We start from the raw sequence: 54,707 nt of genomic DNA on the forward strand, positions 1-54,707 counted from the left end.
CTCGCGCTGATGCGCCGGATCGACGAGTTGCACCTGGAGTATCCCTTCGCAGGCGGCCGGATGCTGAAAGGCCTGCTGCAGGCCGAAGGGCACCATGTCGGACGGCTTCATGTCTCGACGCTGATGGGCCGCTCCGGCACCGAGAACTTCGGCTTTATCGTGCCCGCCTTCAGATACTTCCTGATCGTGTTGCGCGACAGCCCGGTCCGACGCGCGATCTCGCGGATCGGCAGCTTCTCCCGCAGGGCCATGCGGCGGATGATGGTCAAAAGTCCCATGTGGATCACTCCGATGTCCCCCATCGCTCGCCGCGCTCAGGGGGAAGGGTCACATGGGTCAAATCTCCGTGGAAATCAGGCGCCAACCCGGGTCAGTTCCGGGCGGAAATCAACAGTCGCGAACCGCAGCTCGATGGTGCCAGCGTTCAGATACTTCCTGATGGGGTTGCGCGACAGGCCGGTTCGCCGTGCGATCCGGAGCGGCAGCTTCTCCCGCAACGCCATGCGTCGGACGATGTTCGAAGGTCCCATGTGGATCACTCCGTCACCCCGCCGCGCGCCGCTTTCGGGGAAGGTTCACATGGCTCAGTTCTCAGCGGAGATTGCCGCGCGTGGCCGGGCGAGTTCCGTGGGGGAAATCAACATCGTGCGCATCAATACCTCCTAAATGCGCGACATTCACAGAACCGGAATTATCGGGTTACGCCAAACAACATCGACATCGAAAATCGAACAAGCCGCGTGGCCGATATTCCACGCGCCATCCCCGTTCCGGTCTCGTCCGGCCCGACATTCGGCCAGCGAGCCCGGATCCGCCCGTTCCCGCAGCCCACACCGCTCGCAGCACCACCCCACAGGCATCAAGCCTATTGCAGTAGCACCGCGAGAAGCGTATGTCCGTGAGTGGGACACCCCTCCCCAACGAGGGGCTTTTTAGCTGGAAGGCTAACCATGCTCGACACGACGACCCCGGCGACGCGGCCGGTCAATCCGCGTTTCTCCTCTGGCCCCTGCGCCAAGATCCCCCAATTTTCGCTGGACATGCTTGCGGACGCGCCTCTGGGCCGCTCGCATCGTGCTGCCGTAGGCAAATCCAAGCTCGCGCAGGCGATCGACCTGACGCGCGAGGTGCTGGAGGTCCCGGCGGATTACCGCATCGGCATCGTCCCCGGCTCCGACACCGGCGCGGTCGAGATGGCGATGTGGACCATGCTGGGCGAGCGCCCGGTCGAGATGCTGGCCTGGGAAAGCTTCGGCGAAGGCTGGGTCACGGACGCCGTCAAACAGCTGAAGCTGGATGCGACCGTGCGCAAGGCCGATTACGGGCGGATCGTCGATCTGACCGAAGTGGATTTCGACAAGGACGTGGTCTTCACCTGGAACGGCACGACCTCGGGCGTGCGGGTGCCGAATGGCGATGCGATTCCGGCGGATCGCGGGGGGCTGACGATCTGCGACGCGACCAGCGCGGCTTTTGCGATGGACCTGCCGTGGGACAAGCTGGATGTGGTGACGTTCTCCTGGCAGAAGGCGCTGGGGGGAGAGGGGGCGCATGGCGTGCTGATCCTGTCGCCGCGCGCCGTCCAGCGGCTGGAAAGCTACACCCCCGACCGTCCGCTGCCGAAGATCTTCCGGCTGACCAAGGGCGGCAAGCTGATCGAGGGCATCTTCAGGGGCGAGACGATCAACACCCCGTCGATGCTGTGCGTCGAGGATTACATCGTCGCGCTGGAATGGGCGAAAGCCACGGGCGGGCTGCGCGGGCTGATCGCGCGGTCGGAAGCGAACGCGAAGGTCGTGGCCGATTTCGTGGCGGCGCGCGACTGGATCGCCAATCTGGCGGAGGACCCGGCGACGGCCTCCTGCACCTCGGTCTGCCTGCGCTTCACCGACCCGCGCATCAAGGATGGCGAGGCTTTCGCCAAGGCCGTGGCGAAACGGCTGGAGAAGGAAGGCGTGGGGCTCGACCTCGGCGCCTATCGCGACGCGCCGGCGGGGCTGCGGATCTGGTGCGGCTCGACGGTGGAAACCTCGGACGTCGCGGCGCTGATGCCGTGGATCGAATGGGCGTTCCAGCAGGAACTCGCCGCGCAGGCGTGATTGTCGGAGCGGGGGCCAGCCCCCGCACCCCCGGGATATTTTCAGACAGAAGATGAAGGCAGGCGAGCGCCGCTGCGCCCTGACCGTTCAGGAGAATCCAAATGGCACCCAAGGTTCTGGTTTCCGATGCGCTGAGCGAGACTGCCGTGCAGATCTTCCGCGATCGCGGGGTCGAGGTCGACTACATGCCCGATCTCGGCAAGGACAAGGACAAGTTGGCCGAGATCATCGGCAACTACGACGGGCTGGCGATCCGGTCGGCCACCAAGGTCACCGAGAAGCTGCTGGAAAAGGCCACGCGGCTGAAGGTGATCGGCCGGGCCGGGATCGGCGTCGATAACGTGGACATTCCCGCCGCCTCGAAAAAGGGCGTGATCGTGATGAACACGCCCTTCGGCAACAGCGTCACCACCGCCGAACACGCCATCGCGCTGATGTTCGCGGTGGCGCGGCAGCTGCCCGAGGCGTCGGTTTCCACCCATGCCGGCAAGTGGGAAAAGAACCGCTTCATGGGGGTGGAGCTGTTCAACAAGACGCTGGGGCTGATCGGGGCGGGCAATATCGGCTCGATCGTCGCCAACCGGGCGCTGGGACTGCACATGAAGGTGATCGCCTATGACCCCTTCCTGTCCGAGGATCGCGCCAAGGAGATCGGCGTCACCAAGGTCGAGCTGGACGAGATGCTGCGCCGCGCGGACTTCATCAGCCTGCATGTGCCGCTGACCGACAAGACCCGCAACATTCTGTCGGCCGAGAGCCTCGCCAAGACCAAGCCCGGCGTCCGCATCGTCAACGCCGCGCGCGGCGGGCTGATCGACGAGGCGGCGCTGGCCGAGCTGCTGAAGTCGGGCCATGTCGCCGGGGCCGCGCTGGACGTGTTCGCCACCGAGCCGGCGACCGACAGCCCGCTGTTCAACCTGCCGAACGTCGTCGTCACCCCGCATCTGGGCGCCTCGACCACCGAGGCGCAGGAGAACGTGGCGCTGCAGGTGGCCGAGCAGATGGCCGACTACCTGCTGACCGGGGCGGTGCAGAACGCGCTCAACATGCCGTCCGTCACCGCCGAGGAAGCGGCGGTCATGGGGCCGTGGATCAAGCTTGCCGGTCATCTGGGTGCCTTTGTCGGCCAGATGACCGACGAGCCGATCGAGGCGATCAACGTGCTTTATGACGGGGTTGCGGCCGGGATGAACCTCAGCGCGCTGAACGCCTCGGTGATCGCGGGCGTGATGAAATCGGTGAACCCCGATGTGAACATGGTCTCGGCCCCGATCGTCGCGAAGGAGCGCGGAATCCAGATCGCCACCACGACGCAGGACAAGTCGGGCGTCTATGACGGCTACATCAAGGTGACGATGGTGTCGGGCGACCGCGAGCGGTCCATCGGCGGAACGGTCTTCAGCGACGGCAAGCCGCGCTTCATCCAGATCCGCGGCATCAACGTCGATGCCGAGATCGGGGCGCACATGATGTATACCCGCAACCGGGACGTGCCGGGCGTCATCGGCACGCTGGGCGTCACGCTGGGCGGGATGGGCGTCAACATGGCGAACTTCACGCTGGGCCGGGTCGCGGGCGGGGGCGATGCCATCGCCATCACCTATCTGGACGAGCCGCTGCGCGAGGATGTGCGCCAGGCGCTGCTGGCCACCGGCAAGTTCGAGCAGGTCCGTCCCCTGCGTTTCGAGGTCTGAGAGCCTTCAGGAACCCTGCCCCCGGCCGATCCGTTGGCCGTGGGTTGCGATGAAAGGGGCGGCGATGCGTGTCTATGCCATCGGGGATATCCACGGCTGCCTTGAAAAGCTGCGCGCGGCGCATGAGCTGATCGCGGCGGATGGCGGCGCAGCCGCGCAGGTCGTGCATGTGGGCGACCTGATCGACACCGGGCCGGACAGCGCCGGGGTGGTCCGCTTCCTGATGCGGGGGCAGGACGAAGGGCGCGACTGGGTGGTCATCAAGGGCAACCACGACCGCCAGCTTCCCAATTTCCTGCGCGATCCGCGCTGGATCGACCCCCGCGCCTCGGACCGGAAGCCGTGGACCGAGCGCGATTCGGGCGCAGGCGCGGCGCTGCTGTCATGGGGGATCGAGGACGCGACGACCCGCCCGCTGGACGAGGTTCATGCCGAAGCGCTGCGGAAGATCCCGCACGATCATGCGCGCTGGCTGGACGGCCTGCCGATCTGGCACCTGACGCCGCTCGCGCTGTTCGTCCATGCCGGCATCCGCCCCGGCGTGGACCTGCGCGCGCAGATCGAGGATGACCTGCTGTGGCTGCGCAAGCCCTTCATGGACGACCCGCGCGACCACGGCGTGCTGGTGGTCCACGGGCACACGCCGGTCAGGACGCCCGAGCATCACGGCAACCGGTTGAACATCGACACCGGCGCGAAGGATGGCGGCCCGCTCAGTGCCGTGCGGCTGGACCGGGACGGCGCGTGGCTGCTGACCGGGAACGGGCCGGATTTGATCGAACCGCCTAGGGCGGGCTGACGCTGCGGCGATTTACTCCGCGCCCCCGATTGGCTAGAGAGGCGGCCAACCAACGCAGCGGGCTACGCATGGGATCGGCCAGACAGGCAACCACCGAGCCAAAAGCACTGGAAAGGCCGGCGATGAGAACGGCGAAATACAATATCGGACAGGTCGTCCGCCACCGGATGCATCCGTTCCGGGGCGTCGTCTTCGACGTGGACCCCGAATTCGCGAACACCGAGGAATGGTACGAATCCATCCCCGAGGATGTGCGCCCGGCCAAGGACCAGCCCTTTTACCATCTCTATGCCGAGACCGAGGCGACCTATTACGTCGCCTATGTGTCCGAGCAGAACCTCGTGCCCGACCCCTCGGGCGAGCCGCTGGAGCATCCCGAGCTGATCGAGATGTTCGGCGACTTCGAGGATGGCCGCTATCCGCTGCAATACGGCCTGAACTGACCGCAGCCGAATGTTCGAACTGACCATCGAGATCGTCGCGGTCCTTTTCCTGACCGCGATGGCGGCGGGGTTCATCGATTCGATCGCGGGCGGCGGCGGGCTCATCACCGTGCCGGTGCTGATGCTGGCGGGGCTGACACCGGAGCAGGCGCTGGCGACCAACAAGGTGCAGGCGAGCTTCGGCGCGGGGACCGCCGCGCTCAGCTATGCCCGCAACGGTCTGGTGGACCTGCGCAGCCAGTGGCGCACGGCGCTGATCGCCTTTGCCGCCGGGGTCGCGGGGGCGGCGATGGTGACGTGGCTGCCGACGCAGGCGCTGCGGGTGATGCTGCCGGTGATCCTGCTGGCGATCGCGGCGTTCTTCGCCTTCCGCAAGGGGCTGGACGACAGCGACCGGGCGCAGCGGATGACCCCTGCCCTTTTCGCGCTGACCATCGTGCCCGCCGTGGGTTTCTATGACGGGCTGATCGGGCCGGGCGCGGGCGCGTTCTACATGCTCGGCTTCGTGCTGCTGGCGGGTTACGGCATCCTGAAGGCGACGGCGCACACAAAGCTGCTGAACTTCGCGTCGAACCTCGGCGGGCTGGCCGCCTTCGCGCTGACCGGGCATCCGATGTGGCTGGTCGGGCTGGTGATGATTCCGGCGCAGATCCTCGGCGCGACGCTCGGCTCGCGCATGGCGATGCGGGTCGGGGCAAAGGTCATCAAGCCGCTGCTGGTCGTCACCTCGACCGCGCTCGCCCTGCGGCTGCTGTGGCAGATGGCCTAGACGAACCCCGCCGCCGTCCGCAGCTGCGCCACCTCCAGCCCGCGCCAGTTCCGCAGCGGCCCGGTCAGCAGGCGGGCGACGACCGGGTGGCCCGCGTCCAGCAGCCCCAGATGGACCAGCAGCGCGGTGATCGCGGCTTCCGAGGCGCGGGTGCCGCCGTCCATGATCTTCAGCGCGATGCCAAGGCCACGTTCGGGGGCGATGGCGACGAACACCGCCTCGGCCCCGGTCTTGACGGCCACCTTGCCGCCCATCGCCCGCATCAGGTCGGTGCAGGCGCGGGTCTCGCCGGCGACCAGATCGGGATGGGCGGTCATCGCGGCGACCAACCGGCGCATGGCGTCACCGCGCGCGCCGGAACCCGGCACGGCGAAGGCGGCCATGCCCCGCGCCAGCCCCGCGACCGAGGTGGCGAAGTTCGGGGCCGAGCAGCCGTCGATGCCGAAACCGGGGGATCGCTCGCCCGTCACCTCCTCGAACGCCGCGCGGACGGCCTGCTGCACGGGGTGATCCAGCGCCACATATTCGGCGCCGCCGCCGAGATGCCGGTTCAGGGTCAGGAACCCGGCATGCTTGCCCGAGCAGTTGTTGTGGACCTGACAGGGCGCGGTGTCGGAGCAGGTGAGCCGCCGGTTCTCGGCCTTGTCCTGCGGCATGTGCGCGCCGCAGCGCAGGTCGGCGTCGGCCATCCCCATCGCCTTCAGCCACGCCCCGACGCGCGAGACATGGATTTCGGCCCCGCTATGCGAGGCGCAGGCCAGCGCCAGATGCTCGGGCCCCAGCCGCGCCGCATCCGCCGCGCCGCTTTCGATCAGCGGCAGCGCCTGGATCATCTTGCAGGACGAGCGCGGGAAGATCACCGCCTCCGGGTCGCCCCACGCGGCCGCCATGCCGCCCGCGTCCCACACGACCGCATGGCCTTGGTGCACGCTTTCCAGCATCCCGCCGCGCCACAATTCGACCAGATCCACGCCCGCCATCGCCCTCTCCTTTGACAATTGCGCGATTTCCCAGACGCGGGCTTCACCCCGCACCCTGTTTTTGTTTATCTTCCCGCTGCCGGTGTGACCCACACCATCCAATCGGACAACCCCGAAACGGGGACAAGCAGGAGGCCCGAGCATGACCATCCTTTCGATCCGCGGCGCTGCAACAGCCGCCCTGTTGGCGGCGCTGGCGCTGCCCGCGGCGGCCCAGGAATCCCGCCTTCTGGGCAGCGAGGGCGACTGGTCGGCCTTCGGCGGGGAAAACCCCAAGGAATGCTGGGCCGTCTCGCCGCCCAAATCGACCCGCAACACCCAGGACGGCAAGGAAGTCCAGGTGAACCGCGGCGACATCCGTCTGTATATCGCCTATCGCCCCGGCCAGAACGGCGAGGTCTCGTTCCAGGGCGGCTATCCCTTCGCGGCCGACAGCACGGTCGAGGTGGATGTCGGCGGCAGCAAGTTCCGCCTGTTCACCGAGGGCGAGAACGCCTGGGCCGGTTCGCCCGAGGATGACACCCGGCTGATCGGCGCGCTGCGCGGCGGCTCGAACGCCGTGGTGACGGGCCGTTCCTCGCGCGGAACGACGACGACCGACACCTTCTCGCTGGCGGGCGTCACCGCGATGACCAACCAGGCCCGCGACACCTGCAAGTAAGGCCGCACGGCTTTCCCTTTTGATTCCGGCAAAGCCGCCCTATATCAGGGCGGCTTTCGCCGTTTTCCCCTCTGCCCGACCGCGCCTGACCGGAGTCCGCCGCCCATGACCGCATTCGACATTCCCGCGACGAACGCCGCCCTGGCCACGGGGCCGGTGGTGCAGGACGTGCTGACGCTGCCCCGCAAGCTGCCCGCCGGTGAGAAGGCGAACCTGATCGGCCTGACCCGCGCGCAGCTGCGCGCCGCGCTGATCGAGGCGGGCACGCCCGAGCGGCAGGCCAAGATGCGCGAGGGGCAGATCTGGCAGTGGCTCTATCACTGGGGGGTGCGCGACTTCGCGCAGATGACCAACCTTGCCAAGGACTACCGCGCCCTGCTGGCCGAGAAATTCCAGATCGCCCTGCCCGAGATCGTGACCCGGCAGGTGTCCGAGGACGGCACCCGCAAGTATCTGCTGCGGATCGCCGGCGGGCACGAGGTGGAAACCGTCTACATCCCCGAGGAAGGGCGCGGCACGCTGTGCGTGTCCTCGCAGGTCGGCTGCACGCTGACCTGCACCTTCTGCCATACCGGCACCCAGAAGCTGGTGCGCAACCTGACGGCGGGCGAGATCGTCGGCCAGCTGATGGTCGCTCGCGACGATCTGGGCGAATGGCCTCAGCCCAGGGCCCCGAAGGACGAGACCCGGCTGGTCAGCAACCTCGTCCTGATGGGCATGGGCGAGCCGCTCTACAACTTCGAGAACGTGCGCGACGCGATGCACGTCGTGATGGATGGCGAGGGGCTGAGCCTGTCGCGCCGCCGGATCACCCTGTCCACCTCGGGCGTGGTGCCGGAAATCGCCCGCACCGCCGAGGAGATCGGCTGCCTGCTGGCCGTCAGCTTCCACGCGACCACCAACGAGGTCCGCGACAGACTGGTGCCGATCAACAAGAAGTGGAACATCGACGCGCTGCTGGCCGCCCTGCGCGACTATCCGCGCCTGTCCAACAGCGAGCGGATCACCTTCGAATACGTGATGCTGGACGGGGTGAACGACAGCGACGAGGACGCCCGCCGGCTGGTCAAGCTGATCGGCGGCATCCCGGCCAAGATCAACCTGATCCCGTTCAACGAATGGCCGGGCGCGCCCTACAAGCGGTCGTCCTGGGACCGGATCGAGCGGTTCGCGGACATCATCTACAAGGCCGGCTACGCCAGCCCCATCCGCACCCCGCGCGGCGAGGACATCATGGCCGCCTGCGGTCAGCTGAAATCGGCGACCGAGCGCGGCCGCAAGTCGCGGGCCGAGGTGGCGGCGGAAGCGGGGCTGTAACCGGCCAAGCTTGCCTCGGGCGGATGGCCGATTTTCGCGGGAGGCCGCGCCACAAGGCGGCCGCGCCGCGCGTGCGGCGACGCTCCGACGCCTCCGGCGGGGATATTTGGGCAAAGAAGAAGCACGGAGAAGACCGGCACCGCCGGCGGCATCGATGGCGAGCCGCGTCCCACCCGCGAACTGCGCGCCCCTACCCCCGCGTCAGCGACGCGACCCGCCGCAGCGCCAGCAGATAGCCCTCCGTCCCGCAGCCGGCGATCACCCCGTCGGCGCGCAGGCTGACATAGGAGTGGTGGCGGAATGCCTCGCGCTTGTGGACGTTCGAGATATGCACCTCGATCACCGGGCCCTCGAAGGTGTTGAGCGCGTCCAGCAGCGCGACCGAAGTGTGGGTGAAGGCCGCCGGGTTGATGACGATGCCCGCCGCCGCGCCCCGCGCCTCGTGGATCCAGTCGATCAGCTGGCCTTCGTGGTTCGACTGCCGCAGCAGCACCTCCACCCCCAGCTCGCGCCCCAGCGCCGCGCAGGCGGCCTCGACATCGGCCAGCGTCTCGCGGCCATAGACCTCGGGCTGGCGCTGGCCCAGCAGGTTGAGGTTGGGGCCGTTCAGGACATGGATGGTGCGGGGCATGGCGGTTCCTTTCGCGGGCGCGGCGCGATCATGCCGCGCCGCGCCGGGTTGGGCCAGCCCCGCCGTTCGATTTTCCCGAACGCCGCTTCCGCTTCATCGCGGCTGCTGCATGGGCATTCGGACCTTATATCCCTGACACAGCACGGCGCCGCGACGATGCGGGCCGCCGGCAGGAAACGGGACGACACGAAAGGAAGCACGATGGCGAAGGTTCTGGTCCTTTATCACTCCACCTACGGACATATCGAGGCGATGGCCGAGGCGGTCGCCGAAGGCGCGCGCAGCGCCGGCGCGACGGTGGACATCCGGCGGGTGCCCGAAACCGTGCCCGAGGAGCTGGCCCGCAAGTCCGGTTACAAGCTGGACCAGAAGGCGCCCCTCGCGAAGGTCGAGGACCTGCCCGGCTATGATGCGATCATCGTGGGCGCGGGAACCCGCTTCGGCCGGATGCCCTCGCAGATGGCGGCGTTCTGGGACCGCGCGGGCGGGCTCTGGGCCACCGGCGCGCTGAACGGCAAGGTCGGCGGCGCCTTCGCCTCGACCGCGACGCAGCATGGCGGCAATGAAATGACGCTGATGTCGATCATCCACAACCTGATGCATTTCGGTCTGACCATCGTCGGGCTGGATTACGGCTATCAGGGCCAGATGGGCGTGGACGAGATCCGCGGCGGCGCACCTTACGGCGCGACGACCGTCACCGATGGCGACGGCAGCCGCATGCCGAGCAAGGCCGAACTCGACGGCGCCCGCTATCAGGGCCGCCGCATCGCTGAGGTCGCGGGCAAGCTGGCTGTGCGGACGCCCGAATACGCCGGCTGACGCGGGCGCGAACCCGACCCTTTCCGGCGGCGCATCGGCAACGGTGCGCCGCCTTTTCATGCGCCGCTTTCCCACGCGGCAGGGCATTCCCTTTCCCCCCGCGCCCGTGTTCAATGCCGCCGCCCGAGGAGGAGAGGACAGACGCCATGACCCCGCTTGACGCCCCCGAAGTGAAGCTCGCCAGCCGGATGGGGGCGGTGAAACCCTCGGCCACGGTCGGCATGACCCGGCTTGCGGGCGAGCTGCGCCGCGCCGGGCGCGACATCATCGGCCTGTCGCAGGGCGAGCCGGATTTCGACACGCCCGAGCATATCCGCGAAGCCGGCAAGGCCGCCATCGACACCGGTCAGACCCGCTATACCGACGTGGACGGCACGCCCGAGCTGAAGCAGGCCATCGTGGACAAGTTCGCGCGGGAAAACGGGCTGACCTATGGCATCGACCAGATCAGCGTCGGGACAGGCGGCAAGCAGGTGATCTACAACGCCCTGATGGCGACGCTGGACGAGGGCGACGAGGTGATCGTGCCCGCGCCCTTCTGGGTCAGCTATCCCGACATAGTGCGGCTGGCGGGCGGAACGCCGGTGATCGTCCCCTGCGGCGAGAACCGGGGCTTTCTGCTGGCCCCCGAGGATCTGGCGGCCGCGATCACGCCGCGCACCAAGTGGCTGATCCTGAACTCTCCGTCGAACCCCACGGGCGCGGGGTATTCGGCCGAGGCGCTGCGGGCGCTGGCAGATGTGCTGCTGGATCATCCGCAGGTGATGATCCTGACCGACGACATGTATGAGCATATCCGCTACGACGACTGGCAGTTCGCCACCATCGCGGCGGTGGAGCCGAAGCTGTTGCCGCGCACCCTGACCTGCAACGGCGTCAGCAAGGCCTATTCCATGACCGGCTGGCGGATCGGCTATGCGGGCGGTCCGGCCAAGCTCATCAAGGCGATGGCGACGATCCAGTCGCAGAGCACGACCAACCCCAGCGCCATCAGCCAGGCGGCGGCGGTCGCGGCGCTGAACGGGCCGATCGACTTCCTGACCGAACGCAACGCCGTCTTCCAGAGCCGCCGCGATCTCTGCCTGCGCGAGCTGAACTCCATCGACGGGCTGTCCTGCCGGGCGCCGGACGGGGCGTTCTACCTGTTCCCGTCCTGCGCCGGGGTGATCGGCCGCAAGCGCCCGGACGGGCGGGTGATCGAGACCGACACCGATTTCGCGACCTACCTGATCGAAGAGGTCGGGGTCGCCGTCGTCCCCGGCTCTGCCTTCGGCATGGCGCCGTTCTTCCGCATCTCGTTCGCGACCTCGACCGAGCAGCTTCAGGACGCCTGCGCCCGCATCCGCACCGCCTGCGAACGGCTGTCCTGAACCATCACCCGAGGAACCCCCATGACCACCGACCTTCCCTATGACGCCCCCGCCGCCATTGCCGCGCTGCAAGGCGTCACCACCGCCACGCTCACCACGGTCCTGCTGAAGAAGGGCCTGCGCAATGTCTGGCTGCGCGGCGCCGCGCCGTTGAACCCCGGTCAGCCGCGCATCGTCGGCCGCGCCTTCACCCTGCGCTTCGTGCCCGCGCGCGAGGATCTGGCGACGCCGGAAAGCTGGTCGTCGCCCATTTCCACCCGCGCGGCCATCGAGGCGATGCCCGAAGGCTGCATCGCCGTGGTGGACGCCATGGGCATCACCGACGCGGGGATTTTCGGCGACATCCTGTGTGCGCGGATGGCGAAACGCGGAGTTGCGGCGCTGGTGACGGACGGCGTCGTGCGCGACGTGGCGGGGGTGCGCGGGACCGGCCTGCCGGTCTGGTGCGCCGGGGTCGCCGCCCCGCCCTCGGTCGCGGGGCTGACCTTCGTGAACTGGCAGGAACCCATCGGCTGCGGCGGCGTCGCCGTCTATCCCGACGACCTGATCGTTATCGACGACGATGGCGCGGTGCTGATTCCGGCGAAGCTGGTCGAGGCGGTGGTCGAAGCCTCCATCGAGCAGGAGCGGCTGGAAGGCTGGATCATGGGCGAGGTCGAGGCGGGCCACCCGCTGCCCGGCCTCTACCCGGCCAACGCCGAGAACAAGGCGCGTTACGAGGCCTGGAAGGCCGGGCAGAAATAACGCCGGACGGGCCCCGGCGGGGGCGGGGCGGCGCGGTTCCCCGATGACGGCGGCCCCGCGCCGCGTTAAACGGGCCGGAACCGCCGCGCCGTGCGCCCTTTGACCCTCGGGGCAAAGCCGCGCCCCTCTGGAGTGTCGCCGCCCCGTGTCCCTTCGCCCCGCCTTCGCCAGCAGCGCGCGTCCCGTGCGGGTCACACTCGGCCTCGGGGTGCTGCTGATGGCGCTGGTGCTGCTGCTCGGCGCCCGCGCCGCGTTCTACCAGTCCTACGCCACCGGCTACGGCCGGGCCGAGACCGCCCTGCGCCTGACCGTCAACGCGCTGGAGGCGGATCTCGCCCGCTACGAGGTGGTGCCGCAGCTGGTCGCCGGGCTGGACAGAGTGCAGCGGCTCGCGGCGCACCCCGACAACCGCGCCCTGCGGACCGCGACGAATGTCTGGCTGCTGGACCAGAACGAGGCGGTGCAGGCCTCCGACATCTATGTGATCCGGCCGGATGGCGAGACCATCGCCGCCTCGAACTACCGCATGGGCGCGCTCAGCTTCGTCGGGCAGAATTTCAGCTATCGGCCCTATTTCACCGAGGCGATCTCCGGGAACGCGGGGCGGTTCTTTGGCATCGGCACCACCTCGGGGGTGCGCGGCTATTATTTCTCGGCCCCGGTCCGGGACGGGCTGGGGCGCATCAACGGCGTGGTCGCCGTCAAGGTCGGGGTCGAGCGGATCGAGGAATCCTGGCGCGGGGGCGAATACCGCTTCCTCGTGACCGACCCGGAAGGGCGGGTGTTCCTGTCGTCCGAGCCGGGCTGGCTCTACAGCAGCCTCGGCCCGCCGACCGAAGAGTGGCTGGCCCGCACCCTGTCGATCCGCCGCTATGCCGATGCGGAGCTGGGCGAACTGCCGCTGGAACGGCGCAGCGCCTTCGGCCTGCCGGTGTTCCGCGTCGCCGAGGGCGGCGGCCATCGGGACTATCTGGCGGCCTCGCAGGCGATGCACGAGGAAGGCTGGACGGTGCATGCCCTGCTGGACACCGCCAGCCTGCGGAGCGATGCGTGGCTGATCGTGCTCACGCTCGTTCTGCTGCTGTCCGCGGCGTCGCTGGGCGGGCTGTTCCTGATCCAGCGCCGCGCGCAGGCCGCCGAGCGGGCGGCGATGCAGCGTTATGCCACCGCCGAACTGGAGCGCCGCGTCGATGCCCGCACCGCCGACCTCGCCCGCGTCAACGACCAGCTGGGCCAGGAGATCGCCGAACGCCGCGCGACCGAGGCGGAGCTGCGGGCCGCGCAGGCGAGCCTCGTGCAGGTGGGCAAGCTGGCGGCGCTGGGGCAGATGTCGGCCTCGCTCTCGCACGAGATCAACCAGCCGCTCGCCGCCGCCCGCAACTACGCCGACAGCGCCGCGATCCTGATCGAGCGCGGCGATCTGACCCGCGCGCGGGATAATATCGCCCAGATCCTCGCGCTGGTGGACCGCATGGCTTCGATCGGCACGCATCTGCGCAATGCCGCCCGCGCGCCCGGCGAGCCGCCCGGAGCCGCCCAACTGCCCGCGATCCTGCCGGAGACGCGGACCATCGTGGCGCAGCGGCTGGCGACCAGCGGCGCGGCGCTGGAAACGGACGTGCCGTCCGATCTGCCGCCTGTCCGCGCCGGCACGACGCGACTGCAACAGGTGCTGGTCAACCTCATCACCAACGCCGCCGACGCCGCCGAGGGCGCGGCCGATCCGCGCATCACCCTGTCGGCGCGGCATGAGGGCGGAATGATCGTGCTGCGGGTGCGGGACCGGGGCGAAGGCGTGCCGGACGCCATCGCCGAACGCATCTTCGATCCGTTCTTCACCACCAAGGGCGTCGGCGCGGGGCTGGGCCTCGGCCTCTCGATCAGCGCCAATATCGTCCGCGACTACGGCGGCACGATCACCTGCCGCAACGCCGATCCGGGCGCCGAGTTCTGCGTCACCCTGCCCGCAGCGCCTTCCACCGAGCTTTCCGCCGAGACGGCCGCATGAGCGCCAGTCGCGTCCTTCTGATCGACGATGACAGGCAGATGCGCGATTCCACCGCGCAGGCGCTGGAACTGGCCAGCTTCGCGGTCGAGCCGCTCGCCTCGGGACAGGAGGCGCTGGGGCTGGCCGGGCCGGGCTTTGCGGGCGCGGTGGTCAGCGACATCCGCATGCCGGGCATGGACGGGATGACCCTGCTCGCGCGGCTGCACGAGGTCGATCCCGAGATCCCGGTGATTCTGTTCACCGGCCACGCCGAGGTGCAGCTTGCGGTCGAGGCGATCCGCAAGGGCGCGTATGACTTCATCGAAAAGCTGTTCGTCGTGCAGGAACTCGCGCAGGTGATCCGCCGCGCCATCGGGCATCGCGAACTGGTGCTGGACAACCGTCGCCTGCGGGCCGTCGCGGGCAAGCGCGACGATGTCGAGGCGCGGCTGCCGGGGCGCACGCCGGTGATGATGGACCTGCGCCGCTATCTGCGGGCGATCGGCGAATCCGACGCCGACACGCTCATCATCGGCCCGACCGGCGCGGGGAAAGAGGTCGTCGCGCGGACGCTGCACGACATCTCGGCCCGCGGGGCGCGGCCCTTCATCGCCATCAACTGCGCCGCCCTGCCCGAGACGCTGATCGAAAGCGAGCTGTTCGGCCACGAGGCCGGGGCCTTCCCCGGCGCGCTGCGGCCGCGCTACGGCAAGTTCGAACATGCCCGCGGCGGCACGATCCTGCTGGACGAGATCGGCTCGATGCCCTTGGAGTTGCAGGCCAAGCTGCTGCGGGTGCTGCAGGAACGGGTCATCACGCGGCTCGGCTCGAACGATCCGGTGGCGCTGGACGTGCGCTTCATCGCCACCAGCAAGGTCGAGCTTGGCCAACTGGTCGCGCAGGGCGGCTTTCGCGCGGATCTGTTCTGGCGCCTCAACGTCGCCGTGCTGCACGTTCCGCCCCTGTCGGCCCGGCGCGAGGATATCCCGCTGCTGTTCCTGCAACTGGTCCGCGAGGCCGCCGCCCGCCACAAGCTGCCCGAGCGCGAGGCCCCGCCGGGCTTTCTGTCGGCGCTGGCCGCGCAGGACTGGCCGGGGAACGTCCGCGAATTGCGCAACCTTGCGGAACGCTTCGTGCTCGGGCTGGAGGCCCCGCGCAGCAGCGACGGCGGCGGCGAACGGCTGGCCGACCGCGTCGCGGCGTTCGAGCGCAGCCTGATCGCGGGCGCGATCGCCGAGCATGGCGGCAGGCTGCGCCCGGTCTACGAGGCGTTGGGAATCTCGCGCAAGACGCTCTATGAGAAGATGCAGAAATACGGGCTCGACCGCCGCCTGATCCTGGACGGAGCCGAGGAAGGGCGCCGCGAAGCCTGAGGGGTGGAAATCCACCCGCCCCGCCCGGCGGGTTGTCACCTTTTCCACCCATTTTCAGCGCCCAAGGCTCCGGCGGCGGCTTCCGCCGGACGATTTTCTTTCGCGCAGCGGCGCTTGCCGCACAAAGCTGCCCAGGACGCGCCACGCGGGGGAGCGGGCGTCGTTCTCGTTCGACCTTGGGAGGTTTCATGTCTATTTCCAAACTGCTCGGCGCGGTCTGCGCCGTCTCGATTCTGGCCGCTCCGGCGTTCGCACAGGACTATCCCACGCGCACCGTCCGCATGGTGGTCCCGTTCTCGGCCGGCGGCCCGACCGACACCGTCGCCCGCCTGCTGGCGGAACGCATGTCGGCCGATCTGGGCCAGCAGGTGATCGTCGAGAACGTCACCGGCGCCGGCGGCACGCTGGGCGCGGACAACGTCGCGCGGGCCGAGCCTGACGGCTACACCATGCTGCTGCACCATATGGGCATGGCGACCTCGGCCACGCTCTATCGCCAGCTGCCCTACGACCCGCTGAACTCGTTCGAATATGTCGGCGAGGTCGTGGACGTGCCGATGATGATCACGGCCCGCAAGGAGTTCGAGCCGACGGACATGGCGTCTTTCATCGACTACGTGAAGACGAACGCCGATTCCCTGACGCTGGCCAATGCTGGTATCGGCGCGGTCAGCCAGCTTTGCGGGATGCTGCTGATGCATTCGCTGGACACGGAGCTGGTCACGGTCCCCTACAAGGGCACCGGCCCGGCGATGACCGACCTGCTGGGCGGCCAGGTGGACATCCTGTGCGACCAGACCACCAACACCACCCAGCAGGTGCAGGGCGGCACGATCAAGGCCTATGCCGTGACCACGGGCGAGCGGCTGGAACTGTTCCCCGACATGCCCACCGCCATCGAATCCGGCCTGCCGGACATGGAGCTGGCGGTCTGGCACGGCATCTACACGCCCAAGGGCACCCCGGCCGAGATCAACCAGCGCCTGTCGGAATCGCTGCAGATCGCGCTGGCCGACGAGGGCGTGGTTTCCGCGCTGGCCGATCTCGGCTCCGAGCCGGTGGCGGCCGAGAAGGCGACCCCCGACGCGCTGAAGACCAAGCTGGAATCGGAAATCTCGCGCTGGAAGCCGATCATCGAGGCCGCAGGCGTTTACGCCGACTGATCCTGTCAGACACGACGCCCGCTGCCCTTCGGGGCGGCGGGTCTTTTCGAGGCGGAGGTAACGCATGCCCACGAAACCGAGGGACAACACGGATCTGCTGGCAGGCGGTCTGCTCATGGCCGGCGGGGCCTTCTTCGCCTGGCAGGCGGCGGGGCTGGAATTCGGCACATCGCTGCGGATGGGGCCGGGCTATTTCCCGATGGTGCTGGCGGGCATCCTGTTCCTTCTTGGGCTGGTCATCTTCGTCAAGGGCTTCGGCCGCGAGGGAGAGCCGTTCGGACCCATCTCATGGCGGGGGATCTTCTTCATCCTGCCCGCGCCGGTCTTCTTCGGCCTGACCGTGCGCGGCCTCGGCTTCGTGCCGGCGCTGTTCATCGCCACGCTGATCGCTTCGCGGGCGTCGGTGCGGATGCGCCCGCTGCCGGCGCTGATCCTGGCGATCTCGGTGACGATCCTCGCCACGCTGGTGTTCAGCTACGGCCTCGGCCTGCCGTTCCGGCGGTTCGGCCCCTGGCTGCCGCTGTAAGGGGACGCGCGTCATGGAGCTTTTCAGCAATCTCGCCATGGGCTTCGGCGTCGCCTCGTCGCTGGCCAATCTCGCCTTCTGCCTGATCGGCGTGTTGCTGGGCACGCTGATCGGCGTGCTGCCCGGCATCGGCGCGACGGCGACCATCGCCATGCTGCTGCCGATCACCTTCCAGTTGGAGCCCGTCAGCTCGCTCATCATGCTGGCCGGCATCTATTACGGCGCGCAGTATGGCGGTTCGACCACCGCGATCCTCATCAACATGCCGGGCGAAAGCTCGTCCGCCGTGACGGCCATCGACGGCTACCAGATGGCGCGCAAGGGCAAGGCGGGCACCGCGCTGGCGACCGCCGCGATCGGCTCGTTCGTCGCGGGCACCATCTCGACCTTCCTCGTGGCGATCTTCGCCCCGCCCCTGACGACCATCGCGCTGAAATTCGGCGCGGCGGAGTATTTCAGCCTGATGGTCATGGGCCTCGTCATGGCCGTGGCGCTGGCGCATGGCTCGGTGCTGAAGGCGCTGGCGATGGTGGTGCTGGGCCTGCTGCTGGGTCTTGTCGGCACCGACATCTACACCGGCGCGCCGCGCTTCACGATGGGGATCACCCAGTTCGCGGACGGGCTGAACTTCGTCGCCGTGGCGGTGGGCGTCTTCGGCATCGCGGAAATCCTGCGCAATCTGGAAGACGAGCACGACCGGCAGGTGATGACGAAGAACATCAACCGCCTGTTCCCGACCGGGGCCGAGTTGAGACAGATGGTCGGCCCGGTCCTGCGCGGCACCGGCATCGGCTCCGTCCTCGGCATCCTGCCGGGCGGCGGTGCGATCCTTGCCAGCTTCGCGTCCTACACCGTGGAAAAGAAGCTCTCCGACCACCCCGAGGAGTTCGGCAGAGGCGCGCTGGCGGGCGTCGCGGGGCCGGAAAGCGCCAACAACGCGGGCGCGCAGACCAGCTTCATCCCGCTGCTGACGCTCGGCATCCCGGCCAACCCGGTGATGGCGCTGATGATCGGCGCGATGATCATCCAGGGCATCGTGCCGGGGCCGAATGTCGTCACCGACCAGCCGCAGTTGTTCTGGGGCATCGTCGCCTCGATGTGGATCGGCAACCTGATGCTGGTGGTGCTGAACCTGCCGCTGATCGGGCTGTGGGTGAAGCTGCTGACCGTGCCCTATTACGTGCTGTTCCCGATCATCATGGCGATGTGTTCCATCGGGGTCTATTCGGTGAACTCGAACGTCTATGACCTGTTCGCGGTCGCGTTCTTCGGGCTGCTCGGCTACGTCCTCGTCAAGCTGCGGTTCGAGCCGGCGCCGCTGCTGCTGGGCTTCGTGCTCGGCCCGCTGCTGGAGGAGAACCTGCGCCGCGCCATGATCCTGTCGCGCGGCGATCCGATGACGTTCGTGGAACGGCCCATCAGCCTCGGCCTGCTGGTCGCCTCGGCGCTGGTGCTGGCGCTGGTGTTCCTGCCGCAGATCCGGCAGCGCCGCGAGGAGGTCTTCACCGAAAGCGACGCATGACGCGGGGGCGGGCCCGCGCAGGAAACCGGATGCCGCGCCAGAGGGGCGCGGCAGTTTCGTGCGGGGGAAGTTTCAGGCCGGAGCGCCGCCTGCCCGGCCCGGCTCAGGTCCGGCGCGGATAGACGCTCAGCACCCGGCCGATGAAGTTGCTGAACTCGGCCATGTAGTTGCGCAGGAACTTCTCGGTCGATTCCACCGACACCTCGCCGTCATCCGAGATCAGGTCCGGCGTGAAGTGGATATAGGCTTCGACCGGGTTCATCGGCGAATTGCAGAAGCTGAGGATCGACTTCAGGTGCTGCTGCCCCACCGCCGTCCCGATCGACCCAGGCGAGGCACCGATGATGGCCGACGGCTTGCGTGTGAAGGCGTTCTCGCCATAGGGACGGCTCGCCCAGTCGATGGCATTCTTCAGCCCGCCGGGGATCGAGCGGTTGTATTCCGGCGTCACGAACAGCACCGCATCGACATCGGCGATGGCCGCCTTGAAGTCCCGCGCGACCTGCGGATAGTCCGCGTCATAGTCCCAGCTGTAGAGCGGCAGGTCCTTGAACGGGATCTCGGTCATCTCCAGCTCGGCCGGGGCGAGGCGGACCAGCGCCTTGGCGAGCTTGCGGTTGATCGACCCCTTGGCAAGGCTGCCGACGAAATATCCCACCTTGTAGTTGGCCATGTCTTCCTCCGTTTCACGGACAACGCACCCACGCCGCGCGGGTTGCGTCAGGCCGGCATATCACGGGGACACCTCCGCTTTCCGCCCCCGGGCGGCGCTCTGGGTCTGTGGAAAAGGACCATGCTGCTCGGGAAAGCGGCCCTTAGGCCGGTTTCGGGGTCAATCGGGTCGGATCGACGATCGACGGCCGTCAGGCCGGCGCAGCTCGGCCGTCGAGCCACCGCCATCGGGTCATGTTGCAGGCCATGTTGGTGAGCGTGATCGCCGCCCGCGCCAGTCCGATGGCGCGGATGGTCATGCCCAGACGGGCCTTCTGCTGGGCGAAGACATGCTCGACCTTCGAGCGCACCGCCGACTTGACGGCATTGGCGCGGCGGGTCCGCTTCGGCATCGGACGGCCGCGAGGCTTCTTGCGGTGGATGCGGCTGACCATGCCCCGGGCGCCGAGCCACGCCTCGTTCTCCGCCGAGCGATAGGCGCTGTCGGCCCAGACCGAGCGCGTCGTGTTGGTTCGGGCAATGAACCCCTCGCGGATCTGCCCGTCGTCTTGCCGGGCGGCATCGGTGATGACCAGGCGGCGGATCAGCCCATGCATCCGGTCGATCGAGACGCGGGATTTGCGGGCTGGCGGTCGGTAGCCCAGGGATGAATGAGGGCGCTCTGTGTTGTAATGGCCGCGCCATGCCTCGATGACGATCCTTGCGTCAGCGAGGCTGTAGAAGATCTCGCCATCGTGCAGTTCGTCGCGGAGTTTCGAGTCGAAGCACGCGCAATATCCGCTCTCCCAAGGGCTACCGGGTTCGGCATAGGCTGCTCAGCCACCGACGGCGTCGGTCCAGTCGCGCACCATGGCGATGAACTCGCTGCCATAGCACGTCAGGAACCCGGCGCAGCATGCAGGTTATGGCCGCGCGCGAAGCCCTCACACGGCGCAGCGCGCGGCCATGACCGTGGTTCAGGTCTCTATGGTGGTCTTGCGAACCACACACCACAGAGGAGACCGGCTATGGCCAAGGTCGAGCATACTGCGGATGCCCGCGGTCAGCTCGGCCCCGCGCATCCATCAGCCGAACCTTCAGCTCCTTCATCAGACCTGCGTCCCCATCAGGTCTTCAGGCCGCTCCACGCTCTTCAGCAGGTCGTAGCGTCGATTGTTCCTGTGGCTGTCGTCCGACACCGATGACCTCCATCCCCTCCTGCATCCGACGTCGGAACGATCCGAAACTTGTCGAGCACTGATGCGTTAGGGCCCGTGTGTCCGGTCGGCAGCGTTCGCCTGGACGGGTCAATGTGAAAAGGAGATGCCGTGGTCACCGTATCTGCCGTCGGGCCGCCAAGGCCGGTTCATCCGCTTCACGCGGTCCTGCTCTCCTTTCCGTTCCCTCTGTTTCTGGGCACGCTGGTCAGCGACATCGCCTATTGGCGGACCTTCGAGATTCAGTGGTCCAACTTTGCCCAGTGGCTGAACGCCGGCGGGCTGCTGGTCGGCGCCTTTGCGGTGCTCTGGGCGCTGGTCAATCTGTTCCGCAGCCACAAGCCGCGCAACAGACGCCCGCTCATCTATTTCGTCGTGCTGCTCGCCATGTGGGTGGCCGGATTCCTGAACGCCCTCGCCCACGCCAAGGATGCCTGGGCCATCATGCCGGAAAGCCTGTGGCTGTCGGTCATCTCGACGCTGCTGGCGCTGGCCGCGGCCTGGATCGGGTATTCCGGTTTCCGTGCGGAGGAACTAAAATGAGGCTACTTTTCTTGGCGATAGGCGTCACTGCAACTCTTCCGCTCACCGCGGCGGCCCAGCCCGCCCCGCCCAGCTACGGCCCGAACCCCGAGCTGCCCGAGCCGCGGCGCGGCCTGTTGCCGAGCATGACGGTTCCGCGGCCGGCGTTGTGGGGCGACGATCTGCCGACGGTGCCTGACGGTTACAGCATCGCCGCGATCGCCACGGATCTCATGGGCCCGCGCCAGACCCTCATCCTTCCCAACGGCGATATCCTGGTGGCCGAGGGGAAGGGCGGCAGCGCACCCGCGCTTCGTCCCAAGGATCTTATCGCCAGCTTCATCAAGAGCCTGGGCCAAAGCTCGGTCGAAAGCGGCGACCGGCTGACCCTGCTGCGGGACGCGGACGGCGACGGCGTTTACGAGACGCAGGGCGTCTTTGCCGACGAACTGGACGCGCCTTACGGACTGGCGCTGGTGAACGGCGCGATCTACGTCGCCAACCAGGACGCGGTGGTCCGCTTCGACTATGCCGATGGTCAGACCCAGGCGAGCGGCGAGCCGGTCACGCTCACCCAGTTGCCGGCCGAGATCAACCATCACTGGACCAAGGCGATGACCGCCAGCGCCGATGGCCGGTTCCTCTATGTCGGGATCGGGTCGAACAGCAACATCACCGAACGCGGCATGGAGGTCGAGGAAGACCGGGCCAGAATCTGGGAGATCGACATCGAAACCGGCGCGCACCGGCCCTACGCCACGGGCCTTCGCAATCCGACCGCGCTGACCATCCAGCCGGAAACCGGGCAGCTCTGGGCGGTCGTCAACGAGCGTGACGAGATCGGGCCCAACCTCGTTCCCGATTACCTGACGGCGGTGCAGGATGGCGGGTTCTACGGCTGGCCCTACAGCTATTGGGGGCAGACCGTCGATCCCCGCGCGCAGCCGCAGGACCCGGAGAAGGTCGCATCGGCCATCGTCCCCGACTACAGCCTGGGATCGCATGTGGCGGCGCTCGGCGTGACGTTCTCGTCCCCGGCGATGGGCCCTCAGTTCGCCGAAGGTGTCTTCGTCGGCGAGCATGGCAGCTGGAACCGCAGCGTCCCGGTCGGCTACCGCGTCAGTTTCGTTCCATTCCAGAACGGTCGTCCTTCGGGCGACCCGATCGACTTCGCTTCCGGCTTCCTGCTGGACGAGGACAACACGCGCGGCCGTCCGGTCGGCGTGACCCTCGATCCCCGCGGCGCCCTGATCGTCGCGGACGATCTCTCGAACACGGTCTGGAGGATTACGCCCAACCAGCCCTGACCACGCGCTGATGGGGCGTTGGCGCCGCCCGAAGCCCGGTGTTTCCTAGAACTGGCCCCTCCATCGCAATCGTGCTCCGCAGCCCGAAGATGCATGGCACGGCGCAACCCGTCACCGGCCGCTTGAGGAGCCGCGCCTTTGAAGCCGCCATTTCGACCTGGTCGCAGTTGCTGTGGGCCGATCTCACGGGTCGTTCCGTCGCCTGCTACATGAACCCCACGCTTTCCCGCCTATAAAGACCTCCCCAGGTTTCACTTCGCTGCCAGCGAGAGTCCCCCGCGCAACCTGCCGCCGCTCACTGGCCGATCCGCGCCTTCGTTTCGGCCACGAGCGCCTTCGCGATGATCGTCTGCGGGATCTGCGTGGCGCCCTCGTCTATCCGATAGAGGCGGGCGTCGCGGAACAGCTGCTCGGCGCGGTATTCGCGGATGTAGCCGTTTCCGCGATGCACCTGCACGTTGCGCTCCGCGACCCGGCCGACCCACGCCCGCGACCCCGCCGATCAGCGCCGAAGCCGGGACGCGGCAATCCTCGAAGATCGCGTCCGCCACGCGGGCGCCCTGCTGGCCCATCTTGTGTGCGGGCTTGCCGACCGACAGGCCCGGCGTCCCCGCCTCGACCGCGAAGACCGAGACGCCGGACGCGCCCTTCTTCTCCATGTAGGTGCGTGCCATGACGGTGAACAGCCCCGCTTGACTGGCACGACAACCTTCATCTTGTCGCCTTTCTCGGAAGAACGCCTGCAGCCCGGTCTGGGCGCGGCCGGGGATCAGCGCATGGACATCATGCGTCCCCTCATAGGTGTTCACGGTTTCAAGGTTCAGCATGTGGCGCATCACCGGGAACTCGTCCGAAATCCCGTGTCCGCCAAGCATGTCGCGAGCGATCCGCGCAATCTCCAGGGCCTTGCCGCAGTTGTTGCGCTTGATGAGGGGAATCATCTCGGGCGACATCCTGCCGGCCTCGAACAGCCGCCCGACGCGTAGCGCGGCGTTCAGCGCCCGCGTGATCTCGGTCATCATGTTGGCGAGCTCGAACTGGTGCAACTGGGTCTGCGCCAGCGGCTTGCCGAACTGCTGGCGGTCCAGCCCATATTGCCGCGCGGCGTGCCAGCACGCTTCCGCCGCGCCCATGACGCCCCAAGTGACGCCGGAGCGCGCGCGGTTCACGCAGCCGCAGGGACCGCTGAGCCCTTCCGCGTTCGGCAGCAGCTCGTCCTCGCCGACCTCGACCTCATCCATGACGATCTCGCTCGTGACGGAGGCCCGCAGGCCCAGCTTGCCCTCAATCCGGGGCGCGGACAGGGCCTCCATACCCTTTTCCAGCACGAGGCCGCGAATCTTGCCGCCATGCGCCTCGGACTTCGCCCAGACCACGAATACATCGGCGATGGGCGCATTCGTGATCCACATCCTGGACCCGTTCAGCCGATAGCCGCCGCCCGTCTTCTTCGAGGTGGTCTTCATGCCGCCGGGGTCCGAACCTGCATCCAGTTCGGTCGGGCCGAAGCAGCCGAACCACTCGCCCGAGCAGAGCTTGGGCAGATATTTACGCCGCTGCTCGTCGGAACCGTAGGCGTTTGATCGGGTGCCTCACCCGCGACGCCTGCATCGACATCATCGAGCGATAGCCGGAAACATTCTCGTCATCATGGGGGCGGGCTAGGGACGCGACCTTAAGCCCAGCTTAAGCTGCGCCGACGATAGCGTGATCGTCACGGATTACGGGGAAACACGCCATGCGCCTGCTGATTGTCGAGGACGATCCGGTCCTGTCCGACGGCCTCAGCGTCGGATTGAGCCTGTCGGGCTTCACGACCGATGCCGTCGGCATCCTTGCCGACGCCCGCGCCGCGCTGGCGGGCGGCGGCTTCGCGGGCGTGGTTCTGGACATCATGCTGCCCGACGGCTCGGGTCTGGAGCTGCTGGCGGAGTTGCGGGCGGCGGGATCACGGATTCCGATCCTTCTTCTGACAGCACGCGATCAGGTGCGCGACAGGGTGTCCGGTCTCGATGCCGGCGCGGACGACTATCTGGGCAAGCCCTTCGACCTCGATGAGCTGGCCGCCCGGCTGCGCGCGATGCTGCGCCGGCGGGAAGGCCGCGCCTCGGCCGTGATGGAATGGAATGGCCTCGAACTCGATCCGGCAACGATGTGCGGCACGAGGAACGGCGGCGATGTTGCCTTCTCGCGCCGCGAGTTCACCATCCTTCAGGCCCTGATCGAACATCCCGGCGCGATCCTCGGCAAATCGACCCTCGAGGAGCGGCTCTATGGCTGGCAGGGCGAGGTCGAAAGCAACACGGTAGAGGTCCATATCCACAAGCTCCGCTCCAAGTTGGGCACGACGTTCATTGAAACGGTGCGCGGGCTTGGCTACCGGCTGGGACAACCCGCCGACAGGGGGAGAGGTAAATGAACTCGATCCGCAGGCGGCTCTGCCTCATCCTGCTGGCCGCGACCGGGGTGATCTGGCTTTCGGCGGTGATCTGGATCCAGCACTCGACCCGAACCGAGGTCGGGCATGTGCTGGACCGGCGGCTGCAGGAATCGGCGCAGATGGTCGCCTCGCTGATCCGCCGCAATGGCGGCATCGCTGGCCCCGACGCGGCGACGCTGGTCGATGAGGCCCCGGCGCTGCCCGATACGGGGCGCCACGATTTCGCCCGCCAGCTGATCTGTCAGGTCTGGGGCTTCGACGGCCAGTTGAAAAGCGAATCCGACGGCGCCCCAGCCGGTCAGCTGGCCGAGCAGGAGGGCTTCAGCGAGCGCGAGGTCGATGGCGAGGTCTGGCGCGTCTACACCCATGTCGACGAGGAACTGGGCATCCGCGTCATGGTCGGCGATGCCCGCTTCATGCGCGACCGGCTGGTGCAGGACGTGGTGATGGGCCTTCTGGCCCCGACCATGCTGATCCTGCCGCTGCTTGCGGCGCTGATCTGGCTGGCGGTGCGCAGCGGGCTGGCGCCACTGGACCGGCTGGCCCAGGCGCTGGCCCGCCGCCCGGCGACCGATCTCAGCCCGCTGGGGGAAAGCCGCGCGCCGGCCGAACTGCGGCCGATGATCGAGGCGCTGGACGGGCTGTTCCACCGCGTCGAGGGCCTGCGTGAGCGCGAGCGCAGCTTTACCGCCTTTGCGGCGCATGAGCTGAAGACCCCGTTGGCGGGCCTCAAGACGCAGGCGCAGATTGCCACGCTCGCGCCCGATGCAGAGACGCGCGACCGGGCTCTGGCGCAGATCGCGCGGGGCGTGGACCGCACCGACCGCATGGTGCGCCAGCTTCTGGACATGACCGCGGCCGAAAACGCCATCGACGCAAACCAGACTCCGGCGCAGGAGGGGGCGCGCATCCTTGCCGACGTGGCCGATGCGCTGGCCGGTCTGGCGCAGTCGCGCGGCGTCGATCTGCGGCTGGAAACCGACGGGGCCGAATGGCGCACAACGCAGGCGGCCTTGCTGGCGCCCGCGCTGCGCAACCTACTGGAAAACGCCATCCTCGCCTCGCCCCATGGCAGCACGGTCGAGGCCCGGCTGGCGCGTGACGGCGAAAGGGTCCGCTTCAGCGTGCTGGACCGCGGCCCCGGCATCAGCGAAGCCGACCGCCCCCATGTCACCGAGCGCTTCTGGCGCGGTTCGGCCAACCCCTCGGGTGGCGGCAGCGGGCTGGGCCTCTCCATCGTCGCCTCAGCCGTTCAGGCGATGGGCGGAGAACTGCGCCTCGTCTCGCGCAAGGGCGGCGGGGAACAGGCCGAGCTGATCCTGCCAACCGCGCCCCGCGCGACGCTCCTTTGACAGCGCGGGCCGGGCCGTTCAGGCGCGGATATATTGCCACCCGGCGGCCTGCCGCTCGGCCGGATGCAGAACCGCCGCAGGCGCAGTCATCAGATCAGCCGGGGCCTCCAGACCCTTGTTCCGCAGGGTATTGCCGCACAGCCTGAGCAGGCCGTCGGTCAAAGGGTCGCGCAGATCAATTGCCGCAGGCACGGCCTCGGCATTGAAGACGATCTCGCACTGCGCATCGGGCGCCGCGGCCAAGAGGTTCCTGGCGTTCGAGCGTGCCCGTGCAAGCGACGCTTTATCGGCGGCATGGATGACAAGCTGAAGGGACATGGGGTCAGAAGATCGCCACCTGCGTTCCGACCTCGACCAGCGGGTAGAGCCGGGCAATATGTTCGTTGTAAAGACCGTAGCAGCCGCTGGAGGACTTGCGGCCGATCTTGCGCGTGTCATGCGTGCCGTGGATCAGGTAGGCGGGCCAGGACAGGTAAAGCGCATAGACGCCCAGCGGATTTTCCTCGGCCCCGCCCGCCACCTGCTGCGGCAACGACGGGTCCCGCTCGCGCATGCTGGGGGTCGGCGTCCAAGTGGGGCGTTCCGCCTTGCGGACGACCTCGGTCCTGCCGCGCTTGGTGAGTTCCTCCGAGACCGGAATGGAGGACGGGAAAACCAGATAGATGCTTTCGTCGCCGGACCAGAAATGCAGGGCCCGCGAGTTGATATCGGCCAGGATCACGCCCTTGCCGAGCGACGGATAGAAATCGCTCCAGTGACGGCTGCGGAACGAGGAGATGTTGCGCCGCGAATCCTGCGACGGGTCAACCTGATAGACGCCCAGATCCGGGGCCTGCCCCGCCGCCGATGAGCCGTAAACGACCTGCCCCGTGATCGGGTCGACGGCCTGCGCCGCTGCGAGCCTCGGCAGCGCGACACCGCAAGCGAACAGTCCACCCAGAAAAGCGCGCCGGCTGGCGCCGCCGGCAAGATCGACCGCAGGGTTGCGCGGGTATCCGTGGCGAGGTTGGTCCATGTCTCATGCTCCGGTCGTTCATGGGCAAAGCGTCCATGCCGGATGACCGGCCAAGCTTAAGCCCAGCTTAAGGGCGCCCGGCGCGGGATGGACCGGCATCTTAAGGCTGGGTTAAGCCGGATCGCCTAGCCATGCATGGCAGACCCGAAAGGACAGGCTCATGGCAGACAGAAGCTTCTTCACCCCCGATCGCCGGCGTTTCCTGCAAGTCGGCATCGCCGTCGGCGCCTTGGCAAGCTGCGGAATACCCGTAATGGCGCAGGACAATCCGATGCCGGCGGACCTGCGGCAGGCCCTGGAGCAGGAACAGCTTGGCGCGGTCCTCGGCAATGCCTCGGGCGACGTCACGCTGACCGAGTTCTTCGACTATAACTGCCCCTATTGCCGGGTCATGGTCGCCGATATCCACCAGCTGATCTCGGAGGATCCGCAACTGCGGGTCGTGCTGAGAGAATGGCCGGTCTTCGGAGCGGGATCGCTTTACAGCGCCCGCGCCTCGCTGGCATCGTTGCGGCAGGGGAAGTTCTGGCAGTTCCACACCGGCCTGATGGGCATCGAGGGTCAGGCCGACGACAAGAGCGCGCTTCCAATCGCAGAGGCGGCCGGGCTGGACATGGGCCGCCTGCGCCAGGATATGGATGACATCGTGATTGCCCGCCAGATCGAACATTCGTGGATTCTGGCCGAAAAGATGGGCCTGGCCGGCACGCCCACCTTCATTGCAGGAGACTTCGGCGCCTTCGGCAGGCAATCGCTGGACGAACTCCGTTCCACGATCGCACAGGTGCGCCGCAGCCGCTCGTAGATCACTGGCTTTCTGCTGCCCTGGCGAATGCTGTCCTTCAGAACGCCGAGCGTGCCGAAGAGTTGGAAAGCTTTTCGTAAGAGCAAAGGAAGAAGTTTTTTAGCCCCCTGATCACGCGGTGAACTGACTCAGTAGGCCCCGCTCTCTGCCCTCGCCTTCTGGCAGGGCGGGTTCGATCCGCTGTGGGGCACGGCAGTATTTGCGCTGGCGAGTCTCTGGTCGCTGCGCAGACAGAGCGCGCTGATCGTTCCCGCCGCCGTCTCGGCCGCCTTCGCGGCGGGCGCGTGGAACATCGGGCACGTGCCGTGCTGCTGGCCGGGGCCTGCACGACCGCGCCCAAACAGAAGGCCCCGCCCCGCCGCCCGAAGCGCAGCTGGCGCCGGAAGTTTCCCAACGCTATGCAGCCCGCGTCGATGCCGGCAAGCAGCTCCAAGCGACACGCCTTTCGGCGGCACAGCAGCGGCCCCACACGGCCCGGCGCGGTCTGCAGCCGAACCGACTCGGGCTGGAACGTGACGCAACGGCAATGTGCGCGTGCGGATCGGTGCTCTTTGTTCATCCCCGTCGGACGATCCGGTGGGCAGATCGGAAGCGCTGTCCGCGCGGCCGGCACAGTGGCGCTCAATAATCAATAAAATGCACGAGCAGTCCGGGCGCCAAAGCCCCGCTCAGAACGCGCGCGTCAGCGAGACCGAGAAGTTGCGTCCCGGCGCCGGTCCGGTGGTCCAGGTCGCGGGAACGTAGGTCTTGTCGAAGGTATTATCGATCCCGAACCGCATCTGGACACCTTCGAGGGCACCCTGTTGGGGGGTCCACAGCGCAAAGAGATCGTGGACAGCAAAGCCGCCGCGCTCGGTTCCATCGGCCTTTTCGCGGCCGGCGGCGAAGGTGCTGACGCCGCCGACCTTCCAGGCCGGGCTGGCCTGCCAGGCGGCGCCGATGCCGATGCGGTCGTTCGGCAGCGAATCCACCACGCCGCCGTCACCATCCTCGCCGTCCACCATGGACAGGCCGGCGGTCAGGGACAGCGGGCCGTTGGCGTAACTCGCCTCGATCTCCCCGCCCTTCAGCGTCACCTCGGCCACGTTGACATAGGCAGGCGTCGGAACAGGTGCGTTGGTGCGGGTGATGCGGTCGGTGATGTCGTTGTGGAACAGCGTCACCTTGACCGCCGCCTCGTCGCCCGCGCCGAACAGATCCCGCCCCCGCCATGACAGGCCGATCTCGGTGTTCACGCCGCGCTCGGACTTGAGGCCGGCCGAAGGCGCGCCGCCCATGAAGCTGTCGTAAAGCTCGTCGGCGGTCGGCAGGCGCTCGACGCGGGCGAGCGATCCGAAAACCGACCAGTTGTCGTTCAGCCGGTAGATCGCGGCGATCTGCGGCTCGATGGCGGTGTCGCTCACCTTCTCGTCGGTCGCGGTGACGCTGCCGGCGGGGGTCGTGCGCTGATGCTCGATCCTGAGGCCGGTGTTGATCGTCAGCGGGCCCATCGTCAGTTCGGACAGCGCATAGACCGCCTGTCGGTCGGTCGTGGCCTCGGGGTGCGAGGACGAGGGCACGGTGGAGGTGCGGTCCTGGGCCGAGATCTCGGCGCCGAAGGTCAGATAATGCTCGACCTCGCCCGAGGACAGGTCGGCCACGTTGACGGCCTTGAGTTTCCACAACTCGTAGCTGCGCTCGCCCAGCATGCTGGGCATGATCGGCTCGTCTGGATCGTCGCCCTGCTCGGTGCGCTTCAGCGTGTCGTTGTAGGACAGCGTCACCGCCAGGTCGATGAGAGGGTTGTTCACCGGATCGTATTCCCAGACCGCGCGGGCGGTGTGGTCCACGGTCAGGATGTCCCCCACGCCCCAGCCGGGAAAGCCGGGGAACAGGCCGATCTGCGGTCCCTCCTGCTGGTTGAAGTCCTGGTCGTCACCATCGGCGCGAAGCCCGACATAGCTGAAGCGCAGCCGGTGCTCATCGTTCAGGTCATGGTTCAGTTTCAGCAGCAGGTTCGGAGCCAGCGAGTTCGACCGGATCAGGCGGTCGCCGTCCGGGTCCGTGCTGTCGCCCAGATCGCGCAGCGCGAAGGCGGCGAGCGCGGTCGTCCGCTCGCTTGCGCGCCAGGCGATGGCTGCGCTGCCGAAGGCCGTGTCGGGGTTCGAGGCGAAACCCAGCTTCGCGCGGCCGGCGACGTTGCGGCCATCGGTCAGCAGGTCCTCGGGCTCGATCGTTTCCATCGCGATGACGCCGCCAAGCGCGCCCGAGCCGTAGAGCGTGGACGACCCCGGCCCGCGCAGCACCTCGACGCGCTTGAGGAAGTCGGGCTCGACGAACAGCGAGCCCTGCCGGTAGCTCTCGTAATATTTCTGCTCGCCGTCGAGCAGTTGCACGATCGACGATTCCGACGCCGCGATGCCTTCGCCCACGCCGCGGATGTTGAAGGACTGGCCGAAGAAGCTGGACGAGCCGACGCCGGACACCCCCGGCACCACGTCAAGCACGTCGCCGATGGTGGCGGGCTCGATCCCCGTCAGCTCCTCCTCGTCAATGACCGTGACAGATTGCGGCACGTCCGAGGCGACGCGCGGCTGGCCTGCGCGCAGGACCACGGTGTCGAGGGTCAGGCTGTCGGCGACCTGCGCCCCGGAGCTCAGCGGGATCAGGAAAGAGGCACCGGCAAGCAGCACGGCGCGGCGGGCAGTCACGGTCATCTTGGGCTCCCATGCCACGAGGATCAGAGGGGGAATCTTCGTGGCTGCGGGAGGCGGCTGCGGGTTCCGTCTTGCGCTGGGTAGAGAATCCGATAGTTTCAGTCAAGAACATGCCGCGTCAATTTGCCGCATCAGAACAGGTGAAGCCCGGAAGGACGACATGACCGATCAAAGCCCGATTCAGACCGCTGCCGACCCGTCCGCCCTGCGGGCCGCGCTGGCGGATTCGACCGTCCGCCCACATGACCTCGCCGTGAATCTCGGTGTGCCCGAAGCCGCGCTGGTCGCCGCGCGCGTGGGCCACGGCGCGCTGCGAATCGACGCGACGCCAGACCGCCTGATCCCGCTGGTCGAGCCGCTGGGCGAGGTCATGGCGCTGACCCGCAACCCCTCCTGCGTGGTCGAAAAAGTGGGCGTCTATCGGGACTACCACCCCGGCAACCACGCGGCGATGACGCTGGACAAGGAAATCGACCTGCGCATCTTCCCGTCCCGCTGGGTCCATGCCTTCGCGGTCGAAGTGCCGGGCGAGGGTGGCCCCCGCCGCTCGGTCCAGGTGTTCGACGCGGCGGGCGACGCGGTCCACAAGATCCACCTGCGGACCGGGTCAGACCTGTCCGCGTGGGAGGCTTTGCGCGAGGCGCTGGCCGTCGAGGATCAGTCCGACAGCGCCAGCTTCACCCCCCGCGCCGCGCCGGAACCGGCGAAGTCCGCGCCCGACAAGGCCGACATCCTGCGCCGGGAATGGACGCGGATGACGGACACGCACCAGTTCAACACGCTGGTCCGCAAGGTGAAGATGAACCGCCTCGGCGCCTATCGCATCGCAGGGTCGCCCTTCACGCGCCAGCTTGCCCCCGAGGCGCTGACGCTGTTGCTGGAACAGCTCGCAGGAGACGGCATGGGGACGATGATCTTCGTCGGCAACATGGGCTGCATCGAGATCCACTCCGGTCCGATCCAGTCGCTCAAGCCGATGGGGCCGTGGCTGAACGTCATGGATGAACGCTTCAACCTGCATCTGCGCGCCGATCACGTGGCCGAGGTCTGGGCGGTGGACAAGCCGACGCAGCGCGGCCCCGCGATCTCGGTCGAGGCGTTCGATGCGAACGGCGCGCTGATCCTGCAGGTCTTCGGCCTGCGCGCCGACCGGGGCGGCGACCCCGATGCCTGGGCCGCGCGCGTCGCCGCGCTGCCGGGACTGGCCGCATGATCCGCGCGGCGCTCGGCCTTGCCCTTGCCCTTGCGCTGACGCCGCTTGGCGCCGCGGCGCAGGAGCGGGTGGTCTCGCTCGGCGGGGCCGTCACGGAAATCGTTGCGGCGCTTGGCGAGGGCGACCGCCTCGTCGGCCGCGACACGACCTCGACGGTGCCGGAGCCGGTGCGCGCGCTGCCCGACCTCGGCTATTTCCGGGCGCTCTCGCCTGAGGGCGTGCTGTCGGTGCGCCCCGACCTGATCCTCGCGGAGGAAGGCGCCGGTCCGCCGGCGACCGTGGAACTGCTGCGGTCCGGCGGCGTGACGTTCGTCACCGTGCCAGACGCCTTCGACGCCGAAGGGGTGGCCGCCCGCATCCGCACCGTGGGCGAGGCGCTCGGGGCCGGGGATCGGGCCGATGCCTTGGCTGCCGCAGTCACCGAGCAGTTGGCGCAGGTCGCCGCCGAGGCCGAAACCCGCCCGCATCCGCGCGTGCTGTTCGTGCTGGCGGCGGATGGCGGCCGCATCCTCGCCAGCGGCACCGGCACCGCGGCGGACGCGATGATCCGTCTTGCCGGCGGCGTCAACGCGGTGGACGGGTTCGAGGGCTACAAGCCGCTGACCAGCGAGGCGCTGGCGGGGGCCGCGCCCGAGGTGATCCTGATGATGAACCGCGGAGTGGCCGACCCGGAGAGCGAACCCGACGACGACAAGGCTATTGCCGATCTGCTGGCGCAGCCAGCGCTGGCGGCGACGCCCGCGGGGCGCGGTCGGCGGGTGGTGCGGATGGACGGGCTCTACCTCCTCGGCTTCGGCCCCCGCACCGCCGACGCGGCGCGCGACCTGTCCCGCGCCCTGACGGAGTGACGGGGATGGTGGCCGCCGATCCTTTGATCCTTCGTCACCGCGCCGAGGGCGACCGCAGCGATCTCGCCCGGCGCATGACGCTGGCTCTGGTCGCGGCGGTGGTGGCGGTGTCGGTCCTGTCGCTTGGCGCCGGCGCCTCGGGCGTGTCGCTGCTCCGCGCCGCCTCGGCGCTGTCGCGCGGCGAGGCGCTGGACCCGTCCGAAAGCCTCGTGCTGTTCCAGATCCGCCTGCCGCGCCTCGCGATGGGCCTGCTGGTCGGGGCGGCGCTGGCGGTATCCGGCGCTGTGATGCAGGGGCTGTTCCGCAACCCGCTGGCCGATCCGGGGCTCGTCGGCGTGTCCGCCGGCGCTGGCCTCGGCGCGATCACGGCGATCGTTCTGGGCGGGGCGCTGCCGCCCGCGCTGGCGTCGGTGTCCGGCGTGCATCTGGTCCCGCTCGCGGCCTTCTGCGGCGGCTTGGCGGCGACGCTGATCCTATACGCCATCGCCTCGCGCAACGGGCGCACCTCGGTTGCCACGATGCTGCTGGGCGGGATCGCGCTGGCGGCGCTGACGGGTGCGGCCTCGGGTCTGCTGATCTATCTCGCCGATGATAGCCAGCTGCGGAACCTGACCTTCTGGAGCATGGGCAGCCTCGCCGGGGCGAGCTGGCCGCAGCTGCTCGCCGCCGCCCCGCTGATGATGGCGGCGCTGATCGCCGCGCCGTTCCTCGCGCGCGGGCTGAACGGCCTCGCTCTGGGCGAGGCGGCGGCATATCACATGGGTCTGCCGGTGGAGCGCACCAAGCGCATGGCGGTGCTGACCGTTGCGGCCTCCACCGGGGCGGCGGTGGCGGTGTCGGGCGGGATCGGTTTCATCGGGCTTGTGGTGCCGCATCTGCTGCGGCTGGCCACCGGGCCGGATCACCGCCGCCTGCTGCCGAACGCAGCGCTGCTGGGGGCGGTGCTGCTGGTGCTGGCCGACCTCGTCAGCCGCACCATCGTCGCCCCCTCGGAACTGCCGATCGGCATCATCACCGCCATCGCCGGGGGGCCGGTCTTCATCGCCATCCTGCTGCGCCAGCGCGGAGTGCTGGACCTGTGAGCCTGATCGTCCGCAATCTTTCCGTGAGGCTCGGTCGCCGCGAGGTGCTCAGCGGCATCGACCTGATCGCCCGGGCGGGCGAGGTTACGGCGATCATCGGACCCAACGGCTCGGGCAAGACGACGCTGATGCGGGCGATCACCGGCGAGCTTCCGTCTTCGGGGGAGCTGTCCCTGAACGGCCGCGACATCCGCAGCGCGCCTACGCGGCTGATGGCCACGATGCGCGCGGTGCTGGCGCAGTCAACGCCGCTGTCCTTCCCCTTCACCGTGGCCGAGATCGTGGGCCTCGGGGCCGAGGCGGGCGGCGAGACGAACGCCCGACCGGTTATCGGGCGTGCGCTGGAGCGCGTGGATCTCGCCGGCTACGGCGCCCGCCTGTTCCAGCAACTCTCCGGGGGCGAGCAGCAGCGCGTCCATCTGGCCCGCGTGCTGGCGCAGGCGGGATCGGCGACCGGCCCCGACGGCCCGCGCTGGCTGCTGCTGGACGAGCCGGTGAGCAGCCTCGACATCGGCCACCAGCTGATGGTCATGCGCCTCGCCCGCGCCTTCGCGTCCGAGGGCGGCGGCGTTGTGGCGGTGCTCCACGATCTCAATCTCACGGCCGCCCATGTCGATCACGTGCTGCTGCTGCAGTGTGGCCGTGTAGCTGCCTCGGGCGCGCCGGCCGAGGTCCTGACCGCGCCACGCCTGAGCGTGGTCTATGGATGCGACCTTCAGGTGATTTCTCTGCCGCCGCGCGGCATGATGGTAACGCCGATGCCCGAGGCGGTATGAACGACAGAAGCTGATCTGCAGGTTTACCGCGATCGCGGAAGGGGCATGATGTTGCTTGGGAGGACGCGATCCGATGGGATCGACGCCTGCTCATCGGGTGGCATCAGATGCGGTTGCGGCCCGCGTGGCGATCAGTCCCCTGCCGCACTGCGCGCAAGGATCTCCAGCATACGCTTGCGCGCTGCGGGGGGCAGATCTTCAGCCAGATCGGCCTCGGTTGCCGGGGTATTGCCGACCTGGATCAGCATCACCATGCCCATTGTGTAATGAGGCGAGCACTTGATGCCCCAGATGCCTTCATCGCTCAGCGTGACTTCGATCTCCTCGTCGATCTTGCCGACGAACTTCTCGCCGTCACCGGGGATCATGCCGGCGATGGTGGCAGCATTGTGGCCGGGGCTCGCGGCGATGAACTTCACGCGGTCACCAGGCTGGATGACCAGATAATCCGGCTCGAACGGCATCGGGCCGCTGTCATTGCGGTTGAGCATCCTGACCTCGTGCGTCTCGGCGTATGCCGCAAGGGGCAGGAGACAGGAGAGAACCGCGGCGCGGATCAGCATGGTGATGTCCTTTCAGGCGAGACGTTGGAAGGCGAAAAGCGGCAAGCGGCCGGCGGGATGCGCGATCAACTGGGCATCGACGGCGAATATCTCGCGGATCAGCGCTGGGGTCAGAACGTCAAGCGGCGCGCCCAAAGCCACGCAGCGGCCGGACTGCATCACCATGACACGGTCGCAGCGTAGCGCGTGATGCATGTCGTGCAGCGCGATGACGGTCGTGACCGAAAGCTGCGAGACCAGGTCGAGGATGCCGATCTGGTGGTGGATATCCAGGTGGTTCGTGGGCTCGTCCAGCAGCAGGATGCGCGGTGCCTGTGCATGGGCCCGCGCGATATGGACGCGCTGGCGCTCGCCGCCCGACAGCGTGGACCAGTCCCGCGCCGCCATCTGCTCCATGCCGACCGCCTGCAATGCGGCCTGCACCGCCTCGTCATCCCTGGCGCTCCAAGGCCAAAGGGGCCCGAGCCAGGGCGTCCGGCCCAGTTCCACCGCGTCGCGGACCGAGATGCGCTCGCCGGTCTCCGCCGCCTGGGACACCATGGCAAGCTGTTGAGCAATCTGCTGTCGCCGCAATCGTACCATCGGCTGTCCCGCAAGCCGGACTTGACCCCGGGTCGGCGGCAGCAGCCCCGCCATCATGTTCAGCAGCGTTGACTTGCCCGAGCCGTTCGGTCCGATCACGCCCAGCATTTCGCCCGCGCGCAAGTGCAGGCTCACGTCCGAGACGAGATCCCGGCCCTGCACTCTCCGGGTCACGCCGACAAGTTCGAGGATCGGCGTATCGCTCATCGCTGCCTGCCCCGGATCATGACGACAGCAAACGCGGGCGCCCCGACCAGCGCGGTGATCACGCCGATGGGCAGCACCTGCCCTGGGATGACGATGCGGGACACCACGTCGGAAAGCACCAGAAACACCGCGCCCGCGAGTGCCGTCGCCGGGACCAGCCGAGCATGGCGCACACCAACGAGGAAGCGCATCGCGTGTGGAACGACCAGTCCGACGAAACCGATAGCTCCGGCGATCGAGACCATCACCGCCGTGACCAGGGCAGTTGTCCCGATCAGCATCGCCTGGGCGCGGCGCACGTCGATCCCCAGTGCCGCCGCGCTGTCGGCGCCGAAGGTAAAGGCGTCGAGCGTCCGCACGTGCCACAGCGCGACGCCCAGCCCCAGCAGCGTCATGGGCAGCGCCATCCGGATATCGGGCCAGCGCACGCCCGAAAGATTGCCGAGAAGCCAGAACATGATCCCGCGTGCCTGCTCGGCGCTGGCCGATTGCGCGATGATCAAGGCGGTCATCGCGTTGAACATCTGCGAGCCTGCGATGCCCGCCAGGATGATGATCCCGGTGGTCTGAACGCCTGTCCCCTGCGCCGCACGAGCGAGGATCGTAACCAGCCCGAAGGCGACCAGCGCGCCCGCGAAAGCCCCCGCCGACATGCTGACCATGCCCGCGCCGAAGCCGGCGACGGCGACCGCGACCGCGCCCGTCGAGGCGCCGGCCGAGATCCCCAGCAGATACGGCTCGGCCAGAGCATTTCGCAGCAGCGCCTGAAGGATCAGCCCCGACAGAGCCAGACTGGCACCGACGCAGGCCGCCACGACCGCGCGCGACAAGCGGTAGTGCCAGATCACGCTGGCATCGACGGGATCGAGGACGCCAGCCGGCAGGCCGGCCTTGCTGGCCAGCACCGCCACCACGGTGGACAGGGGTATCGGCGTCTCGCCCACGGCCGAGCCAAAAAGTAGCGCCGCGGCCAGCACGACGGGCGCGAGCCACAGCCAGCCCGTGCCGCGGACCGCGGCGCCACGCCTCATTCCGAGAGACCGAGACTGGCGAGCGCGTCCGACAGGGCTTCAAGCCCGTAGATCGCGCGGATCGAGGGGTCCATCGCATGCGCTTCGAGCGTCAGGATGCGGTCGTTCTTCACCGCCTCCATCTGGCTGGTAACGGGATCACTGCTCAGGAACTCCCGCTTGACGGCGATATCGTCGGCGGGAAAGCGGCGCCGGTTCATCTCGGCCGCGACGATGAAGGTGGGATCGGCGCGGGCGATTGTTTCCCAGCCGACCGTCGGCCATTCCTCTTCCGAGCTGACGACGTTCGTCACGCCCAGCTTGGACAGCATCCAGCCCGGCACGCCGTTGATGCCGGCGACATAGGGGTCGATCTCGATATCGGCCGAGGAATACCAGAAAGCGCCGGACAGCTCGTCGGGTAGATCCAGCGCCTGCGCCCGCTCGATCGCCCCGGTTTCGCGCGCCTTCAGGTCGGCGATCAGGGCCTCGCCGCGTTCGGCGACATCGAAGATCTGCGCCAGCTCCTCGATACCCTGATACAGCAGCGCGGCGTCGAACAGCACGGTGCGGGCGCCGTCCATGCTCTGGCTGTTGTCCTTGCCGATGCATTCGGTCGGCATGATCCAGCTGGGGATCCCGGCGTTGTCGAACATCTCGCGCGTGCCGACAGCACCTTGAGGGCCGATCATCCATTCGTAGGCGGTCACGACCAGTTCGGGCCGTGTCGCCAGCACACTTTCGAAGCTGGGGGCGTTGTCCGACAGGCGCTCGACCTTCGAGTCCGCCTCGGCAAATGCGGGCAGGACCGGGTTGATCCAGAGCGCGGTGCCCGCGACCTTGTTGGCCAAGCCCAGCATATACAGGATCTCGGTCGTGCTCTGGCCGACACTGACGACGCGTTCGGGCGCCTTGTCGATGGTGACGTCATGGCCGCAGCTGGTGAGAGTCAGGGGATAGTCGGTGCCCGCAAACGCCATCGGCGCCAAGCCCAGAACGGCGATGATCACCGTCGTCATCCTCAGCATAATGTTTCCTTCCGCTACATTATGGCGAGGCCGGACGAGCGGACGGAAACCGGGCGGCAAGGCACGGTTCACGATCCCTCCCGAGCCGACCCGCTCGGATTGATCAGTCTGCGTCGGCAGGTCTCCTGACTGACGGGTCATCGCCGGCTCGACCTTCCCAGACCCGAGAGTCCAGTGGCATATCCGAGCGCGGCTCACCGCCTACAGTTGCGGGGGCAGTTCCGGTGCGGGGCGCAAGACCCCGGCGGATTCCCTTTCCGACGCAGTCTCCGTAGCGGCAGGGGTCCGCGCTGGCAAGTTGAAGCCTGTTGGAGAGGGCCGTAATCGGCATCAGGGGCCGAGAGCCGCCTCCAGCCGCTGCCATTCGCCTGCGTTTCCGGGAAGCCCGAGGCGGAGCCATGTGTCGGAATAGGGAAACCGGCGGGCCCAGATATGGCCCTGCGCAAGCGCGGCCTGTGCCTTTCGCGCATCCGGGGTTTCGTAAAGGCGGAACAGAAGCGTGCCGCCCACCCTGCCCCACCCCGCCCGCCTGGCCAAGGCGTCAAGTCTGGACGCATCCTCCGAAAGGCGCTGGACGGTCTCGATACGCCAGTCCTGATCGCGAAGGGCGATACGCCCGATTTCGAGTGCCGGACCCGCAACAGGCCATGGTCCCGCGAGCGCGGACATCCGGCGGATCACGCCCTCGCCGCCGTAAACGAAGCCGAGCCGCAGACCCGCAAGCCCCCAGAACTTGCCGAAGGAGCGCAGGACAAGCAGCCGGTCGCTGGCCTCGGCCACAAGGCTTTCGCCGGGAGCCGGGTCGGCAAAGCTTTCATCGACGACCAGCCTTCCGACCGACAGGTCGCGCAGCGCTTCCTTGGGATGATGTCGTCCATCGGGGTTGTTCGGATTGACGACGATCGCGAGGTCCGCCCCCGACAGGCCTTCCAGTTGCGCCACTTCCTCGACGCGCCAGCCCGCCTGTCTCAGGCAGGCCGCATGTTCATTGTAGGTCGGGGCGAGAACCCGCGCGAGTCCGGGCTTTCCCAGCAGGGGAATCATCTGGATCGCCGCCTGCGCCCCGGCAAGCGCGAGGCCCGGGGCGGCGGTGCCAAAGGCGCAGGCGGCGGCCTCCATCAGCGCCGCCTTGGCGCTTGCCATGGGCAGGCTGGTCCAAGCCTCGGCCGAAAGCTCGGGCACTGGGTAGGGCTGACGATTGATGCCGGTAGACAGATCAATCCAGTCGCCCTGCCCCCAGGCGGCCTTTGCTTCATCAAGGTTTCCGCCGTGATCGCGCATCAGAATGCCTCCAGCGCGACAGGCAGCAGCGCGAAAATGACCAAGGCGGCCATCAGCAGCATGATCGCCCGCCGATAGAGCCCCAGTCCGCGCGTCAGAGCCTCAGGCCTCGGGTCGGGCGCTGCGGGGTTGAGCCAAGGCTCGGGCATGACAGCGCCGTCATAGACCCGCGGCCCGGACAGGCGCACCCCCAGCGCCCCTGCCATCGCCGCCTCGGGCCAGCCCGCATTCGGAGAGCGATGCCGGCGCGCATCGCGCAGCATGATCCGGCCCGCGCGCAGGGGCCTGCCGGACACCAAGGCAAAGATCAGCCCCGTCGCCCGCGCCGGGATCAGGTTCACCCAGTCGTCGAGCCGGGCCGACGGCCAGCCGAACTGCAGATAGCGCGGGTTTTGATGGCCGATCATCGAATCCAGCGTGTTGATCATCTTGTAGGCAGCGATACCGGGCAGCCCGGCCACCGCGCCCCAGAAGACCGGCGCGATGATCCCGTCCGAGGTGTTCTCTGCAAGGCTCTCCAACGCGGCCCGGGCAACACCCGCCTCATCAAGGACATCGGGGTTGCGGCCAACAATCATCGAGACGGCGCCTCGCGCCTTGGGCAAGTCCCCGGCAATCAGGGGCTTTTCGATTGCGGCGACATGGTCGCGCATGGAACGGACCGCAACCAATGGCCAGGCAAGGCAGCCGCCCGCCACGATGCCCAGTGCGCTGTCCGGTAACAGCAGTTGCACAGCCACAGACAGCAGGAGCACGGCGATCAGGCACAGGGCCAAGGTCAGTGCCCCCATCAGCCTAAGCGGGAACCCCGCCCGGTTCAGCCGGGCTTCGAGGATGGCGACGAGGCGCCCGCCCCACGTGACCGGATGTCCGATCCGCGCATACAACCATTCCGGCCAACCGATCAGCCGGTCGATGGCGAGTGCCACCAGCATCATCGCGGGAAATTCAGCCATCATCGCTTCCAAACTGCATGACGCCAGCCAACCCGGCGGCCTCTAGCGCGGAAGCTGCATCAGGGGGAACCTCGCCCTTAGGGAAAATCAGCCCCCTGGCCGAGCCGGTATGGGCAATGAGCAAGCCCGCCGCCCCCAGGTTCCGGGCCAGCTCTTCCGTCGGATCATCCGCCGGCCCCCGCATCCGCAGGCAGCGCCGGGCGCTTTCAGATGCAAGCTCGGCGAAACCCTGCAAATCGCGGGTCCCCTGCCAGTCCGCGACGATGTCCGAGACGTCCGGAAAGTCCACATCGGCGGGGTCGGTGGAGCACGGCGCTCCGAAATAGCCTCCGACAATGTCATGGGCGGGAAGCACAGGCATCGGTTGCAGGATACGGCCCTCGCGAGAGGCCCAGAGCAGACGCTCGGGATGCACGAAGGCCAGCGGGTCCGAAGCCCCCTCCTCCGCCACGCAAGCCGCCATGAGGCGCCCGGCCGGTCCTTGCCATCCATGAAGCCGGGCCGCCGCGATCAGCCTCGCGGTCGATATGCCGGTGCCTGCGCCGGGTGGCGACAACAGGGAAAGGCCAATCTCTCCCTTGGCCGCAAGCCCCAAGGCTTGCAGGAATCCGGCAAGGGAATGGGCTACCCGATGGTCGCCGCTTTGCAACTCCGCCTGCAGTCCCGTCTTCGGGCAAGGAACCGTGATCAGGCCGAGCGGCCCGACTGGCCCAAGCCTGCCCTGCAGATACTCCCCAAAATGTCCGCGAACCCTGACCGTCTTCATGGCTGCCAGTTGACCTCGGCAACCGACCACTGGCCGTGCGAGCCGACGTGGAAGCGAGTCAGCGACAGCGGCGCCACCTGGAACGACAGCGCGCCGGGGATCGACCCGGTGGCATGGGCAAGCGCCGCCCTGACAGTTCCGGCATGCGCGGTTACGACATGGATGCCGCCCTCGGCGGCCAGGTCCAGCAGGGCAGCCGTCGTGCGAAGGCAGAGATCTCGGAAGCTTTCGCCCTGCGGCGGGCAATGCCCGGCCAGCGCCTCCGGGCTCAGGGGACCGAGATCGGGAAGCGCGGCATGGTCTATCCCCTCCCAATCCCCGAAGCTCTGCTCCCATAGCCTGTCGTCCACCCTTGCGGGCAAGGCAGGAAACATCGCCCCCGCCGTCATCAGGCAGCGCCGCGCGGGAGAGCTGGTCAGCCTGGCGACGCAGGGCAGACGCGCCGCAAGCGCGGTGAGCCCCGCGCGGTCCGACAGATCGGCCGGCAGGTCGAGGCGACCGGCGAGCCGAGCTTTTCCCGCCACGGGCGCGTGGCGGATAAGGATGATTTCCGCATGCCGTATCTCAGGCACAGCACGCCAACCCTTCAGTCACCGCGCCCGCTGTGGTTAAGCATCGTCGGGACGAAGGGACGGAATATCCATGGGTTCGATCATCCTCGTGACCGGCGGCGCCCGGTCGGGCAAAAGCGCGATCGCCGAAAGCCGGACGCTCTCGCTCGGCAGACCTGCCGTCTATATTGCCACCGCGCAGGCCTTCGACGCAGAGATGGAAGAGCGGATCGCAGCTCATCAGGCACGGAGGGGGGAAGAGTGGCAAACTCATGCGGAACCTCTTGATCTTTGCGGTGCGCTGAAATTGACGGATGGAGTGCCGCGGCTCGTGGATTGCCTGACGCTGTGGCTGTCCAACCTCATCCTGGCAAAGCACGACTGGCGGCCTGAGGCGGCGCGGCTGATCGAGGCGCTCGGCGCGCAGACCGCCCCCGTGGTGCTGGTCACGAACGAGGTTGGCGCCGGCATTGTGCCCGACAACCGGCTTGCCCGGCTGTTTCGCGATGCGGCGGGAACGCTAAACCAGCAGGTCGCGCAAGCGGCAGACGAGGTCATCCTGGCGGTGTGCGGCCTTCCAATGAAAGTGAAATGATGCGTCTCGACTCTCTGGGCCAGGTCGCCCACATTGCCGACTCCCTGCCCTTCGCCGATGAAGATGCCCGAGCCGCCGCCGCACGCCGGCAGGACAGCCTGACGAAGCCGCCGGGTTCCCTCGGAAAGCTCGAGGAGATCGCGCTGTTCATGGCCGCCTGGCAGGGGACGGAGCGGCCCGAGATCGGCAGGGCGCAAGCGCTCGTCTTCGCCGGCAACCACGGGGTCTGCGCCCAGGGGGTCAACCCCTTCCCGCAGGAAGTCACCGCGCAGATGGTGGCAAACTTCCAGGCGGGCGGCGCCGCGATCAACCAGCTTTGCAGGGTGAACGGCGCCGACCTGTCGGTGATCGCGCTGGATCTCGACCGCCCGACGGCAGATTTCACCAGCGGTCCGGCCATGACCGAGGCCGAGACGCTGGATGCCATGAACCGTGGTGCCGCAGCCGTCGATCCTCAGGCGGACATTCTGACCTTGGGCGAGATGGGCATCGGCAACTCGACCATCTCGGCGGCCCTTTGCGCCGCACTGTTCGGGGGCGAAATTGCCGACTGGGTCGGGCGGGGAACCGGATCGGATGACGCTGGCATCCGGCGCAAGGTCGATGCGATCACGCGCGGGCTTGAGCGCCATCAGGGTTGCTCGCCGCTGGAAGCCCTGGCCGCCTTGGGCGGCCGCGAGCAGGCTGCGATCTGCGGAGCGGTCCTTGCGGGGCGAGCCGCCCGCCTCCCCGTGATCCTCGACGGCTTCATCTGCACCGCGGCCGTGGCGCCCCTGTTTGCTGCGGACCCAAGGCTTCTCGACCATTGCCTTATCGGCCATGTCTCGCTGGAGCCGGGTCACAGGAAGCTGCTTTCGGCCATGGGCAGGACTGCCATTCTCGACTTCGACATGCGGCTTGGCGAGGGCTCGGGGGCCGCGCTGGCGCTCGGGATCGTGCGCTCGGCACTGGCCTGCCACAACGGCATGGCGACCTTTGCCGATGCCGGGATCAGCGGCGCATGAGCCATCGTCTTGCCGAGTTGCATCTGGCTCTCATTTTGCTGACACGGGTGCCATTCGGGCGCCTGCGCGATCCCGTGCCGACCCTCGGCGCGGCGGCCTGGGCCTTTCCTCTGGCAGGACTGCTGGTCGGCCTGATCGCGGGTGGCGTCATGTGGGCGGCGCTGGCACTGGGACTGTCGCCGCTGATCGCGGCCGGCGTTGCGCTCGGCGCGCAGGTCGTCGCCACTGGAGCGCTGCACGAGGATGGGCTCGCTGACATCTGCGACGGCTTCTGGGGCGGCACCTCGCGCGAACGGCGGTTGCAGATCATGCGGGACAGCCGGATCGGCAGCTATGGGACGGTCGGGCTGATCCTGACGCTCGGACTGCGCTGGCTGGGGCTGGCCGCCCTTGCCGAGGCACAGGCTCTCGGCGCGGTGATCGCTGTCGCCATGACAAGCCGCGTGGCGCCGGTCGTCCTGATGGGATCTCTGCCGCCCGCCCGTCCAGACGGGCTCGGGGCGCAGGGCAGCACCATGGGAACGAAAGCCGTTCTGCTGGCGGCTCTGCTGGGCGGACTGCCGATGCTGGTCGTGCCCCGTGGCTGGGCCGCGCTTGCCGTGGCCGCGCTGGTCGTGGCAGGGCTGGCAATGGTCGCCAGGGCGAAGATCGGCGGACAGACCGGCGACGTGCTGGGGGCGGCACAGCAGGTGGCCGAGATCGCACTGCTGCTCACGCTTGGCGCGGACCTGTAACTCATTCATTGCGGCGCCGCGGGCGCTCTGGGGGGCAAAAGAGTGGAACTGGCACTCGTCGGGATCGGGACCGGAAACCCCGAACATCTGACCCTGCAGGCCATTGAGGCGATCCGGGCGGCGGACATACTGATGATCCCGGAGAAGGGCGACGACAAGCAGGAGCTTGCCGACCTGCGGCGCCGGATCGCCGCAGGCTGCGCCGGGGAGGGTCAGGCTCGGCTTGTCACCTTCCCGATGCCCGTGCGCGACCCCGCCGTGCCCGACTACAGGACGCGTGTGCGTCTTTGGCACGACGTCATCGCGCAGGCATGGCTCGATGCCATCGCGCCCTACCCGGAAGCACAAAAGGTCGCGCTGCTCGTCTGGGGCGACCCTGCCCTGTTCGACAGCACGCTGCGGATCGCCGAGCGGATAGGGAGAATCCGCCCGCTGGACCTGAAGGTCGTGCCGGGCCTGATGTCGCTGCAGGTGCTCACGGCCTCCCACGCCATCCCGCTCAACCGCTTGGCCGAGCCGTTCCTTGTCACCACCGGGCGGCACCTGCGCGAGCGAGGCTGGCCCGAGGGCATCGACACCCTCGTGGTGATGCTCGACGGAGAATGCTCCTTCACCATGCTTGATCCGACGAATGTCGCGATCTGGTGGGGCGCCTATGTGGGGATGGAGGGCGAGATCCTCGATCATGGGCCGCTTTCGGAGGCAGGCCCCCGCATCGTCGCAACGCGTGCGCGGGCGCGGGCGCAGCGGGGTTGGATCATGGACATCTACCTGCTGCGTCGGGGCCGCTGATCGGGCCACCGAAGGTCAGCGCGCCGTAAAGGATCAATGTCGGAGCCACCGATCTCGGATTGGCCCGGCAAAGCTCGACAAGGTCGCTGATCGTCCCTCTGTGCAGTGCCTCTGCCGGGGTCGAGACTCCGATCGCCAGCAACGCCTGCGTGTCCAGCGGAAGCCCATGCCCGACGAGTTGTCCGGCGAAGGCTGGAAAGGTGGCTCGCGCCATATAGACTGCCGTGACCGCATGAGGGTCAGCCAGCGCGGCCCAGTTCAGATCGCCCGGCAGTGCTCCCGTGACGTCGTGGCCGGTCACGAACTGCACACGCCGGGCGGTAAGACGCCGGGTGAGCGGGATGCCCCCAGCCGCCGCGGCCGCCGCGGGGGCGGTGACGCCCGGTATGATCTCGTAGCCGATACCGGCCGAGCGCAGCGCGGCGATCTCCTCCTCCAGACGGCCGAACATGCCCGCATCGCCGGATTTCAGCCGCACAATCTTGGCGCCGGTCCTCGCATGGTCCACCAGCAGGCGGTTGATATCGTCCTGCCGCGCAGAGGCGCGGCCTGCACGCTTGCCGACCGGGATCAGCTCCGCGCCACTTGAGGCGAGATCGAGGATCGGCCCCGAAGAGAGATCATCGTAAAGCACGACCTCGGCCGTTTGCAGGCGCTTCATGGCCCTGATCGTCAGCAGCTCCGGATCGCCGGGTCCCGACGAGACGAAGCTGACGAAGCCATTGCCCACATCTTTCATGCGGCCTCCGCGATCAGATGAAAGAAAGTGCCAGTGACGTTCTCCCGCCGCGACCCGGTTTCAGGAACCGTGTTGCCCTCGGCATCGAGGACCTCGGCCAGGGGTGCGTCGGGCTGCGAGAGGATGGTGGAATAGTGGAACTCGTGGCCCCGCAGGCTCTGGCCGCAATCGTAGCCGGGCAGCGGCGAAAGCAGCCGCGCGCGCCGGTATCCGAGGTGCATCCGCCTGCTTGCGTAGGTGGTTTCCAACCCCAGCAGCCCCGCCATCCGGTGGGCCTGTCCGCTGGCGTCCGTGAGGCTTTCGCCCAGCACCATGTAGCCCCCGCATTCGCCATGCACCGGCCTGCTCTTGGCAAATTGCCTCAGGCCGGAAAGGAAGTTGTGCGCGCTGGCCAGACGGCCCGCGTGCAGTTCTGGATAACCGCCGGGTAGCCAGCAGCAATCCGCATCGGGCGGAGGCTCATCGGCCAACGGGGAAAAGGGGAAAATCTCTGCCCCGGCTGCGCGCCAAGCGGCAAGAAGATGCGGATAGGTGAACGAGAAGGCTGCGTCCTGTGCCAGCGCGATCCGCTGCGCCGGAGGGCGGCAGAGCCGGGACATGCCCAGGGGCATGCCGCCTGCAGCCAGCGCACGCAAGGCCGCCAGATCGACATGAGCGCGCAGGAAAGCGGCATAGCACGCGATCGCCACCTCAAGATCGGGATGCTCGACCGCCTGAACGAGGCCCAGGTGGCGCTCGGGCAATGTCAGGTCGCCGCGCCTCGGCAAGGCGCCCAAGACGGCTATGCCCGCATCGTCCAGCGCAAGCCGGCACAGCCGTTCATGTCGGGGCGAAGCCACGCGGTTCAGAATGACGCCGGCGACATGCACATCCGGGCGGAATTGCTTCAGCCCCAGCGCCAACGCCGCCACGGTCTGGGCGTGTCCCGAGACATCCATCACCACCACGACCGGCCAACCGGTAATCGCCGAAATGTCGGCGGTCGAGCCGTTGCCAGAGGCTCCGGGCGTGGCGACCCCGTCGAACAGCCCCATCGAACCCTCGGCCACCGCCATCTCACCCGGCAAGGCAAGCTGGTCGGCCAGAATTCCCGCCTCCATCGCCCAGCTGTCGAGATTGCGCGAAGCCTCGCCGCAGGCGGCGCGGTGAAAGGCGGGGTCGATGTAGTCGGGCCCGCATTTGTAGGGGCGCACCTTCACACCATCCTCGGCGAGGCAGCGCAGCAGCCCCAGCATCACCGTGGTCTTCCCCGCGCCCGAGCGGGGGGCCGAGACGATCAGGCCGGGGACCGTGGCGCGGCTCATGCCTTCACCGCATCTGCGCGCCCGGCCCGAAAGCGGCGGTCATAGTCGGAGGCATAAAGGCGGCTGTCATCAAAATCTTCGGCTGCCAGCGCGTGGCCGACAAGGATCAGGGCCGTCCGCTCCATCGTATCACCCACACCGGCGGCGATGGACGCCAGCGTTCCCCGCACAATCCGCTGGTCCGGCCAGCTTGCCCGCCAGACCACGGCCACAGGGCAGTCCGTGCCGTAATATCCGCCGAGTTCGGCGGCGACATCCTCAAGCCGGTGAATCGACAGATGGATCGCCAGCGTCGCCCCTGTCGTGGCGAAGGCAGCGAGGGCCTCGCCCTGGGGCATCGGCGAGGCCCGCCCAGAGGTCCGGGTCAAGACGACGCTCTGCGCGATTCCCGGCAGGGTCAGCTCTGCGCCAAGGGCCGCGGCGCCGGCAGCAAAGGACGGCACGCCCGGTGTGATATCATAGGCGATGCCAAGTTCGCGCAGGCGGCGCAACTGCTCGCCCATCGCGGACCACACTGACAGGTCGCCGGAATGAAGCCGGGCCACGTCCAGCCCCTGATCATGCGCAGCGGCGATCTCGGCGATGATCTCATCAAGGCTCATCGGCGCGGTGTTGATGATCCGTGCCCCTGCGGGACAGTGCCGCAGCACCTCTTCGGGGATCAGGGAACCGGCATAGAGACAGACTGGCGAAGCCGCGATCAGGTCGCGCCCGCGCAGCGTCAGAAGATCCGGCGCGCCGGGGCCGGCGCCGATGAAATGGACGGTCATGGATCAGGCCTTTCGACAGACTGGGCAAGAGCGGCGGTGGCGCATCGGTCGGCCGACATCACGCGCGGCAGGACGAGCCGAGCGGCGGGGCCGGCAGCGACGAGGGCGCAGGCCTCGGCAAGGCTGCCAGTGCCGTAGCGCGCAAGGATGCGGGGGCTGCGGGTGAATGTGCTCAGGCCGTTGAGGGCCGCTTCGGGAACAAGAGTAACCCTGAAGCCGAGCGCTTGCAGTTCATGGACAACCGGATGTTCCTCTCGGAACTCAGGTAAGGCAAGTGTCAGCGCGGGTATGACCTGCAGGCGCCGGAACAGTTCCTCGATGCTTCCAAGGCTGGCTCTTGCACGAAAGCCGAGACCAACGACCCTCATCGGACAACACTCCATTGCACGACCGGATAGCTGGCCTTCCAACCGCGCCTGCTTCCAAGCGGAACAGCCTGCGACAACTCGAACCGCAGGAGCGTGCCGCCCCATCTCGCCTGCGCCCACGCCAGCAGGCTTTCGGTCTCCAGTGTCACAGCGTGGGCAACGACCCGAGTCCCTTCAGGAATACAGGCCCACAACGCGTCAAGCAGCGGCTCGTCCAGACCGCCACCTACAAAGACGGCATCCGGTGCAGGAAGGTTCGGCAGCAGATCAAGCGCGCTCCCCTGCCGTATCTCGAACTGCGGCACCCCAAGGAACAGGGCATTCGCACGCGCCCGCGCGGCGCGAGCCGGATCGCGCTCGACGCCGATCGCGCGGTTGCGGGGGTGCGACAGAAGCCACTCGATCCCCACCGAGCCGCTGCCTGCGCCGAGATCCCACAGCAACTCGCCCGGACGCGGGGCAAGCGCCGAGAGGGCCAAGGCGCGGACCGGACGCTTGGTGATCTGGCCGTCATGCCCGAAAAGATCGTCGTCGAGACCCGAGGAATGCGGCAATCCCTTCCCGCCCCTGACCTCGACGGCGCAGGCAACGAGGTCTTCGCAGCGCGGCAGATGGTCTTTGGCAGCATGGCGCCGGATGCGCTCTTTCGGGCCGCCCAGATGCTCCATCACATGCAGCAGCGATTCCCCGAAGCCGAGCGAGGTCAGATAGCTCTGCAATGTGGCCAGTGCCGCACCATCGCGCAGGGTCACGATCAGCCTGGCGCCCTCGGTAAGGTGGCGGCGCAGCTTTTCGACCGGCGCGGCATGGAGGCCGAGGCACGTCACCTCCTCCAGCCGCCAGCCGAGGCGCGCCGCAGCAAGGGACGGCACCGAGATGCCGGGATAGGCGCGCCATTCCTCGGGACGCAGTTCCTGCGCCAGACTGCCGCCCGCACCGTGCCAGAAGGGGTCGCCCGAGACCAGCGCCGCCACCGGCCTGCCGCGCAAGGCCAGCAGCGGCGAGACGGAAAAGGGCACCGGCCACGGGTTCTTGCCGGAATGCTCCACCATCGCGAGATGGCGCGGGCTGCCGAAGACGACCTCGGCCCGTTCCAGCGCGTCCCGGCTTGCCTCGGCCAGATCCTTCAGGCCATTTTCCCCGATGCCGATGATCGACAGCCATTCAGACATTTCGACGACCCTCATCCTGGGCGGTACCACCGAGGCGAGCCGCCTCGCGCAGGCCATGGCCGATGCGGGCTTGCCCGCGATCCTGTCCTATGCGGGCCGGGTGACCAGTCCCCGCGAGCAGCCAGTCCCCGTGCGCGTCGGCGGCTTCGGCGGGGTCGAAGGACTCGCCGCCTTCCTGCGGGACAACGGCATCGGGCAGGTCATCGACGCGACCCATCCCTTTGCCGCCCGCATCAGCCGCAATGCCGTTCGGGCCTGCAGCATGGCCGAGGTGCCGCTTTGCGCCTTCGAGCGGGCGTCCTGGGAGGCGGAGCCGCAGGACGACTGGACCCATGTGTCCGACGTGCCGGGTGCCGTGGCGGCGCTGGACGGCCCGGGCAAGCGGGTGTTCCTGGCCATCGGTCGCCAGCACCTCGGGGACTTTGCGCATCTGGCGCAGCATCGCTTCCTGACCCGGCTGATCGATGCGCCTTCCGCGGATTTTCCTCTGACGGTCGCTGAGGTGGTCGTCGCCCGCGGTCCCTTCCGGCTTGAGGACGATCTGGAACTGATGCGCGCCCATGGCACCGAACTGCTGGTCGCCAAGAATGCGGGCGGAGCTGGGGCCGAGGCGAAGATCGTCGCTGCCCGGGTGCTCGGCATCCCCGTCATCATGATCGACCGCCCCGAACTGCCCGAGCGGCCGGTGCGCGGCAACGTAGCCGAGGTCATGGACTGGCTTCATGCCCGCCTCGGCGTGTAGACGAAGCGTCCGACCTGCCGCGTGGCCGACGAGCCAACGATGACGAGGGTGCGCATGTCGGCCATGTCCGGCAGCGCCTCGCGCAGCGGCACCACGCGGATGTCCTGATCGGGGGCCGAGACGGCGCGGGCGAAGATCATCAGGCGCTCCGGCTCGGCCTGGCCCTGCAGCAGGTCCAGCACGGTGGCGAACTGATGCGGGCGCGATACCGAACGCGGGTTGTAGAAGGCCATGGCGAAGTCGGCCTCCAGCGCAAGGCGCACCCGCTTCAGCACCAGGTCGAAGGGCTTGAGATTGTCCGACAGATTGATCGCGCAGAAATCATGGCCCAGCGGCGCACCTGCCGCCGCTGCTGCGGCCAGCATGGCGGTGATACCGGGAAGGACGCGGATGTCCAGATCGCGCCAGAAGGCCGGGCCATGCTCGACGGCCTCGAACACCGCCGAGGCCATGGCAAAGACCCCCGGATCGCCCGAGGATACGACGACGACGCGGTTGCCCTTGGCGGCAAGATCCAGCGCATGGGCGGCACGCTCAAGCTCGACGCGGTTGTCCGAGGGGTGCAGCCGCAGGCCTTCGCGCGGAGGGATGCGGCTGACATAGGGGATGTAGCCGATGACGTCCGTGGCCTCGTCCAGCGCGGCCGCGACCTCGGGCGTGATCATGGTTTCGGACCCAGGGCCAAGCCCCGCGATGACGAGCGATCCCGTCATGGCCTGCGCCCTTGCCCATGCACCAGCACGATCGAGAAATAGGGCACCGGCCCCTCGACCTCGGACAGCATCCGCACCCGCTCTTCGGCCATGGTGCCGTGCTCGACCAGCCACGCCTGGTCTGCCCGCCCTGCGGCCGTCAGGGCAGCGCGCAGCCGCGGCAGGTTGCGGCCGATCTTCATGACCACCAGCGCATCGGTCTCGCGGATGCGGCGGGTCAGGTCTTCTTCGGATAGCGTTGCGGGCAGCACCGTCAGGATGTCGTCGCCCCAGGTGATCGGCAGGCCCGTCGCCGTCCAGCAGCCCGCCATGCCGGGGATACCGGGCACCACCTCGACCCGTTCGCGCGGCAGTCGGGCGTAAAGATGCATGAAGGAGCCGTAGAAGAAGGGGTCCCCCTCGCAGAGGACGACGACATCCTCCCTCTCGGACAGCCGCAGAAGCTCGGCCGTCCAATGCGCGTAGAACCCCCCGAGCGCCGAGTTGTAGCGTGGGTCCGTCACCGGGATCTCGGTGGTCACCGGGTATTCCATCGGGATCTCGGCGACATCGGGGCGCATCAATCCCTCAACGAGCCTGCGGGCGACCCCCTTCGCACCGGCCTTGCGGAAGAAAGCCACCCGCCGCGCCTGTGTCAGATAGCGGTGGGCCTTGACGCTCATCAGCTCGGGATCGCCCGGCCCGAGACCGATGCAGATGATCTTGCCGTTCATGTTTATTCCCGTGCCGATGCAAGGGCGTTGACTGCCGCCACTGTCATTGCCGAGCCGCCCAGGCGGCCTTCGACGACGCACCACGGCGCAGGGTCGTCCTCCATCAGCGCCGCCTTGGATTCCGCCGCGCCGATGAAGCCGACGGGGCAACCGATGATCGCGGCTGGACGGGGGAAATCCGGCTCGGCCAACCGGTTGAGCAGGTGGAACAGCGCCGTCGGGGCATTGCCGATGGCCACCACGGCGCCCTCCAGATGCGGTCGCCACAACTCGATTGCCGCCGCCGAGCGGGTATTGCGCATCTCGGCCGCAAGGGCAGGCACGCGGGGGTCCTGCAGAGTGCAGATGACCTGATTATTGGCCGGCAGGCGGGCGCGGGTGATCCCCTCGGACACCATGCGCGCATCGCACAGGATCGGAGCGCCTTCCTGCAACGCCTTGCGGGCGCGGACCGCGAAGCCGGGCGAGAAGCGGATGAAAGCCGCCAGATCCACCATGCCCGCGGCATGAATCATGCGGACGGCGACGACCTCCTCCTCAGGGGTGAAGCGGGCGAGGTCGGCCTCGGCGCGGATGGTGGCGAAGGATGCGCGGTAGATGGCCGCGCCGTCAGTTTCGTAGCTATGCGCCAAGATGGCCTCTCAATAAGTCGGAAATTTCTGTGTCGGTCAGCCCCCGCAGTAGGGGTTTGCCCCCTGCCGGACCGTTCCGGATCAGGTCGAAGCGGCCATCCCGCCCCGTCAGGGTGACAGGTGCCGCAGCTGGATGGGCGCAGCCCTTGGCGCAGCCCGAGACATGCAGGTGCTGCCCGGCTGGCACATAAGGGGCGAGTTGCCGGGCCAATGCGCGGCTTTCAACGCTGGCCGAGGCGCAGCCCGGTGCGCCCGTGCAAGCGCTGACACGCAGCAACGGATCGTCGGGGTCCGTCAGCCACGACCCGCTACGCGCATCGTCCTCAGGCAGAACGGCCCGCCAGGGCGTCAGACGCAGGGCATGGGCGGCGAGGTCGCGCAGCGCCGCCGATGTCGCCGCGCCGAACGGCGCGAACAGGAACGGAGCGGTCCGCAAGAGGTCTCGCCGCGGCAGCTGTCGGTCAGGCGCGGCATCCTCCGTCAGCGGCGGCTTCAGTTCCGCGGCGATCGCCTGCGCCATCCGGCCGTGGCCGCTGGCGGCAAACCACGCCAGCACGTCGGCAATGCGGGAAACCACCCTGTCGGGGCCGACCCTTTCCCCCAGGGACATTCCGTCGGCCCGCAGAAGCAGGTCATCCCCGGCACGTTCAATGCGAATGTCCGCCGAGGCATCCTGAAGCGCGGCACGGGTCCCCGTGTCGATGGCAAACCCAAACTTCGGCGGCAGGTCGGGCGCATCCCGCAAGACCATCTCAAGCTCGCGGACCAGATCCAGCGTTCCGTCCCCCTCGTGCCAGAACGGCGTCACCATGATGTTGCGCCGGGCCTCCTGCTGGGGATCGCCGTCCAGCAGGTCAAGCGTCGCAAGCCGTCGCTGCACCTCCGGCAGTGCATCGTCGCCGACGCCACGCAGTTGCAGCGTCGCGCGTGAGCCGAGATCGAGCTGGCCGTTCCCGAATGTCTCGGAAATCTCCGCCAACCCGGCGACCTGCCCCGGATCAAGCCGCGATCCATGCGGACGGACCCGCAGCAGAAGGCCGTCGCCCGCAGGCATCGGGCGCAGGGCGCCAGGGCACCAGCCCTTGCGGGTCATGTCGGGAACTCCTCGGTCGAGTTGCGGCGCAGCGCGGGTCCGAATTCGGCGAAGATCGTCTCCATCGCGCCCAATGCGGCCGGATTCGCTTCCGCAAGGAAGTCGCGAACCTCGGGCGAGCCGAGGGTCGCCTGATGGTAAAGCGCAAAGAGGTGCTGGGGCACAGCCTGGGCCATCCGGGCGAAGGCGGCCATGTGTTCGAGGGTTGCCGCGATCTCGGCGGCGCCCCGGAAGCCGTGCCGCATCATTCCCCGCAGCCACCGGGGATTGGCGGCGCGGGCACGAATGACGCGGGCGATCTCCTCGGAGAGCAGCCTTGCGCGGGGCGCGTCTGGAGCTGTTGCGTCCAGATGGTAAAGTGCGGCCGGCTTGAGCCCCAGCACCGTGCGGGCAGCGGCGAATCCCGCCTCATGTGCCGCATAGTCCATCGCCAGAAGAAGGTCGGTTTCCGGCAGGTCCTGCGACAGCACGAAGCCGTCCGCCGCCCCGATCCGCGCCTCAAGTGCCTGGCGGTCGGCTGTGCCGTCCGCCCCGAACGCCGAGTTCTGCAACCATGCAAGTCCAGCGGCCTCGGTCATCATGTCGTCGCCGATTCCCGTGCCATAGCGGCCCGGCGCGGGGGCGAAGACATGCGAGCCGGGGGCGGCCATGACATAGGGGTTCATGTCGGCCGGCTCGTCGCGGGCGGCAAGCGCATCACAGCCTTGCTGGAACAGCGTGACGAGCTCGGGGAAAGTATCGCGGAAAAGCCCCGAGACGCGCAGCGTCACCTCGATCCGGGGCCGGTCCATCAGTGCAAGGGGCGTGATCTCGAACCCGGTGACGCGCTCGGAGGTGGGATCCCACAGCGGCTCCAGCCCTGCGAGATGCAGCGCCATGGCGAAATCCTCGCCCGCCGTCCGCATGGTGGCGGAACCCCAGAGATTGACGACCAGTCCTCTCGGATAATCACCGTGGTCCTGCAGATGGCGGCGGACGAGTTCCTCGGCCAGCCGGACGCCCTGCGCCCATGCCGCCCGCGACGGGACCGCGCGCGGATCGACGCCGTAGAGATTGCGCCCCGTCGGCAGCACGTCGAGCCGCCCGCGAAAGGGCGAGCCGGAAGGACCGGCCGCGACATGCCGGCCGGCAAGCGCCGCATGGATCGACGCGCGTTCGGATGCAAGGGATGCCGGGTCGCCCTGCGCCCTGCCCTCCTCGTCCGGGGTGCCCTCTCCCCAGACATGCAAACCGTCTCCGAACTGGCTTTCCTTGAGGTCGCAGACGAAGCGGTCAATGGCGGTGATCGCCTCGGCGGCCGAGGCATCCGGCGCGAGCCCCAGATCGGCCTCGAGACCCTGCCGCTGTGCCTCGTCGCGAATGAACGCGATCAGGCGCAGGCGGCGCGCCGGGTCCAGTCCGTCCGCGGTCGAATACTCATCGAGCAGGCTTTCCAGCCGCAGAAGGTTGTCCGGCATGCCGGAGGCGACCAGCGGCGGCGGCAGATGGCCCAGCGTCAGCGCCCCGAGTCGACGCCGAGCCTGCGCCGCCTCGCCGGGGTCGTTGACGATGAACGGATAGAGCACTGG

Annotated in this window: 54 protein-coding genes, 5 pseudogenes and 1 riboswitch (1 of these 60 running past the window's edge); of the genes and pseudogenes, 30 read left to right on the forward strand and 29 right to left on the reverse strand. The window is 68.1% G+C overall.

The annotated features are described in order from the left end of the window. Window positions 1-144, forward strand: a pseudogene (locus KTN05_RS12510) (IS3 family transposase); the annotation flags it as partial. On the opposite strand, the pseudogene KTN05_RS12515 reads toward KTN05_RS12510, so the two are convergent. Continuing rightward, window positions 126-278 (reverse strand): annotated as a pseudogene (locus tag KTN05_RS12515) (HTH domain-containing protein); the annotation flags it as partial. The pseudogenes KTN05_RS12510 and KTN05_RS12515 sit on opposite strands and share 19 nt — an antisense overlap. 672 nt (window positions 279-950) lie before the next feature. On the opposite strand from KTN05_RS12515, the gene KTN05_RS12520 reads away from it, so the two are divergent. The 5 genes from KTN05_RS12520 to KTN05_RS12540 all read left to right on the forward strand — a co-directional run bounded on the left by KTN05_RS12520 (window position 951) and on the right by KTN05_RS12540 (window position 5,804). Further along, window positions 951-2,099, forward strand: a complete 1,149-nt coding sequence (locus KTN05_RS12520; protein WP_217329751.1) for a phosphoserine transaminase — start codon at window positions 951-953, stop codon at window positions 2,097-2,099. 101 nt (window positions 2,100-2,200) lie between these two features. Continuing rightward, entirely contained in the window at window positions 2,201-3,793 is a 1,593-nt protein-coding gene (serA, locus tag KTN05_RS12525; protein ID WP_217329752.1) for a phosphoglycerate dehydrogenase, read from the forward strand. A 64-nt stretch (window positions 3,794-3,857) separates the two neighbouring features. Next, window positions 3,858-4,592, forward strand: coding sequence for a metallophosphoesterase (locus KTN05_RS12530; RefSeq protein WP_217329753.1), 735 nt, complete (start codon window positions 3,858-3,860; stop codon window positions 4,590-4,592). A gap of 122 nt (window positions 4,593-4,714) precedes the next feature. Next, window positions 4,715-5,035 (forward strand): heat shock protein HspQ, encoded by a 321-nt coding sequence (gene hspQ, locus KTN05_RS12535; protein ID WP_217329754.1) that lies wholly within the window; start codon window positions 4,715-4,717, stop codon window positions 5,033-5,035. A 10-nt stretch (window positions 5,036-5,045) separates the two neighbouring features. Continuing rightward, window positions 5,046-5,804 carry a TSUP family transporter gene (locus KTN05_RS12540; RefSeq protein ID WP_217329755.1) on the forward strand — a complete coding sequence of 253 codons (759 nt, stop codon included), beginning with the start codon at window positions 5,046-5,048 and terminating at the stop codon, window positions 5,802-5,804. On the opposite strand, the gene KTN05_RS12545 is transcribed toward KTN05_RS12540, so the two are convergent. Then, entirely contained in the window at window positions 5,801-6,784 is a 984-nt protein-coding gene (locus KTN05_RS12545; protein WP_217329756.1) for an asparaginase, read from the reverse strand. The genes KTN05_RS12540 and KTN05_RS12545 overlap by 4 nt on opposite strands. 142 nt (window positions 6,785-6,926) lie before the next feature. Between KTN05_RS12545 and KTN05_RS12550 the strand changes: the two genes are divergently transcribed. Then, entirely contained in the window at window positions 6,927-7,445 is a 519-nt protein-coding gene (locus tag KTN05_RS12550; RefSeq protein ID WP_217329757.1) for an invasion associated locus B family protein, read from the forward strand. 105 nt (window positions 7,446-7,550) lie between these two features. Beyond that, complete coding sequence (gene rlmN / locus KTN05_RS12555) at window positions 7,551-8,762, forward strand: 23S rRNA (adenine(2503)-C(2))-methyltransferase RlmN (protein ID WP_217329758.1); 1,212 nt, start codon at window positions 7,551-7,553, stop codon at window positions 8,760-8,762. A 190-nt stretch (window positions 8,763-8,952) separates the two neighbouring features. Here the strand turns inward: rlmN and aroQ are convergent, their stop codons facing one another. Further along, window positions 8,953-9,393: a type II 3-dehydroquinate dehydratase gene (aroQ, locus tag KTN05_RS12560; protein ID WP_217329759.1), complete on the reverse strand. Its 441-nt coding sequence runs from the start codon at window positions 9,391-9,393 to the stop codon at window positions 8,953-8,955. A gap of 201 nt (window positions 9,394-9,594) precedes the next feature. Between aroQ and wrbA the strand changes: the two genes are divergently transcribed. The 8 genes from wrbA to KTN05_RS12600 all read left to right on the forward strand — a co-directional run bounded on the left by wrbA (window position 9,595) and on the right by KTN05_RS12600 (window position 18,900). Next, window positions 9,595-10,215 (forward strand): NAD(P)H:quinone oxidoreductase, encoded by a 621-nt coding sequence (wrbA, locus tag KTN05_RS12565; RefSeq protein WP_217329760.1) that lies wholly within the window; start codon window positions 9,595-9,597, stop codon window positions 10,213-10,215. 146 nt (window positions 10,216-10,361) lie between these two features. Continuing rightward, window positions 10,362-11,585, forward strand: coding sequence for a pyridoxal phosphate-dependent aminotransferase (locus KTN05_RS12570; protein WP_217329761.1), 1,224 nt, complete (start codon window positions 10,362-10,364; stop codon window positions 11,583-11,585). A gap of 21 nt (window positions 11,586-11,606) precedes the next feature. Next, the gene (locus tag KTN05_RS12575; protein WP_217329762.1) at window positions 11,607-12,329 is read left to right on the forward strand and encodes a ribonuclease activity regulator RraA; all 723 of its coding nucleotides are present in this window, start codon (window positions 11,607-11,609) and stop codon (window positions 12,327-12,329) included. A gap of 145 nt (window positions 12,330-12,474) precedes the next feature. After that, window positions 12,475-14,337 (forward strand): ATP-binding protein, encoded by a 1,863-nt coding sequence (locus tag KTN05_RS12580; protein ID WP_371823356.1) that lies wholly within the window; start codon window positions 12,475-12,477, stop codon window positions 14,335-14,337. Further along, entirely contained in the window at window positions 14,334-15,689 is a 1,356-nt protein-coding gene (locus tag KTN05_RS12585; protein ID WP_217329763.1) for a sigma-54 dependent transcriptional regulator, read from the forward strand. Before KTN05_RS12580 ends, KTN05_RS12585 begins: the two co-directional genes overlap by 4 nt. Before the next feature lie 188 nt (window positions 15,690-15,877). Continuing rightward, a complete protein-coding gene (locus tag KTN05_RS12590) occupies window positions 15,878-16,852 on the forward strand; it encodes a tripartite tricarboxylate transporter substrate-binding protein (RefSeq protein WP_217329764.1) in 975 nt (324 codons plus the stop codon). A 64-nt stretch (window positions 16,853-16,916) separates the two neighbouring features. Continuing rightward, the gene (locus KTN05_RS12595) at window positions 16,917-17,378 is read left to right on the forward strand and encodes a tripartite tricarboxylate transporter TctB family protein (protein ID WP_217329765.1); all 462 of its coding nucleotides are present in this window, start codon (window positions 16,917-16,919) and stop codon (window positions 17,376-17,378) included. Between the two features lie 13 nt (window positions 17,379-17,391). Then, window positions 17,392-18,900, forward strand: coding sequence for a tripartite tricarboxylate transporter permease (locus KTN05_RS12600; RefSeq protein WP_217329766.1), 1,509 nt, complete (start codon window positions 17,392-17,394; stop codon window positions 18,898-18,900). Window positions 18,901-19,003: 103 nt separating this feature from the next. Here the strand turns inward: KTN05_RS12600 and KTN05_RS12605 are convergent, their stop codons facing one another. Together KTN05_RS12605 and KTN05_RS18470 are read right to left on the reverse strand one after the other, a co-directional pair. Next, window positions 19,004-19,573: an NADPH-dependent FMN reductase gene (locus tag KTN05_RS12605; RefSeq protein WP_217329767.1), complete on the reverse strand. Its 570-nt coding sequence runs from the start codon at window positions 19,571-19,573 to the stop codon at window positions 19,004-19,006. A 190-nt stretch (window positions 19,574-19,763) separates the two neighbouring features. After that, window positions 19,764-20,441: pseudogene (locus KTN05_RS18470) on the reverse strand (integrase core domain-containing protein); the annotation flags it as partial. A 438-nt stretch (window positions 20,442-20,879) separates the two neighbouring features. Between KTN05_RS18470 and KTN05_RS12620 the strand changes: the two are divergent. Both KTN05_RS12620 and KTN05_RS12625 read left to right on the forward strand, forming a co-directional pair. Beyond that, entirely contained in the window at window positions 20,880-21,311 is a 432-nt protein-coding gene (locus KTN05_RS12620) for a DUF2231 domain-containing protein (protein WP_217329769.1), read from the forward strand. Beyond that, entirely contained in the window at window positions 21,308-22,597 is a 1,290-nt protein-coding gene (locus KTN05_RS12625) for a sorbosone dehydrogenase family protein (protein ID WP_217329770.1), read from the forward strand. Before KTN05_RS12620 ends, KTN05_RS12625 begins: the two co-directional genes overlap by 4 nt. Window positions 22,598-22,892: 295 nt before the next feature. On the opposite strand, the gene KTN05_RS18150 is transcribed toward KTN05_RS12625, so the two are convergent. The 3 genes and pseudogenes from KTN05_RS18150 to KTN05_RS12630 form a co-directional block, all read right to left on the reverse strand. Further along, on the reverse strand, window positions 22,893-23,054 hold the full coding sequence (locus KTN05_RS18150) for an acyl-CoA dehydrogenase family protein (RefSeq protein ID WP_371823358.1): 162 nt from the start codon (window positions 23,052-23,054) through the stop codon (window positions 22,893-22,895). Between the two features lie 127 nt (window positions 23,055-23,181). After that, a pseudogene (locus KTN05_RS18155) lies at window positions 23,182-23,271 on the reverse strand (hypothetical protein); the annotation flags it as partial. A 57-nt stretch (window positions 23,272-23,328) separates the two neighbouring features. After that, window positions 23,329-24,232 (reverse strand): annotated as a pseudogene (locus KTN05_RS12630) (acyl-CoA dehydrogenase family protein); the annotation flags it as partial. Window positions 24,233-24,335: 103 nt separating this feature from the next. On the opposite strand from KTN05_RS12630, the gene KTN05_RS12635 reads away from it, so the two are divergent. Further along, complete coding sequence (locus KTN05_RS12635) at window positions 24,336-25,016, forward strand: response regulator transcription factor (RefSeq protein WP_217329771.1); 681 nt, start codon at window positions 24,336-24,338, stop codon at window positions 25,014-25,016. Beyond that, on the forward strand, window positions 25,013-26,389 hold the full coding sequence (locus KTN05_RS12640; RefSeq protein ID WP_217329772.1) for an ATP-binding protein: 1,377 nt from the start codon (window positions 25,013-25,015) through the stop codon (window positions 26,387-26,389). Before KTN05_RS12635 ends, KTN05_RS12640 begins: the two co-directional genes overlap by 4 nt. An 18-nt stretch (window positions 26,390-26,407) precedes the next feature. Here KTN05_RS12640 and KTN05_RS12645 read toward each other — a convergent pair whose 3' ends face one another. Further along, entirely contained in the window at window positions 26,408-26,632 is a 225-nt protein-coding gene (locus KTN05_RS12645; RefSeq protein WP_254368185.1) for a hypothetical protein, read from the reverse strand. 79 nt (window positions 26,633-26,711) lie between these two features. After that, a complete protein-coding gene (locus KTN05_RS12650) occupies window positions 26,712-27,404 on the reverse strand; it encodes a L,D-transpeptidase (protein WP_217329774.1) in 693 nt (230 codons plus the stop codon). Between the two features lie 160 nt (window positions 27,405-27,564). Here KTN05_RS12650 and KTN05_RS12655 point away from each other — a divergent pair, with 160 nt between their 5' ends. Next, window positions 27,565-28,209, forward strand: coding sequence for a DsbA family protein (locus KTN05_RS12655; RefSeq protein WP_217329775.1), 645 nt, complete (start codon window positions 27,565-27,567; stop codon window positions 28,207-28,209). 668 nt (window positions 28,210-28,877) lie between these two features. On the opposite strand, the gene KTN05_RS12660 is transcribed toward KTN05_RS12655, so the two are convergent. Continuing rightward, the gene (locus tag KTN05_RS12660) at window positions 28,878-30,905 is read right to left on the reverse strand and encodes a TonB-dependent receptor domain-containing protein (protein ID WP_217329776.1); all 2,028 of its coding nucleotides are present in this window, start codon (window positions 30,903-30,905) and stop codon (window positions 28,878-28,880) included. Between the two features lie 160 nt (window positions 30,906-31,065). On the opposite strand from KTN05_RS12660, the gene KTN05_RS12665 reads away from it, so the two are divergent. The 4 genes from KTN05_RS12665 to KTN05_RS12680 are packed head-to-tail and all read left to right on the forward strand — an operon-like array spanning window position 31,066 to window position 34,824. After that, window positions 31,066-32,118 (forward strand): hemin-degrading factor, encoded by a 1,053-nt coding sequence (locus tag KTN05_RS12665; RefSeq protein WP_217329777.1) that lies wholly within the window; start codon window positions 31,066-31,068, stop codon window positions 32,116-32,118. Continuing rightward, the gene (locus tag KTN05_RS12670) at window positions 32,115-32,966 is read left to right on the forward strand and encodes a hemin ABC transporter substrate-binding protein (RefSeq protein WP_217329778.1); all 852 of its coding nucleotides are present in this window, start codon (window positions 32,115-32,117) and stop codon (window positions 32,964-32,966) included. Before KTN05_RS12665 ends, KTN05_RS12670 begins: the two co-directional genes overlap by 4 nt. Window positions 32,967-32,971: 5 nt before the next feature. Then, a complete protein-coding gene (locus KTN05_RS12675; protein ID WP_217329779.1) occupies window positions 32,972-34,048 on the forward strand; it encodes an iron ABC transporter permease in 1,077 nt (358 codons plus the stop codon). Beyond that, window positions 34,045-34,824, forward strand: a complete 780-nt coding sequence (locus KTN05_RS12680) for a heme ABC transporter ATP-binding protein (protein WP_217329780.1) — start codon at window positions 34,045-34,047, stop codon at window positions 34,822-34,824. The genes KTN05_RS12675 and KTN05_RS12680 overlap by 4 nt, the downstream gene beginning before the upstream one ends. 131 nt (window positions 34,825-34,955) lie before the next feature. On the opposite strand, the gene KTN05_RS12685 is transcribed toward KTN05_RS12680, so the two are convergent. The 8 genes from KTN05_RS12685 to KTN05_RS12720 all read right to left on the reverse strand — a co-directional run bounded on the left by KTN05_RS12685 (window position 34,956) and on the right by KTN05_RS12720 (window position 41,741). Then, window positions 34,956-35,387 carry a pseudoazurin gene (locus KTN05_RS12685; protein WP_217329781.1) on the reverse strand — a complete coding sequence of 144 codons (432 nt, stop codon included), beginning with the start codon at window positions 35,385-35,387 and terminating at the stop codon, window positions 34,956-34,958. 12 nt (window positions 35,388-35,399) lie between these two features. Further along, window positions 35,400-36,176 carry an ABC transporter ATP-binding protein gene (locus tag KTN05_RS12690; protein WP_217329782.1) on the reverse strand — a complete coding sequence of 259 codons (777 nt, stop codon included), beginning with the start codon at window positions 36,174-36,176 and terminating at the stop codon, window positions 35,400-35,402. Continuing rightward, window positions 36,173-37,207: an iron ABC transporter permease gene (locus KTN05_RS12695; protein ID WP_217329783.1), complete on the reverse strand. Its 1,035-nt coding sequence runs from the start codon at window positions 37,205-37,207 to the stop codon at window positions 36,173-36,175. The genes KTN05_RS12690 and KTN05_RS12695 overlap by 4 nt, the downstream gene beginning before the upstream one ends. After that, on the reverse strand, window positions 37,204-38,214 hold the full coding sequence (locus KTN05_RS12700; RefSeq protein WP_217329784.1) for an ABC transporter substrate-binding protein: 1,011 nt from the start codon (window positions 38,212-38,214) through the stop codon (window positions 37,204-37,206). Before KTN05_RS12700 ends, KTN05_RS12695 begins: the two co-directional genes overlap by 4 nt. Before the next feature lie 97 nt (window positions 38,215-38,311). Further along, window positions 38,312-38,524: riboswitch (cobalamin riboswitch) on the reverse strand. A gap of 20 nt (window positions 38,525-38,544) precedes the next feature. After that, window positions 38,545-39,495: a threonine-phosphate decarboxylase CobD gene (gene cobD, locus KTN05_RS12705; RefSeq protein ID WP_217329785.1), complete on the reverse strand. Its 951-nt coding sequence runs from the start codon at window positions 39,493-39,495 to the stop codon at window positions 38,545-38,547. Then, window positions 39,495-40,454, reverse strand: coding sequence for an adenosylcobinamide-phosphate synthase CbiB (gene cbiB, locus KTN05_RS12710; RefSeq protein WP_254368188.1), 960 nt, complete (start codon window positions 40,452-40,454; stop codon window positions 39,495-39,497). Before cbiB ends, cobD begins: the two co-directional genes overlap by 1 nt. Then, a complete protein-coding gene (locus KTN05_RS12715) occupies window positions 40,444-41,217 on the reverse strand; it encodes a propanediol utilization protein (RefSeq protein WP_217329786.1) in 774 nt (257 codons plus the stop codon). The genes cbiB and KTN05_RS12715 overlap by 11 nt, the downstream gene beginning before the upstream one ends. Then, the gene (locus KTN05_RS12720; protein WP_371823357.1) at window positions 41,214-41,741 is read right to left on the reverse strand and encodes a histidine phosphatase family protein; all 528 of its coding nucleotides are present in this window, start codon (window positions 41,739-41,741) and stop codon (window positions 41,214-41,216) included. The genes KTN05_RS12715 and KTN05_RS12720 overlap by 4 nt, the downstream gene beginning before the upstream one ends. A 118-nt stretch (window positions 41,742-41,859) precedes the next feature. On the opposite strand from KTN05_RS12720, the gene cobU reads away from it, so the two are divergent. The 4 genes from cobU to cobF are packed head-to-tail and all read left to right on the forward strand — an operon-like array spanning window position 41,860 to window position 44,893. Beyond that, a complete protein-coding gene (cobU, locus tag KTN05_RS12725; RefSeq protein ID WP_217329788.1) occupies window positions 41,860-42,363 on the forward strand; it encodes a bifunctional adenosylcobinamide kinase/adenosylcobinamide-phosphate guanylyltransferase in 504 nt (167 codons plus the stop codon). Then, window positions 42,360-43,367, forward strand: a complete 1,008-nt coding sequence (cobT, locus tag KTN05_RS12730) for a nicotinate-nucleotide--dimethylbenzimidazole phosphoribosyltransferase (RefSeq protein ID WP_217329789.1) — start codon at window positions 42,360-42,362, stop codon at window positions 43,365-43,367. The genes cobU and cobT overlap by 4 nt, the downstream gene beginning before the upstream one ends. After that, a complete protein-coding gene (locus KTN05_RS12735) occupies window positions 43,364-44,101 on the forward strand; it encodes an adenosylcobinamide-GDP ribazoletransferase (protein ID WP_217329790.1) in 738 nt (245 codons plus the stop codon). Before cobT ends, KTN05_RS12735 begins: the two co-directional genes overlap by 4 nt. Window positions 44,102-44,143: 42 nt before the next feature. Next, window positions 44,144-44,893, forward strand: a complete 750-nt coding sequence (gene cobF / locus KTN05_RS12740) for a precorrin-6A synthase (deacetylating) (protein WP_217329791.1) — start codon at window positions 44,144-44,146, stop codon at window positions 44,891-44,893. On the opposite strand, the gene cobA is transcribed toward cobF, so the two are convergent. The 5 genes from cobA to cbiE are packed head-to-tail and all read right to left on the reverse strand — an operon-like array spanning window position 44,859 to window position 49,246. Next, window positions 44,859-45,632 (reverse strand): uroporphyrinogen-III C-methyltransferase, encoded by a 774-nt coding sequence (cobA, locus tag KTN05_RS12745; protein WP_217329792.1) that lies wholly within the window; start codon window positions 45,630-45,632, stop codon window positions 44,859-44,861. The genes cobF and cobA overlap by 35 nt on opposite strands. Next, window positions 45,629-46,936, reverse strand: a complete 1,308-nt coding sequence (locus KTN05_RS12750; RefSeq protein ID WP_217329793.1) for a cobyrinate a,c-diamide synthase — start codon at window positions 46,934-46,936, stop codon at window positions 45,629-45,631. Before KTN05_RS12750 ends, cobA begins: the two co-directional genes overlap by 4 nt. Further along, window positions 46,933-47,706: a precorrin-4 C(11)-methyltransferase gene (cobM, locus tag KTN05_RS12755; RefSeq protein ID WP_217329794.1), complete on the reverse strand. Its 774-nt coding sequence runs from the start codon at window positions 47,704-47,706 to the stop codon at window positions 46,933-46,935. The genes KTN05_RS12750 and cobM overlap by 4 nt, the downstream gene beginning before the upstream one ends. Next, window positions 47,703-48,074, reverse strand: a complete 372-nt coding sequence (locus KTN05_RS12760) for a cobalamin biosynthesis protein (RefSeq protein ID WP_217329795.1) — start codon at window positions 48,072-48,074, stop codon at window positions 47,703-47,705. Before KTN05_RS12760 ends, cobM begins: the two co-directional genes overlap by 4 nt. Continuing rightward, window positions 48,071-49,246 carry a precorrin-6y C5,15-methyltransferase (decarboxylating) subunit CbiE gene (gene cbiE / locus KTN05_RS12765; RefSeq protein ID WP_217329796.1) on the reverse strand — a complete coding sequence of 392 codons (1,176 nt, stop codon included), beginning with the start codon at window positions 49,244-49,246 and terminating at the stop codon, window positions 48,071-48,073. Before cbiE ends, KTN05_RS12760 begins: the two co-directional genes overlap by 4 nt. On the opposite strand from cbiE, the gene KTN05_RS12770 reads away from it, so the two are divergent. Further along, window positions 49,218-49,988, forward strand: a complete 771-nt coding sequence (locus tag KTN05_RS12770) for a cobalt-precorrin-6A reductase (protein ID WP_254368186.1) — start codon at window positions 49,218-49,220, stop codon at window positions 49,986-49,988. The genes cbiE and KTN05_RS12770 overlap by 29 nt on opposite strands. On the opposite strand, the gene cobJ is transcribed toward KTN05_RS12770, so the two are convergent. The 5 genes in view from cobJ to cobN are tightly spaced (at most 2 nt apart) and all read right to left on the reverse strand, a layout consistent with a single transcriptional unit that may run on beyond the window. Further along, entirely contained in the window at window positions 49,967-50,701 is a 735-nt protein-coding gene (gene cobJ, locus KTN05_RS12775) for a precorrin-3B C(17)-methyltransferase (RefSeq protein WP_217329797.1), read from the reverse strand. The genes KTN05_RS12770 and cobJ overlap by 22 nt on opposite strands. Then, the gene (gene cobI, locus KTN05_RS12780; RefSeq protein ID WP_217329798.1) at window positions 50,698-51,414 is read right to left on the reverse strand and encodes a precorrin-2 C(20)-methyltransferase; all 717 of its coding nucleotides are present in this window, start codon (window positions 51,412-51,414) and stop codon (window positions 50,698-50,700) included. The genes cobJ and cobI overlap by 4 nt, the downstream gene beginning before the upstream one ends. A gap of 2 nt (window positions 51,415-51,416) precedes the next feature. Further along, window positions 51,417-52,046 carry a precorrin-8X methylmutase gene (locus tag KTN05_RS12785; RefSeq protein ID WP_217329799.1) on the reverse strand — a complete coding sequence of 210 codons (630 nt, stop codon included), beginning with the start codon at window positions 52,044-52,046 and terminating at the stop codon, window positions 51,417-51,419. Next, on the reverse strand, window positions 52,036-53,139 hold the full coding sequence (locus tag KTN05_RS12790; protein WP_217329800.1) for a cobalamin biosynthesis protein CobG: 1,104 nt from the start codon (window positions 53,137-53,139) through the stop codon (window positions 52,036-52,038). The genes KTN05_RS12785 and KTN05_RS12790 overlap by 11 nt, the downstream gene beginning before the upstream one ends. Further along, window positions 53,136-54,707: the 3' portion of a cobaltochelatase subunit CobN gene (gene cobN, locus KTN05_RS12795; RefSeq protein WP_217329801.1), read on the reverse strand. 1,632 nt of this gene lie beyond the right edge of the window; only the last 1,572 of its 3,204 coding nucleotides appear in the window; its start codon lies off the right edge, out of view — the gene reads right to left on this strand; the stop codon is at window positions 53,136-53,138. The genes KTN05_RS12790 and cobN overlap by 4 nt, the downstream gene beginning before the upstream one ends.

This window comes from Paracoccus sp. Z118 (assembly GCF_019061185.1).
Lineage (GTDB): Bacteria > Pseudomonadota > Alphaproteobacteria > Rhodobacterales > Rhodobacteraceae > Paracoccus.

Excerpts from the sequence above, each read along its gene's own strand:
- KTN05_RS12520 (WP_217329751.1), top strand. The coding sequence starts at position 951 with ATGCTCGACACGACGACCCCGGCGACGCGGCCGGTCAATCCGCGTTTC.
- serA (WP_217329752.1), top strand. The coding sequence starts at position 2,201 with ATGGCACCCAAGGTTCTGGTTTCCGATGCGCTGAGCGAGACTGCCGTG.
- KTN05_RS12530 (WP_217329753.1), top strand. The coding sequence starts at position 3,858 with ATGCGTGTCTATGCCATCGGGGATATCCACGGCTGCCTTGAAAAGCTG.
- hspQ (WP_217329754.1), top strand. The coding sequence starts at position 4,715 with ATGAGAACGGCGAAATACAATATCGGACAGGTCGTCCGCCACCGGATG.
- KTN05_RS12540 (WP_217329755.1), top strand. The coding sequence starts at position 5,046 with ATGTTCGAACTGACCATCGAGATCGTCGCGGTCCTTTTCCTGACCGCG.
- KTN05_RS12545 (WP_217329756.1), bottom strand. The coding sequence starts at position 6,784 with ATGGCGGGCGTGGATCTGGTCGAATTGTGGCGCGGCGGGATGCTGGAA.
- KTN05_RS12550 (WP_217329757.1), top strand. The coding sequence starts at position 6,927 with ATGACCATCCTTTCGATCCGCGGCGCTGCAACAGCCGCCCTGTTGGCG.
- rlmN (WP_217329758.1), top strand. The coding sequence starts at position 7,551 with ATGACCGCATTCGACATTCCCGCGACGAACGCCGCCCTGGCCACGGGG.
- aroQ (WP_217329759.1), bottom strand. The coding sequence starts at position 9,393 with ATGCCCCGCACCATCCATGTCCTGAACGGCCCCAACCTCAACCTGCTG.
- wrbA (WP_217329760.1), top strand. The coding sequence starts at position 9,595 with ATGGCGAAGGTTCTGGTCCTTTATCACTCCACCTACGGACATATCGAG.
- KTN05_RS12570 (WP_217329761.1), top strand. The coding sequence starts at position 10,362 with ATGACCCCGCTTGACGCCCCCGAAGTGAAGCTCGCCAGCCGGATGGGG.
- KTN05_RS12575 (WP_217329762.1), top strand. The coding sequence starts at position 11,607 with ATGACCACCGACCTTCCCTATGACGCCCCCGCCGCCATTGCCGCGCTG.
- KTN05_RS12585 (WP_217329763.1), top strand. The coding sequence starts at position 14,334 with ATGAGCGCCAGTCGCGTCCTTCTGATCGACGATGACAGGCAGATGCGC.
- KTN05_RS12590 (WP_217329764.1), top strand. The coding sequence starts at position 15,878 with ATGTCTATTTCCAAACTGCTCGGCGCGGTCTGCGCCGTCTCGATTCTG.
- KTN05_RS12595 (WP_217329765.1), top strand. The coding sequence starts at position 16,917 with ATGCCCACGAAACCGAGGGACAACACGGATCTGCTGGCAGGCGGTCTG.
- KTN05_RS12600 (WP_217329766.1), top strand. The coding sequence starts at position 17,392 with ATGGAGCTTTTCAGCAATCTCGCCATGGGCTTCGGCGTCGCCTCGTCG.
- KTN05_RS12605 (WP_217329767.1), bottom strand. The coding sequence starts at position 19,573 with ATGGCCAACTACAAGGTGGGATATTTCGTCGGCAGCCTTGCCAAGGGG.
- KTN05_RS12625 (WP_217329770.1), top strand. The coding sequence starts at position 21,308 with ATGAGGCTACTTTTCTTGGCGATAGGCGTCACTGCAACTCTTCCGCTC.
- KTN05_RS12635 (WP_217329771.1), top strand. The coding sequence starts at position 24,336 with ATGCGCCTGCTGATTGTCGAGGACGATCCGGTCCTGTCCGACGGCCTC.
- KTN05_RS12640 (WP_217329772.1), top strand. The coding sequence starts at position 25,013 with ATGAACTCGATCCGCAGGCGGCTCTGCCTCATCCTGCTGGCCGCGACC.
- KTN05_RS12650 (WP_217329774.1), bottom strand. The coding sequence starts at position 27,404 with ATGGACCAACCTCGCCACGGATACCCGCGCAACCCTGCGGTCGATCTT.
- KTN05_RS12655 (WP_217329775.1), top strand. The coding sequence starts at position 27,565 with ATGGCAGACAGAAGCTTCTTCACCCCCGATCGCCGGCGTTTCCTGCAA.
- KTN05_RS12660 (WP_217329776.1), bottom strand. The coding sequence starts at position 30,905 with ATGACCGTGACTGCCCGCCGCGCCGTGCTGCTTGCCGGTGCCTCTTTC.
- KTN05_RS12665 (WP_217329777.1), top strand. The coding sequence starts at position 31,066 with ATGACCGATCAAAGCCCGATTCAGACCGCTGCCGACCCGTCCGCCCTG.
- KTN05_RS12670 (WP_217329778.1), top strand. The coding sequence starts at position 32,115 with ATGATCCGCGCGGCGCTCGGCCTTGCCCTTGCCCTTGCGCTGACGCCG.
- KTN05_RS12675 (WP_217329779.1), top strand. The coding sequence starts at position 32,972 with ATGGTGGCCGCCGATCCTTTGATCCTTCGTCACCGCGCCGAGGGCGAC.
- KTN05_RS12685 (WP_217329781.1), bottom strand. The coding sequence starts at position 35,387 with ATGCTGATCCGCGCCGCGGTTCTCTCCTGTCTCCTGCCCCTTGCGGCA.
- KTN05_RS12690 (WP_217329782.1), bottom strand. The coding sequence starts at position 36,176 with ATGAGCGATACGCCGATCCTCGAACTTGTCGGCGTGACCCGGAGAGTG.
- KTN05_RS12695 (WP_217329783.1), bottom strand. The coding sequence starts at position 37,207 with ATGAGGCGTGGCGCCGCGGTCCGCGGCACGGGCTGGCTGTGGCTCGCG.
- KTN05_RS12700 (WP_217329784.1), bottom strand. The coding sequence starts at position 38,214 with ATGCTGAGGATGACGACGGTGATCATCGCCGTTCTGGGCTTGGCGCCG.
- cobD (WP_217329785.1), bottom strand. The coding sequence starts at position 39,495 with ATGCGCGATCACGGCGGAAACCTTGATGAAGCAAAGGCCGCCTGGGGG.
- cbiB (WP_254368188.1), bottom strand. The coding sequence starts at position 40,454 with ATGATGGCTGAATTTCCCGCGATGATGCTGGTGGCACTCGCCATCGAC.
- KTN05_RS12715 (WP_217329786.1), bottom strand. The coding sequence starts at position 41,217 with ATGAAGACGGTCAGGGTTCGCGGACATTTTGGGGAGTATCTGCAGGGC.
- cobU (WP_217329788.1), top strand. The coding sequence starts at position 41,860 with ATGGGTTCGATCATCCTCGTGACCGGCGGCGCCCGGTCGGGCAAAAGC.
- cobT (WP_217329789.1), top strand. The coding sequence starts at position 42,360 with ATGATGCGTCTCGACTCTCTGGGCCAGGTCGCCCACATTGCCGACTCC.
- KTN05_RS12735 (WP_217329790.1), top strand. The coding sequence starts at position 43,364 with ATGAGCCATCGTCTTGCCGAGTTGCATCTGGCTCTCATTTTGCTGACA.
- cobA (WP_217329792.1), bottom strand. The coding sequence starts at position 45,632 with ATGAAAGATGTGGGCAATGGCTTCGTCAGCTTCGTCTCGTCGGGACCC.
- KTN05_RS12750 (WP_217329793.1), bottom strand. The coding sequence starts at position 46,936 with ATGAGCCGCGCCACGGTCCCCGGCCTGATCGTCTCGGCCCCCCGCTCG.
- cobM (WP_217329794.1), bottom strand. The coding sequence starts at position 47,706 with ATGACCGTCCATTTCATCGGCGCCGGCCCCGGCGCGCCGGATCTTCTG.
- KTN05_RS12760 (WP_217329795.1), bottom strand. The coding sequence starts at position 48,074 with ATGAGGGTCGTTGGTCTCGGCTTTCGTGCAAGAGCCAGCCTTGGAAGC.
- KTN05_RS12770 (WP_254368186.1), top strand. The coding sequence starts at position 49,218 with ATGCCGATGATCGACAGCCATTCAGACATTTCGACGACCCTCATCCTG.
- cbiE (WP_217329796.1), bottom strand. The coding sequence starts at position 49,246 with ATGTCTGAATGGCTGTCGATCATCGGCATCGGGGAAAATGGCCTGAAG.
- cobJ (WP_217329797.1), bottom strand. The coding sequence starts at position 50,701 with ATGACGGGATCGCTCGTCATCGCGGGGCTTGGCCCTGGGTCCGAAACC.
- cobI (WP_217329798.1), bottom strand. The coding sequence starts at position 51,414 with ATGAACGGCAAGATCATCTGCATCGGTCTCGGGCCGGGCGATCCCGAG.
- KTN05_RS12790 (WP_217329800.1), bottom strand. The coding sequence starts at position 53,139 with ATGACCCGCAAGGGCTGGTGCCCTGGCGCCCTGCGCCCGATGCCTGCG.